Source organism: Fontibacillus panacisegetis (assembly GCF_900102215.1).
Classification (GTDB): Bacteria; Bacillota; Bacilli; order Paenibacillales; family Paenibacillaceae; genus Fontibacillus; species Fontibacillus panacisegetis.
In genome coordinates this window covers 1-57,671 of record NZ_FNBG01000013.1, presented here as the reverse complement: position 1 = coordinate 57,671, position 57,671 = coordinate 1, and the positions used below count along the sequence as shown (strand labels likewise).

52 protein-coding genes and 2 pseudogenes (1 of these 54 running past the window's edge) are annotated in these 57,671 nt (G+C 43.1%); 37 read left to right on the top strand and 17 right to left on the bottom strand.

Annotated features, from left to right (window positions below; translation table 11 throughout):
* Both BLS49_RS12470 and BLS49_RS12465 read left to right on the top strand, forming a co-directional pair.
* Positions 1–302: the 3' portion of an AlkA N-terminal domain-containing protein gene (locus BLS49_RS12470; protein WP_091230606.1), read on the top strand. The gene continues 1,159 nt to the left of window position 1, outside the view; the window shows 302 of its 1,461 coding nt (coding positions 1,160–1,461); its start codon lies beyond the left edge, outside the window; it ends in the stop codon at positions 300–302.
* Between the two features lie 11 nt (positions 303–313).
* Positions 314–853 carry a methylated-DNA--[protein]-cysteine S-methyltransferase gene (locus tag BLS49_RS12465; RefSeq protein WP_091230603.1) on the top strand — a complete coding sequence of 180 codons (540 nt, stop codon included), beginning with the start codon at positions 314–316 and terminating at the stop codon, positions 851–853.
* 213 nt (positions 854–1,066) lie between these two features.
* On the opposite strand, the gene BLS49_RS12460 is transcribed toward BLS49_RS12465, so the two are convergent.
* Both BLS49_RS12460 and BLS49_RS12455 read right to left on the bottom strand, forming a co-directional pair.
* The gene (locus BLS49_RS12460; RefSeq protein WP_091230599.1) at positions 1,067–1,897 is read right to left on the bottom strand and encodes a carbohydrate ABC transporter permease; all 831 of its coding nucleotides are present in this window, start codon (positions 1,895–1,897) and stop codon (positions 1,067–1,069) included.
* A complete protein-coding gene (locus BLS49_RS12455; RefSeq protein WP_091230596.1) occupies positions 1,897–2,784 on the bottom strand; it encodes a carbohydrate ABC transporter permease in 888 nt (295 codons plus the stop codon). Before BLS49_RS12455 ends, BLS49_RS12460 begins: the two co-directional genes overlap by 1 nt.
* A 159-nt stretch (positions 2,785–2,943) precedes the next feature.
* On the opposite strand from BLS49_RS12455, the gene BLS49_RS12450 reads away from it, so the two are divergent.
* The 6 genes from BLS49_RS12450 to BLS49_RS12425 all read left to right on the top strand — a co-directional run bounded on the left by BLS49_RS12450 (position 2,944) and on the right by BLS49_RS12425 (position 11,036).
* On the top strand, positions 2,944–4,776 hold the full coding sequence (locus BLS49_RS12450; RefSeq protein ID WP_245742368.1) for a cache domain-containing sensor histidine kinase: 1,833 nt from the start codon (positions 2,944–2,946) through the stop codon (positions 4,774–4,776).
* On the top strand, positions 4,769–6,415 hold the full coding sequence (locus BLS49_RS12445) for a response regulator transcription factor (protein ID WP_091230593.1): 1,647 nt from the start codon (positions 4,769–4,771) through the stop codon (positions 6,413–6,415). The genes BLS49_RS12450 and BLS49_RS12445 overlap by 8 nt, the downstream gene beginning before the upstream one ends.
* Before the next feature lie 147 nt (positions 6,416–6,562).
* Positions 6,563–7,882, top strand: a complete 1,320-nt coding sequence (locus BLS49_RS12440; RefSeq protein ID WP_091230590.1) for an ABC transporter substrate-binding protein — start codon at positions 6,563–6,565, stop codon at positions 7,880–7,882.
* Between the two features lie 119 nt (positions 7,883–8,001).
* Entirely contained in the window at positions 8,002–10,122 is a 2,121-nt protein-coding gene (locus BLS49_RS12435; protein WP_091230587.1) for a glycoside hydrolase family 36 protein, read from the top strand.
* Between the two features lie 151 nt (positions 10,123–10,273).
* Complete coding sequence (locus BLS49_RS12430) at positions 10,274–10,684, top strand: SRPBCC family protein (RefSeq protein ID WP_091230584.1); 411 nt, start codon at positions 10,274–10,276, stop codon at positions 10,682–10,684.
* Between the two features lies 1 nt (position 10,685).
* Entirely contained in the window at positions 10,686–11,036 is a 351-nt protein-coding gene (locus BLS49_RS12425; protein WP_091230581.1) for an ArsR/SmtB family transcription factor, read from the top strand.
* A gap of 118 nt (positions 11,037–11,154) precedes the next feature.
* On the opposite strand, the gene BLS49_RS12420 is transcribed toward BLS49_RS12425, so the two are convergent.
* Positions 11,155–11,322 carry an SDR family oxidoreductase gene (locus BLS49_RS12420; protein WP_245742367.1) on the bottom strand — a complete coding sequence of 56 codons (168 nt, stop codon included), beginning with the start codon at positions 11,320–11,322 and terminating at the stop codon, positions 11,155–11,157.
* 2 nt (positions 11,323–11,324) lie between these two features.
* A pseudogene (locus tag BLS49_RS25625) lies at positions 11,325–11,420 on the bottom strand (SDR family NAD(P)-dependent oxidoreductase); the annotation flags it as partial.
* Positions 11,421–11,676: 256 nt separating this feature from the next.
* Here BLS49_RS25625 and BLS49_RS12415 point away from each other — a divergent pair.
* Both BLS49_RS12415 and BLS49_RS12410 read left to right on the top strand, forming a co-directional pair.
* The gene (locus BLS49_RS12415; RefSeq protein WP_091230579.1) at positions 11,677–12,198 is read left to right on the top strand and encodes a hypothetical protein; all 522 of its coding nucleotides are present in this window, start codon (positions 11,677–11,679) and stop codon (positions 12,196–12,198) included.
* A 343-nt stretch (positions 12,199–12,541) separates the two neighbouring features.
* Positions 12,542–13,627, top strand: a complete 1,086-nt coding sequence (locus BLS49_RS12410) for a glycosyltransferase family 4 protein (protein ID WP_139173134.1) — start codon at positions 12,542–12,544, stop codon at positions 13,625–13,627.
* Positions 13,628–13,715: 88 nt separating this feature from the next.
* Here the strand turns inward: BLS49_RS12410 and BLS49_RS12405 are convergent, their stop codons facing one another.
* Positions 13,716–16,400 (bottom strand): putative bifunctional diguanylate cyclase/phosphodiesterase, encoded by a 2,685-nt coding sequence (locus BLS49_RS12405; protein ID WP_091230577.1) that lies wholly within the window; start codon positions 16,398–16,400, stop codon positions 13,716–13,718.
* Positions 16,401–16,610: 210 nt separating this feature from the next.
* Between BLS49_RS12405 and BLS49_RS12400 the strand changes: the two genes are divergently transcribed.
* Entirely contained in the window at positions 16,611–17,561 is a 951-nt protein-coding gene (locus tag BLS49_RS12400) for a 1,4-dihydroxy-2-naphthoate polyprenyltransferase (RefSeq protein ID WP_091230575.1), read from the top strand.
* Between the two features lie 107 nt (positions 17,562–17,668).
* Here the strand turns inward: BLS49_RS12400 and BLS49_RS12395 are convergent, their stop codons facing one another.
* Positions 17,669–18,169, bottom strand: a complete 501-nt coding sequence (locus BLS49_RS12395) for a hypothetical protein (RefSeq protein ID WP_091230571.1) — start codon at positions 18,167–18,169, stop codon at positions 17,669–17,671.
* Positions 18,170–18,382: 213 nt separating this feature from the next.
* On the opposite strand from BLS49_RS12395, the gene BLS49_RS12390 reads away from it, so the two are divergent.
* From BLS49_RS12390 to BLS49_RS12375, 4 genes are all read left to right on the top strand, one after another.
* The gene (locus BLS49_RS12390; protein WP_091230568.1) at positions 18,383–19,303 is read left to right on the top strand and encodes a prenyltransferase; all 921 of its coding nucleotides are present in this window, start codon (positions 18,383–18,385) and stop codon (positions 19,301–19,303) included.
* Positions 19,304–19,344: 41 nt separating this feature from the next.
* Positions 19,345–20,073 (top strand): DUF6081 family protein, encoded by a 729-nt coding sequence (locus BLS49_RS12385; protein ID WP_091230565.1) that lies wholly within the window; start codon positions 19,345–19,347, stop codon positions 20,071–20,073.
* 98 nt (positions 20,074–20,171) lie between these two features.
* A complete protein-coding gene (locus BLS49_RS12380; protein ID WP_091230562.1) occupies positions 20,172–20,372 on the top strand; it encodes a hypothetical protein in 201 nt (66 codons plus the stop codon).
* Between the two features lie 101 nt (positions 20,373–20,473).
* Positions 20,474–21,355 (top strand): PhzF family phenazine biosynthesis protein, encoded by an 882-nt coding sequence (locus BLS49_RS12375; protein ID WP_091230559.1) that lies wholly within the window; start codon positions 20,474–20,476, stop codon positions 21,353–21,355.
* A gap of 60 nt (positions 21,356–21,415) precedes the next feature.
* Here the strand turns inward: BLS49_RS12375 and BLS49_RS12370 are convergent, their stop codons facing one another.
* Positions 21,416–21,544 carry a DUF4023 domain-containing protein gene (locus BLS49_RS12370; protein WP_091230555.1) on the bottom strand — a complete coding sequence of 43 codons (129 nt, stop codon included), beginning with the start codon at positions 21,542–21,544 and terminating at the stop codon, positions 21,416–21,418.
* Between the two features lie 310 nt (positions 21,545–21,854).
* On the opposite strand from BLS49_RS12370, the gene BLS49_RS12365 reads away from it, so the two are divergent.
* From BLS49_RS12365 to cydC, 10 genes and pseudogenes are all read left to right on the top strand, one after another.
* Positions 21,855–22,808: an ABC transporter permease gene (locus BLS49_RS12365; protein ID WP_091230552.1), complete on the top strand. Its 954-nt coding sequence runs from the start codon at positions 21,855–21,857 to the stop codon at positions 22,806–22,808.
* Complete coding sequence (locus BLS49_RS12360) at positions 22,798–23,748, top strand: iron chelate uptake ABC transporter family permease subunit (protein ID WP_091230548.1); 951 nt, start codon at positions 22,798–22,800, stop codon at positions 23,746–23,748. Before BLS49_RS12365 ends, BLS49_RS12360 begins: the two co-directional genes overlap by 11 nt.
* Positions 23,742–24,500 carry an iron ABC transporter ATP-binding protein gene (locus tag BLS49_RS12355; RefSeq protein ID WP_091230545.1) on the top strand — a complete coding sequence of 253 codons (759 nt, stop codon included), beginning with the start codon at positions 23,742–23,744 and terminating at the stop codon, positions 24,498–24,500. The genes BLS49_RS12360 and BLS49_RS12355 overlap by 7 nt, the downstream gene beginning before the upstream one ends.
* A 9-nt stretch (positions 24,501–24,509) precedes the next feature.
* Positions 24,510–25,529 (top strand): siderophore ABC transporter substrate-binding protein, encoded by a 1,020-nt coding sequence (locus BLS49_RS12350; protein ID WP_175471398.1) that lies wholly within the window; start codon positions 24,510–24,512, stop codon positions 25,527–25,529.
* A gap of 458 nt (positions 25,530–25,987) precedes the next feature.
* Positions 25,988–27,020, top strand: a pseudogene (locus tag BLS49_RS12345) (catalase).
* Between the two features lie 255 nt (positions 27,021–27,275).
* Entirely contained in the window at positions 27,276–27,734 is a 459-nt protein-coding gene (locus BLS49_RS12340) for a nitrous oxide-stimulated promoter family protein (RefSeq protein WP_281243739.1), read from the top strand.
* Between the two features lie 218 nt (positions 27,735–27,952).
* On the top strand, positions 27,953–29,353 hold the full coding sequence (locus tag BLS49_RS12335; RefSeq protein ID WP_091230540.1) for a cytochrome ubiquinol oxidase subunit I: 1,401 nt from the start codon (positions 27,953–27,955) through the stop codon (positions 29,351–29,353).
* Entirely contained in the window at positions 29,343–30,356 is a 1,014-nt protein-coding gene (gene cydB / locus BLS49_RS12330) for a cytochrome d ubiquinol oxidase subunit II (RefSeq protein ID WP_091230537.1), read from the top strand. The genes BLS49_RS12335 and cydB overlap by 11 nt, the downstream gene beginning before the upstream one ends.
* A complete protein-coding gene (gene cydD, locus BLS49_RS12325; protein WP_091230536.1) occupies positions 30,356–32,092 on the top strand; it encodes a thiol reductant ABC exporter subunit CydD in 1,737 nt (578 codons plus the stop codon). Before cydB ends, cydD begins: the two co-directional genes overlap by 1 nt.
* Positions 32,089–33,840: a thiol reductant ABC exporter subunit CydC gene (gene cydC, locus BLS49_RS12320; protein WP_091230534.1), complete on the top strand. Its 1,752-nt coding sequence runs from the start codon at positions 32,089–32,091 to the stop codon at positions 33,838–33,840. Before cydD ends, cydC begins: the two co-directional genes overlap by 4 nt.
* Positions 33,841–33,981: 141 nt before the next feature.
* Here the strand turns inward: cydC and BLS49_RS12315 are convergent, their stop codons facing one another.
* Complete coding sequence (locus tag BLS49_RS12315) at positions 33,982–34,644, bottom strand: RNA-dependent RNA polymerase family protein (protein WP_245742371.1); 663 nt, start codon at positions 34,642–34,644, stop codon at positions 33,982–33,984.
* Positions 34,645–34,920: 276 nt separating this feature from the next.
* Entirely contained in the window at positions 34,921–35,235 is a 315-nt protein-coding gene (locus BLS49_RS12310) for a helix-turn-helix domain-containing protein (protein WP_091230532.1), read from the bottom strand.
* Positions 35,236–36,080: 845 nt separating this feature from the next.
* Between BLS49_RS12310 and BLS49_RS12305 the strand changes: the two genes are divergently transcribed.
* The 5 genes from BLS49_RS12305 to BLS49_RS12285 all read left to right on the top strand — a co-directional run bounded on the left by BLS49_RS12305 (position 36,081) and on the right by BLS49_RS12285 (position 40,145).
* The gene (locus tag BLS49_RS12305) at positions 36,081–36,260 is read left to right on the top strand and encodes a ribbon-helix-helix protein, CopG family (protein WP_091230530.1); all 180 of its coding nucleotides are present in this window, start codon (positions 36,081–36,083) and stop codon (positions 36,258–36,260) included.
* 141 nt (positions 36,261–36,401) lie between these two features.
* Positions 36,402–36,710 (top strand): DUF6809 family protein, encoded by a 309-nt coding sequence (locus tag BLS49_RS12300; RefSeq protein WP_091230529.1) that lies wholly within the window; start codon positions 36,402–36,404, stop codon positions 36,708–36,710.
* A gap of 650 nt (positions 36,711–37,360) precedes the next feature.
* The gene (gene gltC, locus BLS49_RS12295; RefSeq protein ID WP_091230526.1) at positions 37,361–38,266 is read left to right on the top strand and encodes a glutamate biosynthesis transcriptional regulator GltC; all 906 of its coding nucleotides are present in this window, start codon (positions 37,361–37,363) and stop codon (positions 38,264–38,266) included.
* A gap of 222 nt (positions 38,267–38,488) precedes the next feature.
* Positions 38,489–38,923: a DUF1641 domain-containing protein gene (locus BLS49_RS12290; RefSeq protein ID WP_091230523.1), complete on the top strand. Its 435-nt coding sequence runs from the start codon at positions 38,489–38,491 to the stop codon at positions 38,921–38,923.
* A gap of 43 nt (positions 38,924–38,966) precedes the next feature.
* The gene (locus BLS49_RS12285; protein ID WP_091230521.1) at positions 38,967–40,145 is read left to right on the top strand and encodes an NAD(P)/FAD-dependent oxidoreductase; all 1,179 of its coding nucleotides are present in this window, start codon (positions 38,967–38,969) and stop codon (positions 40,143–40,145) included.
* Between the two features lie 110 nt (positions 40,146–40,255).
* On the opposite strand, the gene BLS49_RS12280 is transcribed toward BLS49_RS12285, so the two are convergent.
* The 4 genes from BLS49_RS12280 to BLS49_RS12265 all read right to left on the bottom strand — a co-directional run bounded on the left by BLS49_RS12280 (position 40,256) and on the right by BLS49_RS12265 (position 45,538).
* Positions 40,256–42,433 carry a M56 family metallopeptidase gene (locus BLS49_RS12280; RefSeq protein ID WP_091230518.1) on the bottom strand — a complete coding sequence of 726 codons (2,178 nt, stop codon included), beginning with the start codon at positions 42,431–42,433 and terminating at the stop codon, positions 40,256–40,258.
* 10 nt (positions 42,434–42,443) lie between these two features.
* Complete coding sequence (locus BLS49_RS12275; protein ID WP_091230516.1) at positions 42,444–42,803, bottom strand: BlaI/MecI/CopY family transcriptional regulator; 360 nt, start codon at positions 42,801–42,803, stop codon at positions 42,444–42,446.
* A 216-nt stretch (positions 42,804–43,019) separates the two neighbouring features.
* Positions 43,020–44,399, bottom strand: coding sequence for an NADP-specific glutamate dehydrogenase (gene gdhA / locus BLS49_RS12270; protein WP_091230513.1), 1,380 nt, complete (start codon positions 44,397–44,399; stop codon positions 43,020–43,022).
* 494 nt (positions 44,400–44,893) lie between these two features.
* Positions 44,894–45,538, bottom strand: a complete 645-nt coding sequence (locus tag BLS49_RS12265) for a nitroreductase family protein (RefSeq protein ID WP_091230510.1) — start codon at positions 45,536–45,538, stop codon at positions 44,894–44,896.
* 176 nt (positions 45,539–45,714) lie between these two features.
* On the opposite strand from BLS49_RS12265, the gene BLS49_RS12260 reads away from it, so the two are divergent.
* Positions 45,715–46,683 carry a Gfo/Idh/MocA family protein gene (locus BLS49_RS12260; RefSeq protein WP_091230508.1) on the top strand — a complete coding sequence of 323 codons (969 nt, stop codon included), beginning with the start codon at positions 45,715–45,717 and terminating at the stop codon, positions 46,681–46,683.
* Between the two features lie 57 nt (positions 46,684–46,740).
* Here the strand turns inward: BLS49_RS12260 and BLS49_RS12255 are convergent, their stop codons facing one another.
* The 4 genes from BLS49_RS12255 to BLS49_RS12240 all read right to left on the bottom strand — a co-directional run bounded on the left by BLS49_RS12255 (position 46,741) and on the right by BLS49_RS12240 (position 50,819).
* Positions 46,741–48,159, bottom strand: a complete 1,419-nt coding sequence (locus tag BLS49_RS12255) for a copper amine oxidase N-terminal domain-containing protein (RefSeq protein WP_091230505.1) — start codon at positions 48,157–48,159, stop codon at positions 46,741–46,743.
* Between the two features lie 23 nt (positions 48,160–48,182).
* Complete coding sequence (locus tag BLS49_RS12250) at positions 48,183–49,565, bottom strand: MBOAT family O-acyltransferase (protein WP_091230503.1); 1,383 nt, start codon at positions 49,563–49,565, stop codon at positions 48,183–48,185.
* A gap of 202 nt (positions 49,566–49,767) precedes the next feature.
* On the bottom strand, positions 49,768–50,448 hold the full coding sequence (locus BLS49_RS12245; protein WP_376769580.1) for a CidB/LrgB family autolysis modulator: 681 nt from the start codon (positions 50,446–50,448) through the stop codon (positions 49,768–49,770).
* Entirely contained in the window at positions 50,448–50,819 is a 372-nt protein-coding gene (locus BLS49_RS12240; protein WP_091230775.1) for a CidA/LrgA family protein, read from the bottom strand. The genes BLS49_RS12245 and BLS49_RS12240 overlap by 1 nt, the downstream gene beginning before the upstream one ends.
* 169 nt (positions 50,820–50,988) lie before the next feature.
* Between BLS49_RS12240 and cidR the strand changes: the two genes are divergently transcribed.
* The 6 genes from cidR to BLS49_RS12210 form a co-directional block, all read left to right on the top strand.
* Positions 50,989–51,882: a cidABC operon transcriptional activator CidR gene (gene cidR, locus BLS49_RS12235; protein WP_091230498.1), complete on the top strand. Its 894-nt coding sequence runs from the start codon at positions 50,989–50,991 to the stop codon at positions 51,880–51,882.
* A 103-nt stretch (positions 51,883–51,985) separates the two neighbouring features.
* Entirely contained in the window at positions 51,986–52,837 is an 852-nt protein-coding gene (pdaA, locus tag BLS49_RS12230; protein ID WP_245742366.1) for a delta-lactam-biosynthetic de-N-acetylase, read from the top strand.
* Between the two features lie 143 nt (positions 52,838–52,980).
* Positions 52,981–53,439 (top strand): MarR family winged helix-turn-helix transcriptional regulator, encoded by a 459-nt coding sequence (locus BLS49_RS12225; protein ID WP_245742365.1) that lies wholly within the window; start codon positions 52,981–52,983, stop codon positions 53,437–53,439.
* 26 nt (positions 53,440–53,465) lie between these two features.
* Complete coding sequence (locus BLS49_RS12220) at positions 53,466–55,196, top strand: ABC transporter ATP-binding protein (RefSeq protein ID WP_091230493.1); 1,731 nt, start codon at positions 53,466–53,468, stop codon at positions 55,194–55,196.
* Positions 55,193–57,082, top strand: coding sequence for an ABC transporter ATP-binding protein (locus tag BLS49_RS12215; RefSeq protein ID WP_091230491.1), 1,890 nt, complete (start codon positions 55,193–55,195; stop codon positions 57,080–57,082). The genes BLS49_RS12220 and BLS49_RS12215 overlap by 4 nt, the downstream gene beginning before the upstream one ends.
* Before the next feature lie 349 nt (positions 57,083–57,431).
* The coding region (locus BLS49_RS12210; protein ID WP_175471397.1) for a transposase at positions 57,432–57,671 on the top strand (240 nt) is incomplete at its 3' end.

Sequence of the window (57,671 nt, the reverse complement as noted above, 5' to 3'; positions counted from 1 at the left end):
CAGCTCGTTCAAGAACGATTTATGAACTGGCACGGACAATCGTGCAAGGAGAAATTGATTTTGACCTTTGCGCCCAGCCGGAGGAAGAAATGAAAAAGCTGATGACTATTCACGGTATTGGAAGCTGGACAGCACAGTATATCGCCATGCGTGCTATGGAATGGCCTGACGCTTTTCTTGAAACAGACGCGGGCGTGAAAAAAGCATTACAGCCCAATACATCAAAAAAATTGTTGGAAATGGCTGAAAGCTGGCGACCGTGGCGTAGTTACGCCACCATCAGCCTTTGGAATTCGCTATAAGGAGGTACAATATGTACTATTCAACAACATACCTGTCACCCGTAGGTACAATTACGCTTGCATGCGATGGCGATAATCTTGTTGGTGTATGGAACGAGGGGCAAAAATATCACGGTGCCGCCATATCCGAGCAAATGACCGAAAAGGACGATATGCCGGTATTTGACGCGGCCCAAAAATGGCTGGACAGATATTTCGCAGGTGAGAAGCCCGCCATTTCCGAATTGCCGCTGGCTCCGATCGGCGGTGAATTCCGGCAAAATGTATGGGCTATTTTATGTGAAATACCATACGGCGAGGTTATCACCTATGGCGACATTGCTAAAAAAATGGCGGCAAAGATGAACAAAGAAAACATGTCAAGTCAAGCGGTAGGCGGAGCAGTTGGGCATAATCCCATATCTATCATTATCCCTTGTCACCGGGTTGTAGGCTCAAACGGTAGTTTGACGGGGTACGCCGGAGGCGTTCATACAAAAGTAAAATTGCTTGAACTGGAGTGTGCTGACATGTCCCGGTTGTTTGTACCCAAAAAAGGAACTGCACTCTAACGTTGTATGTTGGGTTGCTACGGATAAAAGGAGAAGATTATGAACAATATTAAAAATAACTCCCCTTACTTTATGAGAATGGATTAATTGTAAGGAAATAAGGGAAGTGCGTTCCCTTATTCTTATCGAAACTGATCCAACAGTCGAAAATTCAGCTGTTGGATCGAATCCGAATATGTGTTTGGGCAGCCCCATTCTTCGATAATCGCCAGATCAGCCTTTGACTGCACCAGCCACAACGCCTTTGACGATGTATTTTTGCAGGAAGATGAATACGATGATCGAAGGAAGAACAGCCATGACCATGGCGGTCATTGCATACTGCCAGTCGGAGGTGTATTGGCCGACAAAAGTATAAGCAGCCAGTGTCAGCGTCTTCGTCGCAGGAGAACCGTTTACCATCAGCAGCGGGAGCAGGAAGTCATTCCAGATCCACATCACATCGATGATGATAATTGTCGTTGTAACGGATTTCAGCAGCGGGAATATGACACTAAAGAACAGTCTGAACCCGGATGCTCCATCAATGGTGGCACTTTCGTCGATTTCTTTCGGAATCCCTTTAACAAATCCATGATAGATGAAGAGCGCAAGCGGTGCGCCAAATCCCCAGTATAATAGACCAAGTCCCCATGTACTATCGGAAAGATTGAAGTCTTTTGCCATTTGAAGCACGGTAAGCATGATCGATTGGAATGGAATAAGCATCGGCATAATGCAGATGAAATAGATGATCAGGCTGGCGCGGGATTTGGTCCGGGCAAGCTTATAGGCTGCAATGGAAGCGATCAGTATAATTCCCACAAGTCCTAAGAGCGTAATAATTGCATTGTTCATAAACAGACGCGGATAATTGATGAATTTCCATACATACGCATAGTTCTCAAAGGAAAGCGATTGAGGCAGTGCGATCACATCGGTCATCACCTCTTTGAAGCTTTTGAAGGAGTTGATGATGGTCAGAACCAATGGATATAAGAACGCCAGAGAAAGAATGAACATAACCACTTCCAGGATAATGCGTCCAGCTTTGCTTTGTTTCATTATGCCTCAACCTCCTTGCGTTTGAAGATCGTTAACTGAATGACTGTAATGATAAGGACGGCTACGAAGAGAATGAGAGCTTTTGCTGTACCGTATCCGTACAGGTTATTCTGGAATGTATCGCGATAAATATCGTAAGCCACGCTATAGGTTGTTCCGCCAGGGCCGCCTCCAGTGAGCGACAAGATGACATCAAATACTTTGATGGAGTTCGTAAGTGCCATAAAGACGGAAATTGTAATCGATGGGGCAAGCAGTGGCAGGGTAATGCTGAAAAATCTGCGGAATGGTCCTGCGCCATCAACGGTAGCCGCTTCTTTTAGATCATCTGGAACCGATTGCAAACCTGCGATGTAAATGACCATGTAGAAACCAACGGATTGCCAGATCGAGACGAGCAGAATAGATATAAATGCAAGATTAGGATCACCCAACCAGCTTAGATCAAAAATTCCCCAGCCAGTACTTTCCCCTAAAGACTCAAACCCTTGCATAAAGATAAACTTCCAGATAAATCCGACGATAACTAAACTAAGGATATATGGGATGAAGAATGCGGCTCTTAACCAGGCTGTTGTTTTCAGCTTCATGTCCAGTACAAGAGCTAGTAGAATCGCTATTACATTAACTAGAACGATATACAGAATCGCGTATTTGACAGTAAACCATGCAGCGTTCGTGAAATTTGTATCGCCCAGAAAAATTTGTTTAAAGTTATCCAATCCGATAAATTTCGGATGCTTGGAGATCCCGTTCCATTTGGTCAGGGAGTAGCGAATGGTCATGATGAAAGGATAGTAGAACACTGCGATGATACTAATAAGAATTGGAAGTGTAAAAATCCCGAATTCCAGCTTTTCAGCCCGTTTTCTCCCTAATTTCAGCATAATGCACCTCTTTTTTCTAGCGATATTTTGTTAATGTGATGGTTGGAGTTCGTTATAATGTTATTATAGAGCAGCGCAAATCCTGGCTAAATGGATTTAAGAAAACAGTTAAGGGTAAAAAGGTGAACTATGCTATTGCGTGCCGGAGGTGAGTGAAAGTTGGAATGGCTAGAGCGGTTTTTATTTCAGCTGAAAGAACGAATTTCGCGAAAACTGGTCAACAAGCTGGTTCTGCTGTTTACGACGATCATTATTTTGGTTGTTGGATCGCTTACGATCATTTCATATCAAATGATTCAGAAGGAGTCGGTCAACAATAGCATCGCAAGTACGACGAATAACCTGAAGCTGGTGAATCAGAATCTTGAGGATTATTTTAGTGATATTGAGCAATTGTCCCTGCCTCTGATACGTTACGATGAGACGATTCGGGCTATCGTTAACGAAGGAACGGATTATGCTTCAAAAATGTACATTGAGGATTATTTAAGAGAGATGTTCTACTCGCGGAACGATTTGAACGGGATATATCTGTATTTGATCGATCAGGGAAAATATTACTCTATTACGCAAGAGGCGTATGATATAAAAATTCGCGTAAGCTACGAGCCGGGAATTCCCGATCAGCCATGGTATACAAGGGCTATGAGCAGTCCGCAAAATCGTTCCTTTCAATCTTTTGTAGAGCCGGATGCTACTTCAGGTTATGCAGTCAATGATAAACCGGGCTTTATGGCGTACCATCGCGTATTGCGGTCGATTGCCTCGAGAGATCCTAAGGCCGTAGTGTCTTTTTATTTGAAGCCATCAGTAAAAGATGAGATTATGAAGGATGTTCCGTTTGAGGAAGGGGAGCACCTCTTATTTCTGAATCCTGATAACGTTCCTTTTCATGTGGACGATTTAGAGTTCTATGAGGAAGTGAAGCAGGAGGGCTTGCTGGATAAGATCGGGCAAAACAATGCGCCTTCTCCTGTAAAATGGACAACAAAGGATCAAGAGGATCGAAAGTACCTCGTTGTTTATAATGTAGGAGAGAGTGATGGGTGGAAGCTGGTTAAGCCAATATCTTACAGAAATATTTATCAGGCCGCTGAAACGACAAGGAATATAAGCTATATGATCGGTCTCTTATTCCTCGTTATTTCAGTTATTATAGTTGTACTAATTTCTAATGCAATTACTAAGCCGGTTCATAACCTGGCACAGCAAATGAGACGGTTTAGCGAAGGAACATTTGATGCGTCGGCGCCGGTTAAGGGCCGAGATGAAATAGCTTATTTAACCCGTCATTTCAACCGTATGGTTATTCGTACCAATGATCTCATTAATGAACGCTATAAAATGAAACTAATAGAGAAGAACGCCATTCTTAAAGCACTTGAAGCTGAAATCAATCCACATTTCCTATACAATGCATTGCAAGCCATTTCTACGAAAGCGCTTAAAAGCGGGGAATACGAAGTAGCTGACATGGTAGATGCGCTGGCTTTGACACTAAGATACTGTATCAGTGGCAAAGATATTGTGTATGCCAGAGAGGAGCTTAAGCATATTGATCATTACTTGGCTCTGCAAAAGGCTAGATTTGGCAGTCGTCTTGAAGTGAACGTAGATTGGGAGGAGTCACTTCAGGAATTGCAAATTCCGAAGCTATCTGTACAATCATTGGTTGAAAATTCGATCAAGCATGCCGTAGAAAAGGTATCTGAGCCAGTTGCGGTTACGATCCGAGCCGAATTGGAGGGAAAGCGTGCTTGTATAACTGTTCATGATAACGGACCAGGCATTTCTGAAGCTCGAATGGAGCAGATTTTGCAGTCTTTTCAAACGCAATGGGAGGATCAGGAGGGTGAAAATATCGGTTTGAAGAACCTGAACACCCGTCTGAAGCTGTTGTATGGAGATGATGCGGAGCTTGTTATTCAGAGCAGTGGCAATGGAACAACGATGATGATGTTAATACCGCGGGGAGGCAGCAGCAATGTATAAAGTACTGATTATTGACGATGAAGAGCCGCTACGCGAGGCAATTTCGATATTGGGAGATTGGAAGGGACTACAGGTAAGTAGTGTGCTCGAAGCTACAAACGGGAAATCAGGGCTTGAGATGATTGAGAGTCATCGACCTGATTTAGTGGTTGTAGATATGAAGATGCCGGAAATGAACGGAGTAGAGTTTTTACGCGTTGTTGAGAAACAATATCCTGAGCTGTTGACGATCGTCATTAGCGGTTATAACGATTTTGAATTTACCAGACAGGCCATTCACTCCAAGGTAGTGGATTATTTGCTCAAGCCGATTAATCGGCAGGATCTTAATCAGACGCTTCGAAAGGCGATTGATCTGCTGGAGGCTAAACGGGAAATCAGACAGGAATCGATCACTAAAAATATTGCCTATAATATGTCGCTTCCGAAATTAAAAGAGAAGATATACTTTTCCATTATTGAGGGCAGCTTTAAAAAAGGGAACAATCATGCGTTTTTGTCGTTGATTGGTGGGGATGATCCTAATCACCGATTCGGAGCATTAGTGCTGCGTGTACTCAATATGGAGGGAATTCGCGACAGCCGTTTTAACCATGATGTGGAGCTGCTGTATTTTGCCGTGGAAAATGTAATAAACGAAATGTCGGGTGATGGGCTGCAATGCTTTAGCTTTGTTAATCCGAAGCAAGAGCGTGAAATCATCGCTATTTATACTATATCGGGTGGCTATCCTCAGGACTGGACCTTCCGCTCGGAGCAGTTAATGAAGCAGGTAGTCTCCAATCTTAGCAAATTGTTCGGTATATTGTCTGCAGGCGGAGTAGGTCATCCTTGCAGTGATCCACTTGAATTAGCTCATTCGTATGAAGCAGCAAGATTATCCGTGCTTGAGATCGATCTGTTGAAAATGAAGGGGTCAGGTGTCATCGGTACACATGAGAAGCTGTCTGTACGGGATATCCATTCCTTAACGAGCCGAATGCCGATTATTCGTAATGCATTAGAGTCCGGGAATTTGAATCACGCGCGAACAGTACTTGGTGAATTTGCCCGAAAGGTGCAATCCTCTGATTCCTTCAGTCTCGGGGATGCCGATCGGATGATTCGGGAGGTTGTCGTATTGTTCAACGATATCGCGCTTGAGCTTGGAGTACCTGCAGACAGTACACCTCCCTCTAGCGGAGAACGGGCGCTAAGAGCACTCGGAGTCGGAACTGACTTTTCAACTTTTGAACAATTTGAGCATTTGCTAATGAAAGTCCTTGAACGCTACAGTACGCAAATACGTGAGAAAATGGCAGGCAATCGACCTTTTAGTGTGGATGACATCAAAGAGTACATCGATAATCATTATTTTGAGGATATTAAGATCTCGATGTTCACAGAGAAATACTTTTTAAGTCGGGAATACTTGATGAAGCTGTTCAAGCAGCAGTTTGGCTTCGGTATTCATGAATACGTTCAGAAGGTAAGAATGGACAAGGCTCAGAAATTGCTGGACGACCCCGGACTTAAAATTCAGGATATTTCAGACATGCTGGGATACAAGGACAAGAACTATTTTAGTAAAGCATTTCGAAACTACTATTCAATATCGCCGTCAGAATACCGAAACCAGATTATAAAGGATAAAAAGTGAACAGGGGGATCACGCCACTTTTTTACCCTAAATACATCACTTATCTACATTTTTATAGTGAAGCGTTTTCATTAGAATAAGGCCAAGAGGTACTGCTTCTTATCAATATCTATAACAAAGATCATAACAGAAGGTGGGGGTACATTGATGAAGAAGAAAATTTTAGCCTTGTCTTTCAGTTTGGTGTTGATTATGGGGTTATTGTCCGCTTGCGGAGGCAACAATGCGGCCAATAATGGAGCGGCTAACGGCTCAGGCAACGGAAATGCAACTGCTGACGATTCCAAGCCGGTAACGATCAACATGTTCACTGCTTCCCCGGAGTACACAGATGCTTTTAACGCTTATATCGAAGAATACAAAAAAGTGAAGCCTAACGTAACGATTAACCTGGAAATTATGCAGGCGGATTATAACACCGTTTTGAAATCGAGAATCGCTGCAGGCAGTACACCGGACGTATTTCAAACGACAGCAGGTGGAGATATTGACACCTTTGCAGAATACAGCGCGGATTTGACCAATGAACCGCTCGCTGCAGCAATGACGGATGCCGTACGTTCGAACATGTCCTCTACAGATGGTAAGGTATTGGGTCTCCCGGTAAAAGGCAACCTTTTCGTACTCATTTATAATAAGGCATTGCTTGAAGAGGCAGGAATTACAGCTGTACCCAAAACAACGGCTGAATTGCAGGATGCTGTAGCCAAGCTGGAAGCGAAAGGAATTAGGCCATTCGCCAATGCGTATAAAGAATGGTGGGTATGGAAACACGTATTCCAACATTTCGTTGATGCAGCTGCACAAGATGCTGGCGTGACTCCTAAAGTGCTGGTAGATAAATTTATCGCAGGTGAAGCACAATTCAAAGATTATCCGGTGCTCTATAACAATTTCTTCGAATTTATTGATACAACAGTTAAGCATGGCACAGATAAACCACTGGAACGCGACAGCAATGCAGGAGTTAGTGACTTTGCTTCTGGTAAGGCAGCATTTATGACAGGTAAAGGTGCTTGGGATGAAGAAGCGATCAAGAAGATTAATCCAGATATTCAAATCGGCATCGCAGGTTACCCTGTCAGCGACAAGGCTGAACAAGCTACAATCATCACGGGTGCTGACCAAGCGCTTCGGATTAACAAAGATTCTAAAGCCGTGAAGGAAACGGTTGAATTCTTTAACTGGCTCTATACTTCAGATTACGGCAAGAACTGGTTCTCCAGCGTAGCAAAAGTTATTCCGCCAATCAAAGATGCTCCGCTTCCAGAACTGGACATGCCCAAACAAATGGAAGAAATCTTGAAGGCAGAACCATCGGGCGATCTTTCGGTTAACTATTCACTTGATACCTTCCATCAAAAATTCGGTGAAATTATGCAATCTTACATCGGCGGCAATCAATCCAAGGACCAAGTCGTAGATGAAATTCAGAAAGCGTGGGTTCAACTGGGTTCAGCTCAATAATACTTTCTGAGCGATAAAACAACCTAACTCAGCACCAGGCGGTGCTGAGTTAGGTTGTTTTAAGGACATTTTTAATAAACAATTATTAAACAACCACGTGAGGGAAGGTGTTATAATAAATGTCCCAAATCATAGAAATCCACGAAAATAAAATGCATCTTATTTTAGAGGTTACACAGGAAGAGGAAGTACTGCTGCTGCATTTTGGGGCTCGACCTTTTGCCTCGAACAATGTGCAAGCTGGGCAAAAACGAAGCTTTCGACTTATGGAGCTGCAGCTTACTGGAGAAGATCGGGATGAGTATCATGGAAGAACACACAGAGCAACTTATCCTGGTCTGAGAATGCAATATGACGGGCATGTGGATTATCGAAATACTTACGGCCGGAAGCTTGAAATCGGCATGGTCGATCCTATGACTTCGTTAAAGACAGTACAGCATTTCCAGTTCTATGATGGCATTCAGACCGTTCGTTCCTGGGTAGTGTTAAATAATCAGGGACCCAAACCGCTTGGAGTGGAATATGTCTCTTCATTCGCCTTGACTGGTCTTGATAAAGAAGGCTCACAGGATCGTGGAGACAAGATGAAGCTCTATATTCCTCATACGGGATGGCAAAGCGAGCTTCAATGGAGATCATATTATTTGCCTGAGCTCGGTATGTCCCATCTGATTGACCGCACGTCCAAGCGGATTTATTGCAGTAATACCGGTTCATGGTCTGCTGCTGAACATATTCCAATGGCGATACTGGAAAATGGTGACGATAACAGTACTTTATTCTGGCAAATTGAACATAATGGTTCATGGCACTGGGAGATCGTGGATCAAAGTGATTTGTTAACCTTGCTGATCAGCGGGCCTAATGAGCATGATAACCATTGGTGGACACGGCTTGAGCCAGGAGAAGAATTCGTTAGTGTGCCAGTTGCAGTAGGCTCTGTAGTCGGTGACTATCAGGAGGCTATAGGACAGCTTACTAAGTATCGCCGCAAGATTCGTCGTCCTAATGAGGATAACCGGACATTGAAAGTCATTTTTAACGACTACATGAACTGTCTTTGGGGCAAACCTACCACAAAAAAATTACTGCCGCTTATTGATGCGGCTGCAGAGGTAGGTAGTGAGTACTTCTGTATTGATGCTGGCTGGTATGCCGCAGGCGAGTGGTGGGATGGAGTAGGAGAATGGCTGCCATCTGAGGAACGTTTCCCAGAAGGAATTAAGTATGTGCTGGACTATATTCGTAGCAAAGGAATGGTTCCGGGTCTGTGGCTGGAGCTTGAAGTGATGGGCATTAACAGTCCTAAGCTGGTGGAGACCGATGATAGCTGGTTCTTTATGCGGCATGGTAAAAGAGTGAAGGACCGCAGCCGTTATCAGCTCGACTATCGTAATCCAAAGGTTGTGGCTCACGCAAACGAGGTCATTCGGCGTCTGGTTGAGGATTATGGAGTGGGTTACATTAAAATGGATTACAACATCAATGCAGGAATCGGAACAGAGACGGACGCTGATAGCTGCGGAGATGGTCTGTTACAGCATAATCGCGCTTATCTGAACTGGCTGGATTCGATCTTTGACCGTTATCCTGATCTTGTCATCGAGAACTGCTCTAGCGGGGGTATGCGTATGGATTATGCGATGCTTAGCCGCCATAGCATCCAGTCTACCAGCGATCAGGAGAACTACGCGAACTATGCGGCAATTGCTGCTGCTTCACCATCAGCCCTTACACCTGAGCAATCGGCAGTGTGGTCATATCCGCTTCGTGAAGGAGATGACGAGGAAGTGGTTTTCAATATGGTGAATGCGCTATTGCTTCGCGTTCATCAGAGTGGTCATTTGGCGGAGCTGAGCCCTCGTCGCAGAGAGCTTGTTAAGGAAGCGTTGGATTATTACAAAAAAATTCGCACCGATATTCCCGAAGCGCTGCCATTCTGGCCGCTCGGTCTGCCGACCGCACAGAACGATTGGGTCAGTCTTGGATTGCGTAAGGAAGATCATATTTATTTGGCCGTGTGGCGGGTCAAGGATAGCATTCCAGAGAACGATGGCAGGTCCGCTCGGAAGATGCTGCCGCTACAATTCCTTAAAGGAAAGACGTTAGACATTCAATGCGCTTATCCTCAGAACTTTGCTTGCGATTATACATGGACTGCTGCCTTGGGTGAACTGGAAGTGGTTCTGCCGGCATCGAAGACGGCAAGACTGTACGAGATTATCGTCAAAGAATAAAACTGTAATTGAATAGAATGAAACAAGAGCCATATCCACACTCTATGAGGAGGGTATGGTTTTTTTACAGTTTGACATGAAACCAAAAGGTTTCATATAATCTAATCAGAAACCTTTTGGTTTCATAAATGAGAGGAGCTGCTAATAAGTTATGGGAACATTACCGGATATTCGTCATTCTATTATAATCAATGCGCCAGTCACTAAGGTGTGGAATGCTGTTTCAACCTCGGAAGGATTATCTGCATGGTTCATGCCCAATGATGTAAAGCCTGTGGAAGGACATGAATTTGTTATCCAGGCGGGTCCATTTGGCCAATCTCCTTGCAAGGTGACGCTGGTTGATCCACCTAATCGGCTTTCTTTCAACTGGGGAAAGGATTGGACATTGACCTTTGAATTAGTAGAGCAGGAGGGCAAAACCGAGGTTACAGTGATCCATGGGGGATGGAGTGAGGATCAGGTCACGGAGTTTGGCGAGCCGCATACGATTGTGCGTGGGCGCATGGATCAAGGATGGGGTGGACTGGTTGGTAAGCTCTCCGCGTATATCGGAGGTTGATATGCCAGCTGAAGCGCTTAAACAGGATGTCTTTCAGGCGGTTGCCGATCCGACCAGGCGGGAGCTATTGAGTCTGCTTGGAGATCATGAGCTTCCTTTGAAGGAGCTTACGGGTCATTTTACGATGAGCAGAACTGCTGTCTCTAAACATCTTCGAGTTCTTGCAGATGCGGGGTTAGTTCGCGAACGGAAGGTTGGCCGGGAAACACGTTATCGGCTGGATACAGAGCCTTTACTTGAATTAAAGCGCTGGATTTCCTATTTTGATCGTTTTTGGGAGAACAGTCTGTCTCAACTGAAGTATTTCGTTGAATCAGACGACGAGAAGCTGATAGATGGAAAGCATTCATAGGTGAAAATATATGTATGCTTCGCCGGAGTCTGATGATTGGAACGAAGAAAAGGGCTGCACGGGATGGAAAATGACATCCCGTAGCAGCTCTTGCTTTTTCATACTAATCAATATTGTTCTAGCCGTTCATCACACTGCCGCCATTTGCGCCAAGAACTTGTCCTGTATAGATGTTGGCATCATCTGAAGTAAGAAACAGTACGGATTTAGCGATTTCTTGAGGGAAGGCTAGTCGGCCGAGAAGCTGGCGGTTCTTCTCATGACCTTCTTCAAGAGAGGAGCGCACATCCCTGCTTTAGCGAATTCAAGAGCAATTGCTTTTCCGATACCCCGGCTTGCTCCAGTAATCAGGGCAACTTTTGTTTGTGAGTTGAAGCTGTTCATAGTTGGACTCTCTCTCCTTTGGTTCAAGTATGCGCTTTCAGTGTTAAGTTATAATAAGACTACCAACACTTTACCAGAAGTTAGAAGCACTAAATCAAATTAATTATGAAGATTTAAAAATAAAATAATAAAATTTTGTAATCGGTTTTAACTTTCTTGTGACCCTTTTTTTATCAGTGAGCATATAATAATGGTATAGTGCTTTTTTGTGAAACTGATGGTGAGTGTTGAAGCTCAGAAAGGCGGGGAACATGTAATGAAAAAAATACTGACGGTAATAATCCCACTACTTCTAATTGTTGTGATGTTTTCAGTCGCCACGCCAAGTTCAAGAGCCGCTCAGCCAGAATCTCAACCAGTCGTTCAGAAGGATGAAGTGATAACAGCATATATAGACAAGATTCACTTAAATGCCGGCAATGGAGAAATTACGGTAGATCCAATATTGTGGTATGAGGGTGAAGAAGCAGAGCAGGCTTTTGCCCAATATGAGCCTGATGCTGGAATTGATGGGCCTCCGGACGGGTACTACATCGTCAACGATGATGAGAAGCTACAGAAATATCCGCTGGCAAATGATGCTGAGGTGTTGATGCAAATTTATGATCATACAGGAAATGTAGAGGACATCGATATTTCTTGGAATGAACATATTAGCTTGCAAAAATTTGCCCAACTGTTTGAGCATACGGAGTTGCTGGATGTTAGGGACTTCCCTTATCATTTGACGATCGAGAATGGTCAAGTCACTCGTATCGTTCAACAATACATTCCTTAATCAATACACATGAAGTAGGCGCTCCAATCTTTAGGATTGTGAGCGCCTTTTTTGTCTTTATGATCTTGATCCGCTCATGGACTAAAGAATTAATGTCATTTTCTCTAATAATATTAAAATTAAGGAAAAAGTAGGATACCATACATTCTATTATATGTTAATATAAGGATTGTAATAGCGACTTTTTACCTATGCGACATATTTCGATACGGTTCGATAGGTGGGTGCTTTGCGCTATTGAAAGTAATAAAATCCCTTTAATTCATAATAATACTACGCAATAATGAATTTGAGATCACACATTTGAAGGATAGAAACATTGTATGGTAAAGAAGGAGAGCTCATGAGAATTGCTTATCTGATTCATTGGAATGAAGGACCAGATAGTGGTGTATTTAAAAAAGTAGTCAGTCAGGTCACAGAGTGGTCGCGGCAGGGACATGAAGTAGGGCTTTTTCTGTTCACGGCAGGGAATCCTCAGGATTGGAAGGACGCTATAAAAGGAGTCCAGTTGATCATACAACCGTATAGTAAGGGGATGTGGCGGAATTCTGAGTTCCGGAAACTGGTCTATCGAGTGGATCAATGGAAACCGGACGTCGTTTATCATAGATTTGAGACGCACTATTCTCGATTGCCTGAACTTTTAAGAAAGATTCCTTCTGTATTAGAGATTAATGCTAATGATATTACAGAGATGCGCAGAAGAAACATATTCAAATATACTCACCATACAATGACTCGTGAGAAGGTACTTAGATCGACCTCAGGCTTCATATTTGTGAGCTCAGAAATTATGGATTCAGAACATTTCAGACGACAGGCGAAGGACAGAATTGTAATAGGCAATAGTATAGCACTTCATGATTTTACTCCAGCTCCGCCTACCGATAACAAAGATCCTCGTCTAATATTTATCGGGGAGCCCCGATCATCATGGAATGGAATCGATGCTATCGCTGATATGGCGAGAATGCATAAGGGCTGGCATTTCGACATCATTGGGATTTCGCTCTCTGAGTATAGGAAGTCTGTTCCCGAAAATATGAAATTTCACGGTAAGCTGTCAAAGTCCCAATACGAGCCATTCATGCAGCAGGCTGATGTTGCTTTAGGATCACTTGCCTTGTATCGCAGAGGAATGAATGAAGCATCGCCGCTGAAGGTTCGTGAGTATTTAGCATATGGTTTGCCTGTCATTAATGGATATGTGGATACTGATTTTAAAGAGGAGGTTCCATTCATCCTGCGAATTCCTAATGAATCGCGCAATACGGTCAAAGCATCAGCAGAAATTGAGAAATTCGTAAAGTCCTGGCAAGGACGACGGGTGGATCGTAGTGATGTGGAGCATCTCGATATAGCAGTTAAAGAAACAGTAAGGCTGGCATATATGAAAAGAATTAGGGAGAAGGGCGGAATAAGGTAGTCAGACTTAAGAAAACAGGGGTTTAACAATAAGAAAAAACTTCCCGTACTTGATGATCTAATACGGGAAGTTTTTTTAGTTCCAGGTTTTACTTTTCGCTGTCAAAAATATCTATGACAGAACTGCTGTCCCAATCCCGAATAAATCCACAGAACTCCTCGCCAGGCAAGGGCTTGCTGAAGAAATATCCCTGAAATTCATCACACTTCAATTCCGTTAAAAATTTCAAATCATCCGGTGATTCAATGCCTTCGGCAACAACCTTCAGTTCCATATGATGCCCAAGCTCGATGACGGCGCGAACGAGAGAAGACTTGCGGGAACCATCTGTAAGTCCTTCAATAAAGGAGCGGTCCAGCTTCATCTCACTAATCGGAAGCCGCTCTAACTGACTAAGCGAGGAGTATCCTGTCCCGAAATCATCCATTGAAATACGGATACCCATTTTCGTTATATCCTCCATGATCTGAATACCATAATTTACGTTTTTAATGAGAGTTCCTTCAGTAATTTCAAGAACGACATAACAGGGATCAAGTCCCGTCTCTTCAAGTATGCGTGTAATCATAGGGATGAGATTGCTTTGATAGAAATGACGGGCTGAAATATTTACGGCCACAGGAAAGTTATACAGGCCTTGATCCTGCCAGGCTTTATTCTGGCGACAGGCCTCGCGAAGCACCCATTCATCAATATCGAGAATGATTCCTGAATTTTCGGCAAGTGGAATAAATTTAGCCGGTGAGATGATGCCGTATTCGGGATGTATCCAGCGAATCAACGCTTCCGCGCCAATCACTTCGTTACTAACAGCATCGATTTTCGGCTGGTAGTACAAAGTGAATTGTCCGTCACGTAATGCGCTTTTTAATTCATTCTCCAACTGCATACTTTCAGCACGTTGATTCTCTATTATGCTATCGTAGAAATGATAGAAGCCGTCTCCTTGCTCTTTGGCAACATACATCGCGATATCGGCATTTCGCATAATGAGATCCATCTCATTGCCGTCATAAGGGTATACACTGATACCGACACTCACTGACATATACAGAGAGCGCCCGTTTATTTCAAATGGGGTCTCCAAGCTATCGCAAATATTTTGAGCAATCCGCTGAACGTCTGAAATGTCCTCATAATGCAAAATAAACAGAAATTCGTCACCGCTTATCCGGAATACCTTGCATTGCTCCGACACGATCAATGAGAAGCGTTCTGCTACATTATACAGAAGTCGATCTCCCACGGTATGTCCCAAAATGTCGTTAACCTGTTTGAAGCGGTTCAAATCGGCAAACATGAGCGCAAATGGATGAGTATTGTCTGGGTTATCCAGATTCAATGTCTTTATGTATTCTGTAAAGTGCAGTCTGTTAGGCAATCTAGTAAGCTCATCATAATAGGCGAGATGATGCAGCTTTTTCTCTGATTTTTGCAATTGGGACGTCTGTTCCTGCAGCAGTTGATTGCTTTTAATGGATTCCTGGAACATTTGAATCAGCGTATTCGACATCGCCCGAAAATTGCGAATCAAAGCACGGATTTCAGTGATCCGGCTTTCTGGCCATTCTACCCTAATGCCGCTATACAGCTTATCCGGCAAATTTGTTGTTAAGTCTGTCAATTCATTCAGAGCGCGAAGTAAGCGGCTATTTAAGTATTTACCTACCGCGGCGGCACAAATGAAGAAGAGAAGCAGTGACAGAAATTGGCCAAGATACTGACAATACAATTGATCTTTAAAATAATTCATAGAAACCAAAATATATAAATTTACCTCTTTGTTTCCGAGCGCTGTCTTGTATATATATTTAGCTTCGCTCCATTCCTGATTAGACAGAATTTGTGATCTCTTGGAAGACGGAACATGCAGATATAAACCGTCATGAATAAGCTGATCGGATGGTGATGGCTCAATTTGTGATGATTTTGTAAGTGCTGGTGTCATCGGGCTTTTTGCAATAATGTTACCTTGCTCGTCGGTAAAAAGGATGTTGATCCGATCATTAGTAGCATAATTATGAATGATATTTTGTAATTCAGAAGATAAACGGGTGCTCGATAGTTTGTCATCGTTGTCATAGCTATCCCATACCTGTTGCAAATCCTGTGAAATATGCTGTGACATGCTAAAGGTTAACTTTGAGGTATAATCGGACAATGTCCTTACAGCGCTCCAACTATTGTTCACGATATAGAATAGAAACGGAAGTGTTACGGATACGAAAATAATATGATACAGCACTTTATAGAAAAATAGAGGCGTCCGCTTATTAACCACTTTGGGAGGCAGCAGACGGCCCGGTGTGTATGCCCACAGTATTTCAGCGGTCATAACATTAAACAATCCGTTTACAGTTGGTACAGCAATCATTAACCATAATTCATCAGAAAGTGGACCATAAGCAGAGGAATAGAGCAGGAATAGGACTGGGGCACCGAGTATGAGCCAGAACATCCAGTCGACAATGATCGAGCGATCCTTTTTGAATAAACTTAACGATAGACCTACGACGACAAACTCTAGCAGAGAAATTGCTACTGCATAAGGATTGTCCCATACAAAAATAGATGCCGAATACACAAGAAGTGCAGCAAACAGACTGTACTTGAAGCCGTAAGCCCTTACCAAAAGCAGCAAAATTATATTTGTAAAGGTAAGCGATATACCGAAAATGAGATTAACATCATGTGACTCGGAAAATAGCGCCAGTGCAAGTCCCAACATAAACATTGCTGCCAGCCGAAGAGATGTAAATCTCTTTTTCGCCATCCTGTTGTTCCTCCTAAAACGTAATAGTAGTAAAAATGTAGGAGATGAGGTACTTATAGCCTATTAGTTTTCTTCGCAATGGTATAAATATCCTCTTTTTATGGATACATGTTTGAAAAATGCTTGTCAATGACATTTGAAATAGTAAATATTTAAAAAATAAGATATCTTCTTTTTAGGGAAAAAATAATTGAGGATGATGGACACATTATGGTGATAACTAAGTTTTTTAAATTGGTAGAGATTCAGACTAAAGCTGCTAGTATAATACCCTTCCTGCTTGGAACGGTCTATGCTCTGTTTCGGTTTCATGAGTTTAATGGTTATCATTTTGCATTGATGCTGATCTCATTGTTAAGTTTTGATATGGCTACTACTGCTATTAATAATTTCTATGATTATGCTAGAGCAAAGAAAAAAGATGGCTATGGCTATGAGGTACATAATGCTATCGTGAGCTACAAGATGAAGCCTGGAAATGTACTGGCTGTCATATTTACTTTGCTTATTATCGCGATTGCAGCGGGGATTGTACTCGTAACGGAGACGAATTTATTAGTTTTATTAGTAGGGGGACTGTCATTTGCTGTAGGAATCCTGTACTCGTTTGGACCATTGCCTATTTCCAGAATGCCACTCGGGGAAATATTTTCCGGGTTGTTTATGGGGTTTGTGATTATGTTTACCTCAGCATACATTCATGTCGAAGAGAAGCTTGCCTCCCTTATGTTACAAGGAGGAGCCGTTTTTTTAGAGGTTCAGCTGGTGGAGGTGCTGCTCATTTTTCTGGTCTCAATCCCTGCTATTTTAGGCATCTCCAACATTATGCTGGCGAATAATATTTGCGATCTGGAAGAGGATATTGAGAATAAACGATATACTTTGCCTGTCTACATCGGCAGACCGAAAGCACTTATTTTATTCAAGCTGCTCTATTATGCGGCCTATTTTGATTTGATCGTTCTGTTATTTATGAAGGTGAATCCGATTTTGCTGCTGTTAGTTTTGCTGACGATTATTCCGGTTAGAAAAAATATAAAGCGATTCACAGAGCAGCCGACGAAGCAATTTACCTTTGCCTTGGCTGTTAAGAACTTCATGATGACGAATGTTGCGCGGATTGCCGTTCTGGCTATAGCTGTAGTTATGACAAGATTATGATGTGATATATCGTCCATAAAATAATGGCGCCACCAAAATAAGCCTCCAACTCCACGATGCTGTGGTGTCGGGGCTTATTTGCTTGCAAGTGCAATTTATGAACCTTATTAATTTTTTCGTTTCGACATCATAAATGCTGCACCAAAGATAATAAGGGCAATTGCAAGAACGGGCTGTCCAAAGATGAATCTGTTATAAAGAGACCCAAGGGAGAATACGGCAAAGAAAAGAATTGATATTCCACCCAGAATGTTAATAGGGATCAGAAGCCATCTGTTGCGTCCACCAAACCAGTATAATTCAAGCAGTCCGATTGCCGGAGCAGCAATGAATCCTGGCCAGAGATACTGCCAGCTGTTAAACAAAATAGAGAGCTGACACACCAGGCCGACGGTAAACAGTATACCTCCTGGGATGAGTAATCCCGTAGCTTTTTGATTTGTCATGGAGAAGTATAACCAATGAAAGAACAAGCCGAGCGGAATAATAAATAAGGTTGGCCAGAAATGGCCGAACAATGTACCAGCAGTTAGAGCTTCTTTGCGAAAGAATAGTAAGTAAACGCCGAGTAAAACGAGAGCAGGCCCGATCCATGATTTTTTGCTCATTTTGCTTAATAATCCCCTTCCTATGTACTTAATTGTTAATAGCATACTATAAAAAAGGGGCTAGAGCTTCGGTCTTTGGGTAAGGAATTAACTGGACTTAAGTCCAGTACCTGTTATTCTATTAATTTCCCATTCTACTCTTATAAACATCATGTATAATTGATAGTGACATTTGTTACACACTATATTTTAGATTGGGGCGTGAACTGACCGGTGAGTAAATTAACATTATTTATTAAGGCATCCCGGTTCTGGGCAATTACTGTCATGCTGGTCCCTGTATTTCTTGGAGGAATAGGGGCATATGTATGGAAGGGAGAATTTCATCCATTATTGTTTATTCTTACTTTGATCGGGGCGGCTTCGGCTCACCTGTTCTCAAATATGATCAATGATTTGTGGGATTATCGGAACGGGGCAGACGTAACGGCAAAAGAAAATCCCGATATGATCTCAACCAATTCAGGTCTTTTGGCCGGAGGCATTATGAGTGAACGCACTTACGCGGCTATCACCTGGTCGCTGCTTGGCTTAGCGGTGTTGAGTGCAGTTATTCTTAGTTTATTCAGTAGCTGGCTTGTGATGATATACTGCGTTCTTGGCGGCGCAATTGCATATTTCTATGTAGCCCCACCGATTCGATACGGCTATAGAGGAAAAGGCTACAGCGAAATCGCGATTTTGCTGTCTTTTGGTGTGCTGCCGATTATGGGAACATACTATGTTCAGACTGGCGAATTCAGCTTTAGCCTGGTGCTGCTGTCCATGCCGGTTGGCATCCTGACAACAATGCTGTTATTCAATCATCATTTCTTGCACTGGCAAGCGGACGAGCAGGCAGGTAAAAAATCACTTGTTGTCGTTTGGGGCGAAAAGAAATCGTTGCGTTTTTCTAAAATGATGCTGATCCTTGCTTATGCTTTTGTTGTTATATGTGTAGTGACTAAGGTTTTACCCGTATATGCATTACTTGCGTTACTTACAGCAATTCCGGTGTACAAAGTATATGGGGGGCTTAAGGAGGAGAATCCTGCAGTAGCATATTTGCCACTCATGGGCGCTTCACAGAAGGCCTCCGTTCGTTGCGGAGTTGTGATGATGGCAGCAATGCTCATACAAGGAATCATTCAATAGTACAGATTGTACATTTCAACTGGAAAGCGAGACGAGAATAAATGGATAAACAACGAGTATTTGGCGATTTTCATACCATTCTAAATGAAGGACAAGTATGGAAAATGGGCGGGTTCCCATTGCCGGACGGTTCCTTCTGGGAGTACCGTGAACCAGAGGCTGTAGTCATTGTACGCAATGGAATTCTATATGTTCGTGCGCCGCTTAGTCGGCAAAATAATCAAATTCAAATCCTGGATAATGCCAAGCATATGTATTATTCTGTCGAGGAGGTTGAAGTACCGGAATCCGGTGAAATCAGCTTTGAACTGCAAATTCGTGCACGCTCGCAAAATACAGCTCCCGAAGACCTGTACGATGGATATGTGTCGTTGAATCTGCTCGATTTCACTACGGGCGCTGCGCTTGATTTTTTTGCAGGCAACGATAAATATGCCAGCGTATATGCGGTGCTGCCTTTCCCTGGTGTAGCAGTACCAGACAGTGACAAGACGAAGTACTTCTGCGTGTTCAAGGAAGATACAGACTTCAAGGCACGGGAATTCAATGATTATAAAATTACGTACAACCGTGGCGCAGATGAAGTTGTTTTCTATGTAAATGGAATAGAAGTACGCCGTGAAAGCGGAGTTCCGATCAAATTTAATCGTTTTACGATTGCGCTGGGCATTATGACGGAGAAGGACCTTACTCCTGAAGGCAGTGTGTCCGTACATGGACAGACCGTCATTGGAGAATGGTCACCTGTGACAGTAACGATTAAGGAGTAGACGGTAAACTATAAGGAATAAAATTCTCCTCAAAGACCAACGATATCATTGACCCGAAAGAATCCATGAAGGTCAATCGTCTTCAGGAGGTGCTCGAGATGGGTAACAATCGTGAAGAACAGGAACATTCCCAAAATGGTGGAGGCTGCGGCTGTGGGAGCAATGGCCAACCCAATGGCTCAGGCGGCAGTAGAGGAGAAGGCCGTTCAGGTCGTCTCAGCATGGTGAAGAACCACAAAACCGGAGGAATGGACGTTCCTAATGAATTCATCTCCGGTACGGACAAGTACCGTGGGTAACGGAGTAATGTACTGAAGAAGAAGAGACTGTCCCATGAGTAGATAGTTCTACTTTTTGGGGCAGTTTTTCCTTAAAGGAAATGATGGGGAGGAAGATACTGATGGATAAAATGAATTATTTTATTGTCGATGTTTTTTCGGAGGGGAAGTATACAGGCAACCCACTGGCTGTTTTTAAAAATGCAGGGGAGCTCACCGATCAACAAATGCAGCAAATAGCCAAGGAAATTAATTATTCAGAGACTACCTTTATCATGTCAAATGCTCCGGTCAATGGGGGTTATGATGTTCGTATTTTTACGCCTAATGAAGAAATTCCTTTTGCGGGCCATCCTACGTTAGGAACTGCCTATATCATTAAGAACGAAATACTAGAGGAAGCTGCCGATGAACTTATTTTAAATTATAAAGGCGGTCCCATTTCGGTCTCATTTTCTGATCAGGAAGAAATACTGTGGATGAAGCAGCATGAGCCTGTCTTTGGTCGTATTTTAGATAAAAGTATAGTTTCTGAGGTTTTAAGTATTGATCCAGAAAATATAGATGATAGATTTCCGATTCAAGAGGTTTCTACCGGACTTCCGGTCATTATTGTTCCTCTAAATTCATTGGAAGCAGCCAAAAGAGTCAAGATAAACAGTGATAAATATTATGAACTGATCGCAGGTATTGATGCGAAGGCTGTTCTTGTATTTTCAACGGGTACATATCATGCCGCCCATGATTTAAATGTGCGGGATTTTGCAGAATATTATGGAATTCCAGAGGATGCCGCGACAGGGAGTTCAAATGGCTGCTTGGCCGTTTACTTAGTGAAATATGAGTATTTTGGAGCAAATGAGATCGATATAACAGTGGAGCAAGGATATGAAATCAAGAGACCCTCGTTACTCTATTTAAAGGCGGAAGCCCATTCAAAAGGCATTCATGTTCGGGTTGGGGGCCAAGTCGTAAAAGTGGCACAGGGTGAATGGCTTCTGTAAAAAAGAATGAGTATGGGGCTGAAAGGGGCCTCATACTCATTTTATTTCTTGTCCTTGGTTCTATTTTTGCGTACTGCGCGGCTTACTTGGCAGCTGGCCTGCAGGATTTCCTTTACCATGCTTTTTGTTTTTGAGATCCTTGGCCTGCTTGTCATGGATTTTTTCCACAAATTCATGTGTATCTTCCATTGCTGAGTCCTCCCTTATTTAAGAACTGATGCTATATAACGCTTACTATGCCTTCTTTGATAAGGTTTCATCCCTGGAAAGGCTTCATAACAGAAAGCACTCTCGATGTAATTTATTTCTTGTGATCCATTAAATCCCAGTATTCGGGTATTAAAATTAAGTTCTTTTGTGAACAGGTTGACAATCTAAAATTAAAGAAGATATAATTTGATTCAATTGATAATGAATATCATTATTAATCGTCTGTCCTGCCGGCAGCGAAAAAACTTTAAATTTCTCTTGGCCAGAGGAATGAAAGTAAGGACGAGAAATGAAAAAGAGATACTTAATTACATCACTCATCATACTATCCCTGTTATCTCTGTTTATTGGTGTGAAGGACATATCACCACTTGATCTGTTTCGCCTGACGGGAGAACAGTGGGAGTTTATAAGAATTAGCCGTATTCCCAGGCTAATCAGCATTATTATTGCCGGAGTCAGCATGAGCATAGTCGGCTTGATTATGCAGCAGCTCACCCGGAATAAATTCGTGTCCCCGACAACGGCGGGTACGATGGATTCCGCTACTTTTGGCATTATGGTGGCCTTGTTGTTATTCTCTGCAGCAGGACCGCTTACGAAGATGTCAGTAGCCTTCGTATTTGCACTGACCGGGACGCTTATCTTTATGAAAATACTGGATAAAGTCAAATATAAGGACACAATCTTTATTCCACTTGTAGGATTAATGTTTGGTGGAATCGTCAATTCAGTAACTACTTTTTTTGCTTATAAATACAACTTGATTCAAAGTATGTCTGCATGGACATTTGGGGATTTCTCCATGATCATGCAAGGGCGTTATGAGCTGCTCTATATTAGCGTGCCGCTTGTTGTATTAGCTTACGTCTATGCCAACAAGTTTACGGTAGCCGGAATGGGAGAAGAATTCTCGGTCAATCTAGGGCTGAACTACAAGCAAGTTGTGAATGTTGGACTTGTTCTCGTAGCGCTTGTAACCTCTGTTGTCCTACTTACCGTAGGTTCGATTCCTTTTTTGGGACTCATTATTCCTAACCTAGTTACGATTTTTCAAGGTGACAACTTGAAGAAGAACCTTTCGAGCACCGCATTGTTAGGGGCGGTCTTCGTTCTAGCTTGTGACATTCTGGGAAGGGTCATTATTTATCCGTATGAAATATCTATCGGTCTGACCGTTGGCGTCATAGGAAGTGGTGTATTCCTGTATTTGCTGTTAAGGAGAAAGACATATGAGCAATAGAGCAAAAATAGGTATCCTTGTCGGCATAGCTGCTCTGCTGGTGATTGTCTTTATGACGATTGATGCGGGGGGACAATGGGATTACATACTGCCAAGGCGAGGCAAAAAGCTGTTTGCGATATTGTTAACCGGTACGGCAATTGCTTTTTCTACGGTAGTATTCCAGACAATAACGAATAACCGGATTTTGACGCCAAGCATTATCGGTTTGGATTCTCTGTACATGCTGATTCAGACGGTGATCGTCTTTTTAATCGGTGGTACGAGTCTAACGATGATGAGCAAAAACCTGCGTTTTGTGATGGCTGTTGGGCTTATGGTGCTGTTTGCAATTCTGCTGTATCGAATGTTGTTTCGACGGGAAGGGCGCAACATCTATCATCTGCTGTTGATCGGGCTTATCTTTGGAACATTTTTCTCCAGCCTGTCGTCATTCCTCCAAAAGCTGATTGATCCAAACGAATTTCTGGTCATTCAGGATAAAATGTTCGCAAGCTTCAACAACGTGAATTCGGATATATTGCTTCTGGCGACAGTGGGAGTTCTGCTGTCAACACTATACTTCGCCAAGTATGCCAAATATTTGGATGTCCTCGCGTTGGGCCGGGACCATGCCGTTAATCTGGGGGTCAGCTATGAATTTGTTGTCAAAAGAATGCTGATCGTCGTTGCCGTGTTGATTTCGATCTCGACAGCATTAGTTGGACCAATCACTTTTCTAGGCTTGCTCGTCGCTAATGTCGCGTATCAGTTCTTGAACACTTATCGCCATAAAACGTTGATCCTAGGCGCTTCCTTGATCAGCTTTATCGCTCTTACCGGAGGTCAGCTGATCGTAGAAAGAGTATTTACCTTTTCCACTTCGCTTAGCGTGATCATCAACTTTATCGGTGGAGTGTACTTCATCTATCTACTGCTAAAGGAGAATAAATCGTGGTAAAGGTAAGAGGAGTATCTAAACAATACGGCGGAAAAAAGGTCATCGACAACGTATCCTTAGACATCGCAAAAGGGAAAATCACTTCATTTATCGGGCCAAACGGAGCCGGAAAAAGTACCTTGATGTCCATGATAAGCCGATTGATCACTAAGGACAGTGGCGAAATTCTGATCGAGGATCAGGAAATTGGAAAATGGAAGAACAGTGAATTAGCCAAGAAAATTTCCATTTTGAAGCAATCTAATCATATTAATATCAAGCTGACGGTCAAGGATCTTGTGAGCTTCGGACGGTTTCCCTATTCTCAGGGCAGATTGACCAAGGAAGATCATAAGCATATTGACGAAGCTATCGCATATATGGATCTTGCATCCATGCAGCATAAATATTTGGATGAGCTTAGTGGCGGTCAGAAGCAGCGTGCATTTATCGCGATGGTCATTGCTCAGAACACGGAATATGTGCTTCTGGACGAGCCGCTGAACAATCTGGATATGAAGCATTCGGTGCAGATTATGAAGGTGCTGCGCAGACTTACAGATGAGCTTGGCAAGACAGTCGTTCTGGTTATCCATGACATCAATTTTGCTTCATGTTATTCCGATTACATCGTCGCTCTTAAAAACGGGGTCGTGATGAAGGAAGGAACCGTGGAGGAAATTATGGAATCCGGAGTGCTTCGGGAAGTTTATGATATGGACATTCCAATCGAAGAAATTGGCGGTAATCGAATTGCAGTCTATTTTAATTAAAATAACTCTATGAGGTGGATTCAGGTGAATAAAAAAATCTCCATGTTGTTCATGGCTATCATTTTTATAGTAGTACTCTCCGCGTGTGGGGCAAATAAAGAAGCTAATAATGGCGCAGCTAACACTAGCAATAATGCTGCTACATCTTCAAATACTGCGGAACCGGCAGCACCTGCTGAAGAGGAAGAACTAACGATAACGCATAAGCTGGGAGAAGCAAAATTGAAGAAAAATCCTGGCAACGTAGTTGTATTTGACTATGGTGTGCTGGAAACACTCGATAAGCTGGGAGTAGAAGTAGCAGCAGTACCGCAAGATAGTCTTCCAGGTCATTTGAGCAAATACAAGGATTCTAAATATACGAATGCAGGCACATTGTTTGAGCCGGATTTTGAAAAGCTTAACGCATTGAATCCAGGAGTTATCTTCATCTCCGGACGTTCTTCAGAAGCGTACGAGGAATTGAACAAAATTGCACCAACGATCTTCATGGGTGTAGATACAGCGAACTACATGAGTTCATTTACCGAAAACGTAACAACTCTTGGTAAAATCTTTGGCAAAGAAGCTGAAGCAGAAAAAGAACTGGCTGCTATTAACGATTCCATCAAAGCTGTAAATGAGCAAGCAACTGCAAGCGGCAAAAAAGGTCTGGTTATTCTGACAACTGGCGGCAAGGTTAGCGCTTATGGCCCAGGCTCCCGTTTTGGTCTGCTGCATGATGTGTTCGGAGTCGCTCCAGTTGATGAGAATATCGAAGCATCTACTCACGGACAAAGCGTGTCCTTCGAATATGTAGCTGAGAAAAACCCTGACTACCTGTTCGTTGTAGACCGTGACGCTGTTGTAACAGAAGGCGAAAAGGCGGAGCCAGCCTCCAAGCTTGTTGAGAACGATTTGGTTAAGAAGACAAATGCCTATAAAGATGGCAAAATTATTTACCTTGATCCTAACTACTGGTACCTTGCAGGCGGCGGACTCTTGTCCATGCCAGAGATGTTGAAAGAAGTGCAAGAAGGAATTAAATAAATGACGAGCCGTCTCTCAGTGATTTGTACTGAGGGGCGGCCTTTTTTTAGTGGAAAAGCAGAAAGGTTGCAAAAGTGCAGGAATTTTCGCGGTAAATGGCTGACTTGAGCCCAATGCCTGCATAAGTGCAGGTATTTGCTCTGTATTGACGTAAACACTAACGAATGGGTACAAAAAGGATGTATTTTTGCAAGAATTATGACGTGTATGTTGACCTAGTTGGAGAAAAACTGCATTTCCGCAGCAATTTCTGCAATTACGTAGATGAATTTTCATCTTCCGCAGGCATGATCGACATCTTTGCTTCATAAGAACGGCTTTGGCCCCCCTCAATAAATCGTTCATGTATTCTTCACTTTGGATCATCATTTTTCACGATTACCTCATCTAACCTTCATGCAAAAAGGCATAAAAGCATGATAAACAACCGGAAGGAATGATATATAGTGAATCATTGGATGACGACGAATCAGGGTGCTTCGGTAGGTGATAATCAAAACTCGAGAACGGCTGGTCGGAGAGGTCCGACAGTGCTGGAGGATTACCATCTGCTGGAGAAGCTCGCTCATTTTGACCGTGAACGTATTTCAGAGCGAGTTGTACATGCCCTTGGTGCAGGAGCGCATGGTGTATTCGTAACTGAGAACAGTATGCGTGAATTCACTAAGGCGAATTTCTTGCAAGAAGCTGGACAGGAAACGCCAGTGTTTGTACGTTTCTCAACGGTTATTCATGGAACGGGATCGCCAGAGACGGCTTGCGATCCGCGCGGCTTTGCTGTGAAATTCTATACCGAGGAAGGCAATTATGATCTTGTAGGCAACCATTTGCCAGTATTTTTTATTCGCGATGCGATCAAGTTCCCGGATATGGTCCATTCCTTAAAGCCGGCTCCTGACACAAACATTCAGGAACCTGCGCGTTACTGGGATTTCATGTCATTATCCACAGAATCCACTCATATGATGACTTGGGTGTTCTCGGATAATGGTACTCCAGCAAACTAACGTTGAACCGCAATCCGGACAATTTCTTTGCGGAGGTAGAGCAGTCTGCATTTTCACCTAGTGCGTTTGTTCTGGGAATCGAGCTGTCAGAGGATAAATTGCTCCAAGGCCGCCTGTTCTCTTATCCAGATACTCAGCGTTATCGTCTTGGAGCCAACTACCTGCAAATTCCGGTTAACTGCCAATATGCTTCGGTACGTAATCATCAGCGTGATGGATTGATGAATGTGAACCAGGACAAATCGGCCGCGAGAAAATGGAGAAAACGGATGATTTCACGCAAGCGGGGGAATTATATCGTAAATTTACTGATGCAGAGAAGAACAACCTGATTTCTAATCTGGTGGACGATTTGAGTCAAACCCCAGAACAGACTCAGCTTCGCGCGATCTGCAATTTCTTCCGTGGGGATGTTGAATACGGCATGAGAGTTGCACAAGGACTTGGCGTTGATATCAGCGGCTTTATCCCGTCTGGCAAATAAGACGAGAACGCTGTTTAATTTATAGATGGTTCTAAAGAAATAAGGCACTCCCTTAGAGGGATAGCACTGGTTGCTGTCGGGGGTGTCTTGTTTTTTTGCGCATATTTGTTTTATGCAACCTGTCATAGCTGATTCTAGCAACCTCAGATAGAGTAGAGATGTAAGGTGTTGAATCCTGAATGAACCGTATTTTTTGGAGAATGGGGGTCGATGATAGAAAGATAACAATGAAACTAAACAGTCGGAGGTCAGACTTTGAACAACTATATACATAGAGGCAGGACTGTTCAGGAGATTGAGAGTAAGAAGGATCACGAGGAAGGGCCGAGAATCACAAGGGAGAAGGAAACGGTCCTGTATATGATTACTATTTTTTGTAAGGGCAAGCATAAGTATTCCGATAAAGAGAAGTTAATTGTAGAGATGTTGGACAACTCCATAAGCTCTAATCACAGTATTGAGGTTGAATTATGCAATGAATGCCTTGAGCTGCAGCAATATGCGAGTAGGCGATTGTCTCTATGTCAGTTCGGTGAAAATAAATCAACCTGCGCCAATTGCGCTGTTCATTGTTATGCGCCATCACAGCGGGAGAGAATCAAAGAGGTTATGCGTTACGCAGGCCCGCGTATGTTATGGAGTCACCCCGTGTTGACGATTCGCCACATGCTGGATGGACGAGGCCAGAAGACCTTGAGGGAACTAGGATCATGAATTCTAGTCTAATAGTTTAACGTCACAATTGTTTCACATTATGAAAGGAAGTTGACGAAATAGCGGTGCATCAACTTTTTTTTAATTTTATGAGTTGGTGTGACAAATGTCATGTGATCATCGTCACAAAATTATTAATATTTTATCGAATCACTCAGTTAATTCTGTGATAGAATTCACATTAGTTAATCAATGACAGAAAGTAGGGGAAGAAAATTATGGATCCGTTATTTCTTGCACGACTGCAGTTTGCGGCCACAACCATTTTCCACTTCTTCTTTGTTCCATTGTCCATCGGACTAGTGCTACACATCGCAATTATGGAGACGATGTATGTAGTCAAGGGCAATGAGAAATACAAGAAGATGGCAAAGTTCTGGGGCAAGCTGTTCCTCATTAACTTCGCAGTAGGTGTTGTTACGGGGATTATTCAGGAATTCCAGTTCGGGATGAACTGGTCGGATTATTCCAGATTCGTTGGTGATGTATTCGGTGCACCACTTGCGGTTGAAGCTCTATTTGCATTCTTTATGGAATCAACATTTATTGGATTGTGGATATTTGGTTGGGATCGGTTATCCAAGCGTGTCCATTTGCTCAGCATATGGTTAGTAGCGCTCGGAACAACAATGTCTGCATTCTGGATTCTGGCGGCTAACTCGTTTATGCAAAGACCTGTTGGCTTTGAGATTAACAATGGACGCGCGGAAATGAATGACTTTTTCGCTCTTATCACTAATGGTCAGCTGCTCGTAGAATTCCCGCATACTGTACTCGGTGCTTTTGCAACTGGAGCATTCTTGATCGCAGGTATTAGTGCATTCAAGCTGCTGCGCCGTAAAGATGTAGAGTTTTTTAAATCTTCATTTAAAGTTAGTATTATCGTTGCGTTGGTTTCTTCTATTGGTGTAGCTCTGTTTGGTCACCAGCAAGCTCAGTATTTGGTAGAGACACAGCCTATGAAAATGGCGGCTACTGAAGGATTATGGGGTGAGAGTGGAGATCCGGCTCCTTGGACGGTGTATGCCCACATTGATCCGGAAACCGGACAGAATACTTTTGAAATTAAAATTCCTTATATGCTCAGCTTCTTGTCGTACAGCCAGTTCTCTGGTGAAGTTAAAGGTATGAACGAATTGCAGGCTGAATATGAACAGACTTATGGTCCTGGCGACTATATTCCACCTGTACGGACTACATTCTGGAGCTTCCGCATAATGGTTGCTGCGGGATCCTTGATGATTTTACTTGCTATGTATGGTGCATATCTTACTTGGCGCAAAAAATTGGAGGTTCCGCACAAATGGTTCTATACCGCTATGCTGTGGGCTATCTCGCTTCCGTTTATTGCGAATACAGCAGGCTGGATTATGACTGAAATTGGTCGTCAGCCGTGGACAGTATTTGGACTAATGAAGACAGAGGATAGTATATCTCCAAGTGTTACTGGTGGACAGGTTCTATTCTCTCTGATATCCTTCTGCACAATCTATTCGATACTTGGAATCGTAATGGTATACTTGTTTGTGAAGGTGATTAAGAAGGGGCCGAACGCGGAGAAAAAATCAGACGATTTGAAGGCTGATCCGTTTGCTAAGGAGGGATACCATGTCTCTTAATGAGCTCTGGTTTATACTTGTTGCGGTTCTGTTTATTGGATTTTTCTTCTTGGAAGGATTTGACTTTGGTGTAGGAATGAGTACTCGTTTTCTTGCTAAGAATGATATGGAACGTCGAGTGTTAATTAATTCGATTGGTCCTTTCTGGGATGCTAATGAGGTGTGGCTGTTAACGGCAGGTGGCGCCATGTTCGCGGCTTTCCCGAACTGGTATGCGACAATGTTCAGCGGATATTACACTCCTCTGGTTGTGTTATTGCTTGCTCTAATTGCACGCGGGGTTGCATTTGAATTCCGTGGCAAGGTGGGGAACGAGAAATGGAAGGGTGCTTGGGATATTGCGATTTTCCTGGGCAGCTTGCTTCCTCCTTTTCTGCTCGGTGTCGTTTTCTCCGGCTTGATCAAAGGGCTGCCAATAGACGGCGATATGGAAATGAAAGCTGGACTATTCGATATGGTTAACCTCTATACGTTGGTTGGTGGGGTTACTGTAGTGATGTTATGTCTTGTACATGGATTGATGTTTACATCTCTTAGAACGACAGGTGATTTACGACAACGGGCTCGCAAATTAGCTAAAAAGCTGCTAATTCCACTTGCTGTTCTGTTCGTTCTCTTTGCAGTGTTAACTGTGATTGAGACAGATGTATTTGAGGTTCGTGGCATTATTCTTAGTATTGTAGCTGTAATTGGTGTCGTGGTCTTCTTAGCGGCTGGTTATTTTATGACGAAGCAAAGAGATGGCTGGGCATTTGGTATGACAGGAACACTTATTTTCTTATCGATTGCTTCCGTATTTATTGGGTTGTTCCCACGTGTTATGGTCAGCTCGATAAGTGATGCATTCTCGTTGACGGTTGATAATGCGGCCTCTGGGCACTATTCGCTCAAGGTTATGACCATCGTCGCGTTGACATTGCTCCCATTTGTTTTGGGATATCAAATTTGGAGCTACTTCATTTTCCATAAAAGGGTTAGTGAGAAGGAGCATTTGGAATACTAATGGGTCGCGGATTAATGAAATACAAAGGAATAAAGCCGGTACTGGTGGTCATTGCCGGCTTGACCCTTATTCAGAGCATTGCCATCATATTGCAGGCAAAATGGCTGGCGGAGGTTATCTCCGCTCTGTTTGCCGGCGCCAAGCTGCAGGAACAAGCCGGCGGGGTCGGTTTGTTCCTGCTTGCTTTTATCGTGCGTCAGGTGTGCGGACTATTTGAACAGAAGGCAGCTTATCGTTTTGCTGAGCAGACGGGCCAGAGCTTGCGCAAAGAGGTGCTTAGCAAGCTGTTTGAGCTGGGTCCTCGGTTCGCTGGACAGGAAGGCACAGGTAACCTGGTTACCACTGTGCTTGAAGGCGTAGCCAAATTCCGTAATTATTTGGAGCTGTTCCTGCCTCGTATGCTCGCAACTGGTATTACACCAATTCTTATTTTAGCTTATGTATATACACTGGATACGACATCTGCGGTTATTTTGACTGTAACAATGCCTATTCTGATTGTCTTTATGATTCTGATCGGCTTAACTGCCAAAAAGCAGACAGAACGTCAATGGAAAACTTATCGTGTATTGTCTAATCATTTTGTAGATTCGCTTCGTGGCCTTGAAACACTAAAGTTTCTTGGACGCAGTAAAAAGCATGGTGATTCGATCGAACGGGTGAGTGATTCCTATCGCTCGGCAACGATGCGTACGCTTCGCGTTGCTTTCTTGTCCTCGTTTGCACTTGATTTCTTTACTATGCTGTCGGTAGCTTCCGTAGCGGTCAGCCTTGGCTTGCCGTTAATTGATGGGAAAATGACGCTGTTAACGGCGTTGACGATATTGATATTGGCTCCTGAATATTTTCTGCCTGTACGGATGGTTGGCGCAGATTATCATGCTACATTGGATGGAAAAGAAGCGGGTCAAGCTATGGAGGATATTATCCAGGCTGCGGAGAAGGAAGCTGCACTTGCTGCCACTGTGCCAGAAGACGCAGTTCTTGCTTGGACACCCAACAGTCATCTCTGCTTACAAGGTGTAGGGATTACCTATGAGGAAGAGGGACGTCCTTCGCTTCAGGATGTAAATGTCACCTTTAGTGGATTAGGTAAAATCGGGATAATTGGTGAGAGTGGGGCAGGAAAATCAACCTTGATAGACATTTTAGGCGGGTTTCTCCGTCCGACACGAGGAAGCTTTGAGCTCAATGGGTCTACACTTGGAGATCTTGGCGCCTCCGGCTGGCGTGAGCAGATTACGTATATCCCGCAAAAGCCGTACATTTTCAGCAGCTCTTTGAAGGATAACATTCGCTTCAACACACCGGATGCAACGAAGAGTGAGGTTGAGCAAGCTGCCGCTGCTGCAGGTCTGGATTCTTTGATTAAGGATCTGCCTAATGGCCTGGATGAGCCTATTGGGGGCGGTGGCCGCCCGTTAAGTGGCGGGCAAGAGCAGCGTGTTGCACTGGCGAGAGCATTGCTGAGTGATCGTCCGATCATTCTGCTGGATGAGCCTACTGCTCATCTTGATATTGAAACGGAGTATGAATTGAAAGAAACGATGCTCCCGTTGTTTGAAGGTAAGCTTGTGCTTCTGGCTACTCATCGTCTGCACTGGATGAGGAATATGGATCATATCATCGTCATGGATCAAGGATGTGTCGCAGAGATAGGTACTCATGATGAGCTGATGGCGAAAAAGGGAGTTTACTATCAATTAGTAGAGTCCCAAAGGGAGGGGATACAATGAGACAGGATCGTTGGATAGGCCCGTATATGAGAATGTATAGCGGCCGCTTTGCGCTCTATCTGATTCTGGGCGTGTTGACTCTGCTTGCAGCCTCGATGCTCATGTTTACTTCTGGATTCCTGATTTCCAAATCAGCGACTCAGCCATACAATATCCTTCTAGTGTATGTGCCAATTGTGGGAGTACGCGCGTTCGGTATTGGCCGGGCTGTTATTCACTATGTGGAGCGGCTGGTAGGGCACGATACGGTATTACGAATTCTATCGAAAATGCGGGTTCGCTTATACAAGATATTGGAGCCGCAAGCATTATTTATTCGTTCGCGATTCCGGACGGGTGATATTTTGGGTGCTCTGGCTGATGATATTGAGCAGCTTCAGAACGTATATATTCGCACGGTATTTCCAAGTCTGATAGCATTGATTTTATATGCAGCAGCCGTTATTGGTATCGGCATGTTTGATGTAACCTTTGCGCTGTTGATTGCCCTGTATATTTTCATTCTTGTTGCGGTGCTTCCTTATATATCATTGAAGCTAACCCAGAAGATGAATATTGATATTAAAAGAGAGCGGAACGGGTTATATCAAAAGCTGACTGATGCCGTGATGGGGATTGGCGATTGGGTCATCAGCGGAAGAACAGGTGACTTCCTGAGCAAATATGAACAGGATGAAGTAAAGGTTATGACCATTGATCGACAACTTCGGGCGTGGAGCAGATGGAGAAGCCTGATAGGTCAGCTTGTCATGGGGCTTGCTGTTGTTTCCATGATCTATTGGTCTGCAGGACAAGTGGCAACCGGAGATTTGAATCCGGTCATGATTGCAGCATTTGTGCTCGTTGTGTTTCCCTTGACCGATGCATTCCTGCCAGTATCCGAAGCGGTTCAACGAATTCCTGAGTATCGGGAATCGCTAAACCGATTGAATAGAATTTCCGGTGAGGATCATGCTGATGAAGAGATGCATGTTCCTGCAGATGTAGCGAATGTAGATATAGCTGCTGCTTCGAGGAAAGCTCATTTTCAGCTTCAACAGGTTTCCTATGCATATGGAGCAAATGATGCGAATTCTGTTGATGATGTATCATTGGACGTTCCCCAAGGAAAACGTGTGGCGATCATTGGACGCAGCGGAGCAGGTAAATCGACGTTGCTTAAGCTGATCATGGGGGCGATCGAGCCTACGCAAGGGACTGTTACGATCAATGGTATTCCATCATCTCATTTCGGAGATGATATGCCGAAGATCATTTCTGTCTTGAATCAGAGCCCGCATCTGTTCGATACGACGGTATCGAACAATATTATGCTGGGGCGTCCTGACGCTTCGAATGAGGATATATTTAAGGCGGCTGAGCAGGCACAGATTGGCGAATTGATCGCAAGTCTGCCCAATGGTCTGGATACCCCGATGAGGGAGACGGGACAGCGTTTTTCTGGGGGAGAACGTCAGCGTGTGGCGTTGGCACGCGTACTGCTGCAGGATACGCCGGTGTTAATTCTGGATGAGCCGACAGTTGGTCTTGATCCGCGAACCGAGCGCGAGCTGTTGTCGACGATATTCCATACCACTCTAGGGAAAACACTGATATGGGTAACTCACCATCTGGTTGGCGCGGAATGGATGGATGAGATCATTTTCATGGAGCACGGCAAAATCATTATGCGGGGAACACATGCTGAGCTGATTGAGGCTGAGCCTAGATATCGTAATTTATATAAGCTGGATCGTCCAAGTGAGTAATTTGGGTATGGAAAGGGGCTGTGTCTCATTCGTAGAGAAAATCTACGGTGAGAACAGCCCGGTGATTTGTTTTTGCGAGTATGCTATTAAGCGGAATTAATTGATTAGAGGGGACGAATTCCTTAGATCCCTTTTTTTAAATCATCTGTAATCCTGCTTCCAAACGCTTCGATTCCAGTTGTTATGTATATCATAATTGTTGACTAAGTCTGCAATGCTATTGTCAACCAAACGATTTATTTCGGGGAAGATTTTTGAATTGACATTCTTTGCTGCTTGTATTCTTCCTTTAAGTGTCTGTAACTCTTTTCTTAGAGAATCACCTTGGAGCTTCAAGTCTAGCTGTTTCATTGCTCCATCATAAATCTTTTTTCGCTGATTATTGGCTACTAATAATTTATGATTGTTCGACACCACAACACCAGTAATGAGTTTGTGGCTACTTCTCGGAAAGTATTTCACCTTGCTGTATTTTGGTTTATGTCCGTATCTTCTTAGAATCTTATCTATATCATTGCTTAGTTGACTGGGATTGAAGGAACTATTACTTGAAAAAGTCATATCGTCGACGTACAACGTGAAAATACATCCATATCTTTGAGTGGCAAGAGTATGTATATCCTCAAACATTGCATGGTAAGCATAGTAGGCGATTATCTGACTCGTTGGACAACCTGTTGGAATTTTTTTTTCTAATGTTACTATGTCAGTAAGTAGAGCAGAGACATCACTGGACATGTGCATGGTATTTTGAAAAAAACGATACACATACTCTCTTGAACAATTATCATAAAATTTGCGAATATCAACTGTTAAGAAGTATTTTGAATTCTGGTGTAGTTTTGCATTGTCAATGTAACTCTTTCCACAAAAGCAAATAAATTCAGAATGCGTTTCTGAATTCTCTTTAAGGCATTATTGGGAGCTGTTATAAGTCGTTTATCTCCATCTTTCTTGTCACGATTAAATGAATAGTATCGAATTAGTTCATGAATTCTACTCAGTTCTTTATTTGTTATGCGAAGAATTTCGGTAAGTCTTCGTTTGTTTCTGCATTTATATAAAGCGCATTGATTAATATTATACCTTTTTTTCCTCACTAAGTTCATCCTTGTCTTTTGACATGAAGTTAATCAATCGAAGCATCATATTTTTTATAAACTCCTGGCTCCTGTCATTCTTGGATGCTTCTTCGAAATTCTCAGATAGTAAAATCAATGAAGATAGTTTAATGCCCAATACCTTTGAATAGTTTTGAAGAAGATCCAATGAGGGCTGTTTTTTATTGTTTTCAATTTCCGACAAATAACTATTGGAAATACCTAATAAGGAACTCATCTCAGATGCTTTATACCCGTAGATTGCGCGTGTCCTTTTTAGTACATCACCTATCATTAAAACCATCCTTTCTTGCCCTAAAAAGAGAAAATAGGTAGGTTCCCTTGTTCATCACCAGTCATTTTCTAAAAATCTCACGAACTGTGCTCCAGATTTTCGCAATAATTAAGATAAGTTCCAAGGACTTAAATAAAACCTTGAAGATAGTACGCCTTATCCGAGCACGCTTTCTTTTGTTGCGAGATTTTCTTGAAATTTTAGTGCTTTGAGGGTTGTCCTACATGGACAGTGTCTTTTTCTGCATTGGCAGTCTCCTTCTGGAACTAAGAGAGTATAGTTGCTTAGTTCCCTCCCTAGAAGAAGATGGTGCATACAGGACACCTACCTAAATTCATTTCGCACCGCGCGCAGCTCCCAGCGCGCGGTGCTTCGCTGCATGACGGCGGTCGGTCGAACCACATGCGGCCTTAGAAAGTAGAATATCTATATGATATTCCTCAAGTGTATGACTACACTTCAATGTTGGGGAGACGACCTGTCGATACTATGAATCTATCAACTTATCACTGCATTTATAAGATAACGTATCAACATATAAAAAATATATTTGAATTGCTAATTTGCTTACTACCGCTTAGTTTCAAACAAAAACGCAAGTAAATGCTCGTACGCTAACTTCACGCTGTACACTTCATTTTTTAAAAAGGTGAGGTGTTAGGGGCATGCCCCTAACAAGCGAATTTGGATATCCAAATTCAGTGCTTGCTGCAACACAAGACAGCGGCCTTGTGTTGCAAAATACCTAACCTGCCGAGAAAAAAACGCAAAGGGCAGAATGATTACGTTGACTTTTTGTCCTGACAATAATATATTATTGTCAGGACAAAAAGAGAGGTGAAGCGATGTCCTCTAAAAAGGTGGGGCGTCCTCCATCTGACAAGCCCAAAAGCAAAACGATTGAGATACGTGTCGATGAGGAAATTATGAGCAAGCTTGATGCTTCTGCTGAAAAGCTGAATACGTCACGTTCTGCAATTGTCCGCAAAGGGATTGAAAAGGTGTATGACGAGCTCCAAAAATAAAGAAGGAAGCAGCGTGAGTCCCGCGAAGAACACCGCTACTTCCTATCCCGCAACCGCTTCAATAAGCAGACTGCATAAATATCCTACCATGTGCAGGAATCTCATTCAAGCGATGCGATGATAATTAATGGGAGGATGAACATGAAAACAATTTTGGAAGCCCTGTACCGCGGGCAGATACATCCCGTTGAGACCATTGTACCGTCTCAGCCGGAATATCGCTCCGTAAGCCGACAAGTGGCAGCACAGACGGAGCAATGGCGTGAACGACTAGGGGAAGAAACGTTTCGTGAGCTTGAGGAGTATTTTGACCTGTGTGATAGCGTAGATAGTATGCATGTGGAAGCTGCTTTCTTGCATGGTTTCAGGCTGGGAGCCAATCTGCTTATCGAGGTGATGAGTAATCGGGAGGAGTTTGTTCCGAATGCAGCTTCGGGCATGTCATTATGACGATCATAGCGACATATTAACGGTTGTAGATTCGGATAGGGTAATCTATCGCTATAATTGCTATGAAATTGAAAACTCGCTTGATATGCATTCAGCGGCGCGTTCCCGTCTCAGATAGCTGAAAGAGAATGAGCCATATGCATTTGCTGAGCCTGTTCTTCGGCGCGACTTGAAGCAATTCGCTAAAGAATACAGCAGAGAGTATTTAAAGCAGCAAAACGAATTGGTGGAACAGCTTACTGTACATTTTCAAGACAAGGCATATGCTCAGGCGATTGCCAGAAAAATGAAGATGTATGGTGATTAAGTGATATTTTGACTAAGGGAAGCGAATGCAGAGATAGCTTTCAGTCCATCTAATCGAAAGATGGGTAATGCTGAATGCAAGATGTTGCCAATCGCTTCGCTTTCCTTTTTTGTCTGGTAAATTTTGCAATCAACACGGGACGACTGTCTCGTGTTGTTGCAAGCACTGAATTTGGTAATATATCGAATTGATATGGAAAGGAAGAAATCCTTTCGTTCTCTTCTGTTTACTTATATAATGGGATTTAATATTTAACCAGACATGTAAGAATGCAATGAATGGTGCGGATATGCTGAATAGCTGATTTAGTAACTGTGGAGTAACTGGAATCGGAGGTGACGAGTTGGAGCTGAGGCAAATCCAATATTTTATAGAGGTAGCAAAGCTGGAGCATGTGACTGAAGCATCTTATGCACTGCATGTATCCCAATCCGCAGTCAGTAGACAAATTTTTAAGCTGGAATCGGAATTAGGTGTGGATTTGTTCATTCATGAAGGACGGAAAGTAAAGCTGACGCCGATCGGACGGCTGTTTTTGTCACATATGGAGCACCTAATGAAGGTGATTGATAATGCACAGCAGGAGATTAGTGAATTTCTTGATCCGGAACGAGGTACGGTTCGTATTGGTTTTCCAAGCAGCCTGGCAGCTCAGATGATTCCAACGGTGGTATCCGGATTTCGAGAGAAGTATCCGCTAGTACATTTTCAATTACAGCATGGTTCTTATAAGGAGCTTGTAGAGTGGGTCGTCAAGGGTGATATGAATCTGGCAATTATGGGTCCGGTTCCTCATGAAGCCCAGATTAAGAGCGAGGTGCTGTTCGAGGAGAATTTTGTAGCACTGCTGCCGGCAGGTCATCCACTAGCTAATCAAACCTCAGTTAAATTAAGTGATTTAAAGGATGATTCCTTCGTATTGTTCCCTGAGGGATTTGTACTTAGAGATATGGTCGTGAAGGCTTGCTCCAACCTGGGCTTCCAGCCAAAAGTCACATTTGAGGGCGATGACCTTGATGCAATTAAGGGTCTCGTATCGTCTGGACTTGGTTTGACGGTGTTGCCAGAAATAGCGCTAAGTGAGCATATTGCATCAACAATCGTAACGCTACCGGTCGTTGAACCAAGAGTAACACGGGATGTTGGCGTCATTATTCCGGCTAATCGGGAGCTTCCTCCTACGGAAAAGCTATTCTATGATTTTTTAAAGGAAATTTCCCCTATGTTTGGTCTTCAAAAAAACGAATGATTAAGTACTTTGTTGGGCAAGATATGCGAAATCGCACAATTTATAGTCATTAAGTTAAATACTTAATGACTATTTTTATGTAAAATATGATACAATGTTCTACGGGTTGTTTAGCAGTGAATTGTACCATTTTTCACTAACTTGAGAGTTTTTATTAGGGATGGGGCTCCCCTTTAATCCCCAAATCATTAAGCAATTGGCTTATTGTAAAGGAGAATCGGTATGTCAGAAGTGACCACAGAAACTAAGTCTGAACAGGAAGTAACATCAAGCCAGGCACAACGCGATGTTCTTGATCAGCTGCAAAATCCGGAGGTTCAAGAATCCTTGAATGCTCTGATTCAACAGCTGCCTAAGTTAACAGAAATCGTAGGTGCATTGACGAAATCTTATGATTTTGCAAAATCCGTTGCTACGGACGAAGTCTTGAAGAACGATACCGTTGGAGCAATTACAGAAATAGCTGGACCAGTAGTAGGCAAAGTTAAAGACCTTGCTGCTACTGTCATTGAAGCTAAAGATCGTGCTGAAGCCAGTCATGAGGTTATCGGCGTTTTTGGCTTGATGAAAATGTTGAAGGATCCTGAGGCACAGAAGATTTTCCGTTTCATGAACGCATATCTTCAAGTTGCCGGAGAAAAGAAGAACCAAAACTAAGGTGTTATTTTCATAACGTAAGAACGGAGGACGGAGATTAATTATGTCTAAACATATTGTTATCTTGGGTGCCGGATACGGTGGAGTTCTAAGCGCATTGAATGTACGTAAATATTTGAACAAGGATCAAGCGCGGGTTACCGTTATTAACCAATACCCTACACATCAAATTATTACTGAGCTACATCGTCTTGCTGCTGGCAGCATCAAGGAACGTGCCATTGCATTGCCGCTCGATAAACTGTTCAAGGGGAAAGGTATCGATCTTCGCATTGCCAAGGTTGAAAATTTCTCGGTAGATAAAAAAGAAGTGAAACTGTCTGATGGAACTACATTGTCTTATGATACACTTGTTGTAGGCTTGGGCAGCATCACAGCTTACTTCGGAATTCCAGGGCTTGAACAATACAGTATGGTATTGAAATCAGCAGAAGATGCTAACAAAATTCACAAGCACATTGAAGATCGTATTGCAAAATATGCGAAAACAAAAGATGAAGCTGACGCAACGATCCTGATTGGTGGCGGCGGCTTGACTGGCGTTGAGCTGGTTGGTGAGATTGTTGACCAATTGCCTGCTCTCACTAAGAAATATGCAGTAGATCCAAAAGAAATCAAGCTGCTCCTAGTTGAAGCTGGTCCTAAAATTCTTCCAGTATTGCCTGATCATCTTATTGAACGTGCAACTGCAAGCCTGGAAGCGCGTGGCGTTAAGTTCCTTACAGGTCTTCCTGTAACAAACGTAGAAGGCAACGTTATCGATCTGAAAGACGGATCAAAAATTGTAGCTAATACATTCGTTTGGACTGGTGGCGTACAAGGTAATCCGCTTGTTGGCGAATCAGGTCTTGAAGTGAACCGTGGACGTGCTACAGTAAATGAATTCTTGCAATCGACATCTCACAATGATGTATTTGTTGTAGGTGATAGTGCTGTATCATTTGGCCCTGATGGTCGTCCTTATGCTCCAACTGCACAAAATGCTTGGCAAATGGGTGAACTGGTAGGTTATAACCTATATGCGTACTTGAACGACAAGCATCTTGAAGCGTTCTCCCCAATCAACTCGGGTACACTTGCAAGCTTGGGTCGTAAAGATGCAGTAGCAACCGTTGGCGGCAACAATACTCCACTTCGCGGCTTGCCAGCAACATTGATGAAGGAAGCAAGTAACATCCGTTACCTGACCCACATCAAGGCATTGGACGCTTTGACTTATTAATAGTTAATTGAATTGATGATAACAAATTGTGTGTGACCGTGAGGAAAGCCATCCCTGAAGATCTTGAGAGATCAGATCAATGAGATGGCTTTTTGTTATGAAGAAAGTAGTCACTGCTTTTGGAATATCTCTAAATTTCTCTCGTCCTGAACTAGATAATTTAAATTTTCCACACGAATTTGTATTAGGCTGTTACTATATTGTTTTGTTAAACGGTCAATTTCTGCCTCTAATTCAGGCCGTCCATTCACGAGATCATCGTCCATTGTACGATCAAAAAATGTTTGTATTCCGTTTATTACTCCGGACAAATTACGATCGCGTTCTTTTAGCGTTAATTGGTCAGGCTTCTTTATAGAGTAGGTAAGTTCATAATCAGCAGTTGCAGCAAACTCGATTAATGAATTTCCGCCTATATCTCTTTCCTTAATCTTGTGTGCATAGCAGCGCAAATAAGGGTTCGAAATTTCACCAGTGAACTGCTTTTGGTGTTCAGCACGGTTTTCACTATTTGATGCTGCTAATGTAATCGTAATAAATGCAAGCTCCTCGTTACTTAATGGGGGGTAGCTTTCAGACAACAGGTCCTCACCAACCCGTTCAAAGGCTAAAGAATATCGTTCTTCATCGTTGTTGTAAGCCAACCACATCTGCTTTGCAAAAGCCTCAACCGACATGTTCGCCCAGTTGTCCGTTTGTAGAGAAAGAAGCAGATTATAATCATCCTTTGAAGCCATGCTGTTAGCAGGTTTAATTTCTGGAAGATTAATTTTAGCTGATGGGTCGGGCTCTCTATAATTGTAATCCACTTTTAGTAACAAGGAGCTGCTGTTGAATTGCTTCGATAACCTTGTTATTTCTTGTTGTATTCTAATTTGCATGGTTGCTTTATCCTGCAGTGCTGCATCACTTTCTCCATCAATAAATCGTTGCAGACCATTAACCATCCCCTTAATGGCTTGTTCATGTTCACCAACGGTAAGCTGATCTTTATCTACGATTCTGCGGGTGATTTCATACTCCAAGGTTGCATTTTTGCTTTGAGCATAATACGGAAAATGCTGCTGCTCCCAGTTCTCGGCTATGATGGGATTCAAGGTGTTGAACAAAAAGGAAGCCATTTCATTGGTATAACGTATTTTTTGAAGCTCCGTATCCTGCAGCATTCGTTCTAATAACGCAAGGGTATCCGGGTTATCAATTATTTTCCACGCCCGGTTTCTAAATTCAGCTACAGATAATTTTTCATAACCGTCCATACGAAGAGCCAGAAGCTTATCATAATCTTCATTTGTAAAAGATGTAGCGGGCAAAGCAGTTAGCGAAGTGCTTTTCTCTGCTGCTGTGGTGGCAAGCGTTATTGCAACACCCGTCGTCAAAATAGCGGCCATGATGATCGCAGCGATTGAGGTTTTTTTTATTTTCATAATGGCAGTAATTCTTTCTTCAATGGCATTTTTGCTAAAGCTATTGCATAACGGCGTAAACCTGCTTTTCTTTTCTTCCATGCTGATCAGTGTATGAGCATAGGAGGACTTCATTTGTTCTCCAAAAGTCCGAACCACTGTTTCATCACAAGACAGCTCAATATCTCGATTAAACAAGATATACATCAACCAGACCAAAGGGTTATACCAATGGATACAAAGTGCTGCGGTTAATAGTAGTTTAGTAATGGCATCAAAACGCCGGATATGTATGTATTCATGGGCAAATACAAATTGTAACTGTTGCTCATCGTCCCAATCTGTTGTTTTGGGCATGAGGATGACGGGGCGAAAAATACCGTAAGTTAGTGGAGCTGAAATTGTGCTGAGTTGTCGAATTTGGATGGGGCGAACAATTTTATGTTTGAAAAGAAATGAGTTCGTAAAATTATGTTCAACAGGTATTGAGGTTTTAAACTCTCTACGGCATCTGAAATAAGCAATGGTGAAATAAAGAGAGCAGAGAGTGAAACCGACAAACCAGCCTATTTCCAGTGGAGAGAAGCTTGGGGCAGAAGCGGTTGTCGCGGCAGGAAATTCTAATGCAGGTACAATGGTTGAGGTTGGAATTATATTGGTTAATGATGTTTTCACTTCTTCGTTTTTGGCGTACACGGTATTAAATAACGAATATACACTAAATTGTGACGGAAAAGAAAAAGGAATGAAAAGTCGGCATAGGACGATGCCCCATAATATCAAAAAAGTTTTTTTGGGTAGTTTGTTGATGGCCAATGCTCGGATCATTATCACAGCTACAATCATAATTGAAGCTGAAAAACTCATTTGCCATAGGTTCATTGATTTCACCTCATTCCAAATTATCTACAATTTTTTTGAGCTTCTCAATTTGATCTGTGGACAAGTTTTTTCTTCCAAGTAAGTTAGCGAACAATTTGTCGGCAGAGCCATCAAACACTTTGTTAATGAGCTCAGTTGTCTCTTGTTCCTGTACCTGTTCTTTGGGTATAAGGGCATGGCATATAAAATTAGGTTCTCTTCGTTCAATAGCACCCTTTGCTATGCATCTCTTGATAATGGTGTAAGTAGTATTCATGTTCCAACCAATTTGTTGTTTCATTACATCAGAAATATACTTTGCAGTGGTATCACCTTCATTCCACAGCACATCCATAACCTTTAGCTCAGAATCGAATAGCTTAATACCCATAGGAGGATTTCCTTTCGCACTACTATAGTAGTTTGTATATTTCACACACTACCACAGTCGTGTGGAAAAGTCAACACTACTTCAGTAGTGTGATTTGTTTCTGCGGTGTCCATACTAATATAAGCATTCGCTCTACAAAAAAGCTGCCCTTCAGGTAATATACCTTGATGGGCAGCCTCTTAACTTAAGCTTCAATTATGTTTTGTTTATTATTGATTAAACAACACCGTGAGCAACCATAGTGTCAGCAACTTTCAGGAAGCCAGCGATGTTGGAACCAACTACAAGGTTACCGGCATGACCGTATTCTGCAGCAGCGTTCACAGAGTTGTTGTAGATGTTTTTCATGATCGTTTGCAATTTAGCATCAACTTCTTCGAAGGTCCATGCCAGTCTTGCGCTGTTTTGTGCCATTTCCAGTGCGGATACAGCAACGCCACCAGCGTTAGCTGCTTTTGCAGGTCCGAAGTATACGTTGTTGCTCAGGTATACGTCGATTGCTTCCAAAGTGGAAGGCATGTTAGCACCTTCAGCAACGAATTTCACACCGTTCGCAACGAGTTTCTTAGCGGAAGCTTCGTTGATTTCGTTTTGCGTTGCGCAAGGAAGAGCGATATCGCAAGGAATGCTCCAGATGTTCTCGCAGCCTTCGAAATATTCAGCAGTTGGATGCTCAGTTACGTACTCTTTGATCCGCTTTCTTTCTACTTCTTTCAGACGTTTTACAGTAGCGAGGTTGATACCGTTTTTGTCATATACATAACCGTTGGAATCGCTGCATGCTACAATTTTAGCGCCGAGCTCTTGTGCTTTTTCGATCGCATAGATCGATACGTTACCAGATCCGGATACAACAACGGTTTTACCATTAAAGCTTTCACCTTTTGTTTTGAGCATTTCAGCAGTGAAGTATACTAGACCGTATCCAGTAGCTTCAGTACGAGTCAAGCTGCCGCCGTAAGTAAGTCCTTTGCCTGTCAGAACGCCTGCTTCGTTACCGCCGCGAAGACGTTTATATTGACCAAACATGTAGCCGATTTCTCGTGCGCCTACACCGATGTCACCAGCAGGTACGTCTGTGTCAGGACCGATATATTTGGACAATTCAGTCATGAAGCTTTGTGTAAATTTCATCACTTCGTTGTCGGATTTACCTTTAGGGTCGAAGTCGGAGCCGCCTTTACCGCCGCCGATGGGTTGGCCAGTCAAGGAGTTTTTGAAGATTTGCTCGAAACCAAGGAATTTGATGATACTTGCGTTAACGGATGGATGGAAACGAAGTCCACCTTTGTAAGGTCCGATTGCGCTGTTGAATTGAACGCGGAAACCACGGTTTACTTGTACTTTTCCTTGATCATCAACCCAAGGTACACGGAAAGTGATCAATCTTTCTGGCTCTACGATTCTTTCAAGAATAGCGTTGTTACGGTATTTAGGGTTCTTCGCAAATACTGGAGTGAGGGAGTCCAGTATTTCTTTAACAGCTTGATGAAATTCGCTTTCACCTGGATTGCGTTTCTTAACTGTTTCGTATACCTCGTTTACGTACTGCTGTGCTTCTTGGAGCTCAGGGCTAGTTTGTTGTGTAATGGCCATGGTTTCTCACCTTTCTTTTTCTAATATTGTTTGTTCTATTTTTCACGACTTTCCTAACCCCTATTGTAATATCTATGTAAGATATAAACAAAACTTTATTTAGATGAACTTGATGACATTTTGAGATGAACTTAACAGCTGGTGTCAGATTATTCAGGGGTAAAATGACTCCAAGCATATAAATAAGGGGCTGACCAAAAGTAGGTTTAGTGTCAAAACTAGAAATAGCGGTGCAAGGAAGACGATCCCTGCACCGCTTGATCCTGCCGCATTCTATGACCGTATCTCATGTGTAATAGTGTCATGATGCGGAATTCCTGAAATTGCTGTAAATGTGCAGGCATTCTCTAAGGATTCTCTTCAAACTAGTCTATTCTGAAACATATTCCTGCATTTTTGCAGGCTTTTGTTCATCCTTTTATAGCTGCTTTTTAAAAAACTGCATTTTCACATGTTTTTTCTGATATCTTGCCTTACCACAGCCAACTAATGATTTATATAGAATTCCAGTGTGTGATTTCATTGACATCAAGACGGGCAGTAGGGTGTCCGGGCTTGGAGGCTTTACCAATAGCAATCAGCACAATAGGCTTTAAGGTATTTGGAATGGCAAACTCTTGTACAAATCTCTCAGTATTGTAGCCACCCATTGGTACAGTGTCATAACCCTTCGCTTTGGCTGCCAGCATGAGCTGCATCGACACAAGTCCACCATCGAGCAGGTTAATGTGGTGCAGACGTTCTGGACCCAAATTTCCGTATAACTGGTTCAGTCGTTCAACAAAACCTGCTTTTGTTTCTTTGGACATATATCCGGCGTCTACTGCTTTGCTATAGATAACCTCGGCTTGCTCGTATGATTTCAGGTCTCCAAGCACTGCAATAATGGCGGCTGCTTCAACAACCTGCTGCTGATTGTTGGCAATAGGAAGCAGCTTCTTCTTCAATTCATCCTGATCGATGACGAGAAAACGCCAAGGCTGCAAATTGGAGGATGATGGCGCAGAGGTTGCAATCTCCAATAGCTCTGTAATTTCTTCTCTTGATATTTTGACCGAAGGGTCATAAGCACGAACGGAATGTCTCACTTCCAGCACAGTATAAAAATTGTTTAAATCCAAGGTCTCTTTCACACTCATCTTCTCCAATACCTCCTAAATATTAGTATGATCAATCACATTTTATAATTATTTAGTAAGTTTATCAACTTAATATGAATTAAAAAACGTCTAATTTTTTTCGGTTGCGGTTTTATTATGTCCGAGATACGCTTGAATAGTATGAGTTTAAAAAGCCAGTGGGGAGGACAACAACCATGAGTTTGAATATTGGAATCATTGGTACAGGTTGGTTCAGCAAGGTGCATGGTGATAATTTGGCGGTACAGGAGGGCGTTTCTGTATCAGCTATTTGTGGGACTAGCCTTGTTAAAGCGGAGGGTCTTGCTTCTCGTTATGGTGCACAAGCTTTTACAAATGTGAATGATATGTTGAATGAGGTAAAGCTTGATGCTGTTTATATTTGTGTACCACCGATGTCACACGGTGAAATTGAATCTGTATTGATTGATAGAGGTGTCCCGTTTCTTGTAGAAAAACCGCTAGGTACAGACTTGGAGACCCCGGAAAGTATTTTACGAAAAATAGAACAGAAACCGCTGATTCATTCTGTGGGTTATCATTTCAGATATAAAGACTCCTCAACGCAATTGAAGGAATTGCTGAAGAGCCAGACGATCGGAATGGTATTAGGCACTTGGATGGGGGATATGCCGCAGGTGCCTTGGTGGAGGCAACAGAACGGCTCCGGCGGACAATTTATCGAGCAGACCACTCATATTGTAGATTTGCTTCGTTATACAGCAGGTGAAGTGCAAGAGGTGTATGCGGCTTATAGTAATCGTGTGGTGCACGAGCGGTTTGAAGGAGTAAGTGTTGCGGATGTTGGAACTGTAACGATGAAAATGAGCAGCGGTGCTGTGGCGACGATTTCGAATACATGTATTTTGCCTGGCGGAGTAGGAGAAGTTGGGCTGAACATATATACTGATGCCGGTATTTTAAACTGGAAGCCTGAGCAGCTAGAGGTCACCAACGCGGGAGTAAAAAGCATTTATTCGGTAACTAATGATGCTTATGTTGCTGAGACAGAAGCATTTTTACATGCCCTTCGCACAGGAGATACATCAGGAATTCATTCAAATTATGCAGATGCGATCAAAACACAACGTGTTACTACGGCAGCATTGGAATCTGCGCGGACAGGCAAGCCTGTCCGGATTTAAGAGGCATAGTAAATAAAAGAGGCGATCCCATTCAATGCAAATGGGACTGCCTCTTTGTTATTTAAAAGATAAATCATAATTTTTGAAATAAGAATGATGTTGATCGTTCGTTATTTCTACTTTCCCATCCAGAAGCCTAGTTACTGCAATCAGGGGAGCGACCAGACGATTCTGAACAATTTGGATCGGCGCTTCAAGCGTAGTGGGTTGTCCGTTTACGAGCGCTTCACTCTCTCCGACGGTTATTATAGCTTGTACATTTTCACGGGTCAGGGTTGCCGTTTTTGATGGTATGTCATAACTAAACTCAATCCCTGCCGCCATAGCGAAATCTTTTAATGGGACACGAACCTGATCTTTAGAAGTGGTTGTAATCTGCTTCATGGCTACAGGTTGTCCATCCATTGTGATCGATAACGAAAATACAGGTCCGTTCTCATTGATGACTAGGCTTTGTACCTGCTGCTCCAACAGACTGTTATTAAGATCAACATTTTCTTTAGTGACCCTGTGAGTATCTGCAGCAATCGCCTCGATGATGGACTGATTCACTCCGGCCGAGTGGTGAGACAAGTCCTTGTACAAGCTTAAATCGTAAGTAATCGAGCTATCGCTTTGGAAATCGAACACCTTCACGTTGTTAAAATTGCTGAATTGCTCAAACATGTATTTTTTCATAGCTTGCTGGTTAGAGAATCGCGCTGGATTCAGACTGTACCAGACCTGCTGTCGAACTATAGAATAAGGCGGATAGTAGAAGGTAAACTCTATTTCCGGATGAGCTTTTATCAAACTGATAATATGATCCTCAAATCGCTGCTTAACTACATCAAGCGAAGGTTCGTTCTCAGAGGTAGTCTGTTCAGCAAACCTGGCTTCCTTCCATTTGGCAAATACTTGATCCGGTCCGTATTGTGCGGAGGAGTCCCAGTTATTAAGTAAATCCAGATTACGGAAACGGGTATATTGATCTTTGGGCAGCAACAGAGTTCCGAAAGCATGTTTTACATTTGAAATGTTGAAAATATACTTGAAATCATTCCATTTGTTTCCATCGTACAGGTAAAACGGGAATGACTCCTCATCTCTTACAGAATTTTCACGCAACGAGAAATAATCCAGTCCCCAGAGTACTTTTTTGACTTGTCCGGTATTGATGGCGACGTCAGCTATCATGCGTTGCTCTTTGGCGGTTGAGCCTTCGATCGATAGCTTAAGCACGTTTCCGTCAAGACTCTCCCCAACCTTGGAAGGAACAAAATTTTCTGTCATGGAGCTGCCGATTATGATCATATCGTAAGTATAATTTTTGGCTAATCCGGGATTTTGATACCGCTGTTGCCCCGAAAATAAAGGACTGTAGGAAGCCTTCCGGTACTGCTGGAGTGGATCAACGACATATACAAATGTTCCTACGACAGAGCTGAATAGGATGACTAGAATCAGGAATTTAATTACAAAACGAATATTTTTCAAGAAGTGATCTCCCTTTCTATGATTTAGAAGGTGAAGTAAAGGAATTCGCTGACTTGATTAAAATACAGAATAGAGAACACAAACAGGAATGCAATAAATGCCGCGTATTTTAAATTAGGTACGAACCTGTTTTTCATTTCCATTGAATTGTTGGCAAAAAGGGCTACTGCTAAAGCCGCAACGATCAACAATACTTGCCCGAGCAGATCCATCGAAACATGAATCTCGCTGAAGTCAAACATCCCGCGCAACACTTTAAGCGCATCATCCCACGTTTTCGCACGGAAGAAGACCCAACTGAAATTAATGAACAGGAATGTGATGAACCAGTAGAACCGCGATGGTAGAGTGATTCCTGTTTTATTCCACAAACGCTGTATGACTTGAGCGATTCCGTGTAGCAGACCCCAGACAATAAAGGTCCAGCCTGCTCCATGCCAAATACCTCCGATTACAAAGGTGATCACCAAATTGAAATATGTACGTGAGACTCCCTTTCGATTGCCCCCAAGTGGAATATAAATGTAATCCTTCAAGAAACGACTCAAAGTCATGTGCCAACGCCGCCAGAAATCCTGTATACTGACAGCCTTATAGGGAGAATTGAAATTAATGGGCAATTTAATATTAAATAGCAGGGCGATACCGATCGCCATATCAGAGTAACCGCTGAAATCAAAATACAGCTGCAAAGTGTAAGCTAATGAGGTGATCCATGCCTCGACCAGGCCCAGACTAGTAGACATATCAAAACCTTGTGTAGCCATTGGAGCTAACGTGTCGGCGATAACTACCTTTTTAAAGAGACCGATACAGAATACAAACAATCCTCTGGCTACGTTCCCAGGAATGATAGATTTACTACGAGCCCGGTCAAACTGCGGCATCATCTCCTTATGATGCAGAATCGGACCAGCGATCAGATGAGGATAGAAGGTAACGAAGAGCACATAGTTAATGATGCTGTATTCTTTAGCTTTTCCCCGGTAAGCATCAACAAGATAGGCAATTTGCGTGAAAGTAAAGAAGCTGATTCCGAGTGGAAGTGCCAGGTTGAGCAGCGAAATCTGACTCGCGAGCAGTGAGTTTACATTTGTGATAAGGAAGTCAGCATATTTATAATATCCTAACAGGAGCACATCTCCAGTTATCGCTAGAGTAAGTAAAAGCTTGCGAGCACGGGGAGATCTCTTTTGCGCAATACTGCGTCCCATAAAATAGTTGAACATGATCGAAGCGAGAATTAGCGGCAATGACTTAATGCTCCACCAGGAATAAAAGAACAGGGAAGCGACCGCCAGCCATAGCTTTCCGGCAACAGTTGGACAAAAGCGATTTAACAAAAAATAGACTACAAATGTTATCGGCCAAAAAGCAAATATGAATTCGTAGGAGTTAAAAAGCAAAGAAAATAGCACCTCTTTATGCATTAGTATATGAATCAAATAATATGATCATATACCATGTGGAAAAATACAACAATTAAAAAATAGATAGTATTTGAAGCATTTGAGAATTGTTAACTTGATGAACACAAAAAAAGACCCCACCGAAAGGTGGAGCCCATCAAGAGAGATCTATTAAAAATTAGGAGGAACCAACATTCAATTAATGCATCAGCAGCGACAGAATCATAGGTGCTGCGCCTAATGTAAACAAGGCTGCCAGAATCATCGATATACTGGAAATCGTACCTGTCAGTGAGCTAAGCTCAAATGCTTTGGAAGTGCCGGTTCCGTGTGCACTTGTGCCAAACAGTACGCCGCGCGCCACTTCATTTTCAATATGGAACATCTTCATCACCACAGGTCCAAGCATAGCACCCATGAGGCCGGTAATAATAACGAATACAGCTGTTATATTAGGAATTCCGCCGATCACTTCCGATACATTCATAGCAATCGGTGTCGTTACGGATCTAGGAATCAAGCTGGTCACAAGCGTGATATCGAGATGCATCCATTTTGCCAGCACGGCGGAAGATAACATCGCCACTACAGAACCGGACAGTACGCTGACGAGAATTTCAACAGCATGCTTTTTGAGTACATCGTAGTATTTGTATAATGGAACAGCGAATGCGACAGTAGCAGGTTGAAGTAAATTACTCAGCCATTTGCCCCCCGAATAGTAGGTCTCATAAGGTATCTTCACCCACATAAGTACAGCGACCACAATAAGAGGTGTTATGAGCAGCGGTGATAAGTATACTTTTGGATGAACGCGGTACAGTTTTTTGGATAGACCATATATGACGAGCGTAGCTATTAAACAAATTAATCCTGCAATCATGATAGCTTCCGTTCCTTTCGTTTGGAAATTCTTGATGCGATCAGACCGGAACTGATCATTACGATGAGTGTACTACAAATAACTACAATCATAATCCGCACACCATCATGCTCGAGCATCGGGATAAATTTCATGATTCCCACAGCCGCCGGGATGAAGAACAGAAGTAGTTCAGCTAACAGCCAGTTAGCTCCATGCTCTATCCAATCAAGTTTAATTACGCCTGTTTTCAATAATGCAAATAGGACAAATATGCCAAGAATTGAGCCAGGGATCGGCAGATGGAGCCACTGTGCAATATAATTCATTGCTAGGGAGATGAAGAATATGACTCCAACCTGGAAGACTATTTTACTTAATGTTTTCATCTTTCCCATAATATAAAGGTGCTCCTTTCTGCATGTTTTCTTTGTAATTGATAATGAAAATATTACAACAATAGTTTTCATAGGTAAAATGAATATACTGAATATATAGCATTCCATTTGGCTATGGATTGAGCATCCAAGCTCTCTGATAAGAAAGGGGTTTTATCCTATGGATATTAGACAAATGCAATACCTCATTGAAGTAGCGAGGCTCAAAAGCTTCACTAAGGCTGCGGATGCCCTGTTTATTACACAGCCGACGATTAGTAAAACCATTAAGGGGATGGAGGAGGAGCTTGGGGTTGTATTGTTTGACCGAATTGGCAAGAAAATCGAATTGACCGATGCCGGAGAAATTATCGTAGGACAAGCTCAGCTTATTGTAGCTTCCTTTCAGAATTTGACCGCTGAGCTGGACGACCTGCGTAATTTGAAAAAGGGACATATTCGCATCGGCTTGCCTCCAATGGTAGGTGCAAGTTTTTTCCCGAAGGTGATCGGGGAATTTCATCAGCTCTATCCAGACATCACGATCCAGTTGTTTGAGGATGGGGCCAAAAAGGTGGAATCCGACGTGGCAAACGGGACACTTGAGGTTGGGGTTGCTGTGCTTCCGACTGTACAGGAGGGACTTAAGAGCTTTCCTTTTGTTGAAGAAAAATTGAATTTGGTTGTTCATCCGACTCATTTACTAGCAGATCGCACTGAGGTTGAACTGGCAGAGCTATCCCATGATGATTTTGTCCTGTTTCGCGAGGACTTTACACTGCATGATCGCATCATTGCTGCATGTGCCAGAGTAGGCTTTCAGCCGCATGTCATATATGAGAGCTCACAATGGGATCTAATCAGTGAAATGGTAGCTGTGGGCTTGGGGATTACCCTGCTGCCGGAAACTATTTGCCGGGAAATAACAGACAAGCGGGTTCGGATTATTCCTTTGATGAACCCCATTATTCCGTGGAAGCTGGGCATCATTTGGCGGGAGGATCGCTACTTGTCGTTCGCTACCCGAGAGTGGATACGTTTTGCCCAAAACGAACTGTCTGTTCATCATTCATAAATCAAATAGGTCTATAACGTAATTCCAATGCATATTCCCGGCAAAAGAAGAGGAAATTATAGAGAGCATTGCTACTAATTAAAATGAAGGAGAGAGCGAACCAATGAAGGTTGCCTTGATTTCAGTGATGATGGCGAGTGTTCTCTTCGCATCGGGATTGGCTCATGGAGTACAGTCAGCGGATAAAGCCTCAGCAAACCCACAAAAATCAGCGAAGTCGATTGACATTAACAGAACACCTGCGGCTGCTTCGGCCGATGCGCCCTTTCACTTTGGATTCAAAAGAAGCGTGAACGGTAAGCTTCCATCCATTAATGAGGAAGGGTTTAAAGAGATTGTTGACAAGCATGGCGCTATTTTTCTCGGTGATTCCTCGCGTAAAGATCTGTTTTTGACCTTTGATAATGGGTATGAAAATGGATACACAGCGCCAATACTGGATACGTTAAAGGCGAAGAAAGTACCGGCGATTTTCTTTATTACGGGGCATTATGTAAAGGATCAACCTGAGCTGGTTAAACGGATGGCTGCGGAGGGACATTTGGTCGGGAATCATTCATGGAGCCATCCCGATATGACGACGGTCACGGATGTGAAGATTAAGGAAGAATTAGAGAAAGTGAAGAAGGCGACGTCTCAGCTTATAGGGACGGAAATGATGACTTATTTGCGTCCGCCGCGCGGTATTTTTAGTGATCGAACGCTTCGGGTAACAAAAGAGCTCGGATACACCAACGTGTTCTGGTCTCTTGCATACAAGGATTGGGATGTGAACGACCAGAAGGGCAGCAGCTATGCCTATCAGAAGGTGGTCGCCCAGTTGCATCCCGGGGCCGTTATTCTTCTACATTCTGTATCGAAGGACAATGCAGCTGCGCTCGGCTCGATTATCGATGAAGCAAGACGGCAGGGCTACGAATTTAAAAGCTTGAATGATCTGAAAATACAGCAATAAGCTGGAGATTAAAGAGTGCTTGGGATACATTATCCCAAGTGCTCTTTTCATTTGACTTTGTATTTTTGCAGTCATATAATTAGGTTTGCTAATAAATATGTTGATTAAATATTAAACTATTTAAATAAATGGGGGCGATCGTAGTGATCTTGGGCAATGAGCATAGAGCCCATAGACTGATGAGTGCATTTAACTTGTTAAAGAAAACGGCTTGGCATAAGGCTGTGGAAGGGTATAAGCCGAGTGAGCTCAAGGTGCTTTTTTTTATTAGAAGAGGAGCCGGCAGAGATTCGCGGGGTGTTACTGTATCAGAAATCAGCAGCATGATGGGGGTGACCTCTCCGACAGTGACTCCTTTAGTTCGAAGTCTTGAGGATAACGGTCTGGTTATTCGCTATAACGATCAGGAGGATCGAAGGCTTGTTCGTGTGAAGTTAACGGAGGAAGGGGACGCTCTTACTCGGAAGTCGATAAAGCTGTACACTGACCGTTTTGAAGGATTATACGATTATTTGGGTGATGAACGAAGCGATCAGCTTGCAGATCTTCTTGAGCTTGTATTTCAGTACATGGAAGAACAAAAGAAGCAAATCAATGAATAGATAAGAAATTTGGAGATGATGGAGAAATGATGAAGCTTTTCCGATTCTTAAAGCCGTATCGTTTGTTCGTTGCCGCGGTATTGGTGCTTGTTTTTTTTCAGACGCTCTCGGAGCTTTATTTGCCGACATTGATGTCTGACATTGTGGATACCGGGGTAGTTAAGGGAGATACGCCTTACATTTGGAAAGTCGGTCTGTTTATGTTGGTCATCGCACTGCTAGGTATGGTCTGCTCCATAGCTGCAAGCTATTTCTCAGCAAAAGCGGCGTCAGGCTTCGGCAAGACACTTCGGGGCAAGGTGTTCAATCATGTGTCGAATTTCTCACTGGAGGAGTTTGATAAAGTAGGTACTGCATCGCTCATTACTCGAACAACAAACGACATTAACCAGATGCAGCAGGTGCTGATCATGATTCTGCGCATGATGGTTATGGCTCCTATGATGTGTATTGGCGGGGTCATTATGGCGGTATCCAAGGACGCTACTCTGTCCCTTGTATTAGTTGTTATTGTTCCAGTGCTGGCAGCAGCTATTTTCCTGATTGCTCGTAAGGGAATTCCACTCTTTAAGGCGATTCAGAAAAAGATAGATAGACTCAATCTGGTCATGCGCGAAGGGCTGACCGGGATTCGAGTAATTCGATCATTTAACAGAATTGATCATGAGAAGAAACGTTTTGCGGAAGCTAACCTTGATTTAACCGATACATCGATCAAAGTGAATAAAGTAATGGCATTAATGATGCCGATCATGATGCTGGTCATGAACCTGTCCTCCGTTGCAATCATTTGGTACGGGGGTCTGCGGATTGAAGGCGAGCATATGCAGGTAGGGGATCTGATGGCCTTTCTGCAATATGCTATGCAGATCATGTTCTCGCTGCTTATGGTATCGATGATGTTTGTGATGATTCCCCGTGCTTCAGCTTCTGCCGTTCGGATTAATGAAGTGCTGGATATGACCCCGGTCATAAAAGACAATGAAAATGCGGCGAAAGCCTCCAGTAATAAGAAAGGCTATGTGGAATTCCAAAATGTGACCTTCAGTTATCCGGGAGCCGAGCAGCCTGCAGTCAGGAATATTTCGTTCAGCGCCGAGCCAGGCGAGGTTACTGCGATTATTGGCGGTACTGGTTCCGGTAAATCGACGTTGATCAGCCTGATCCCTCGCTTCTATGATGTGGAGAGCGGACGGGTACTCGTTGACGGCTTCGATGTCCGCGACCTGTCGCAAGAGGACCTGCGCGGCAAAATCGGATATGTACCTCAAAAAGCAGTGCTGTTCACAGGGACGATCAATGAAAATATTCGGTACGGTAAAGAGGATGCCACAGATGAAGAAGTGCAGCATGCGGCAACTATTGCACAAGCTGCTGATTTCATCGCTGAGATGGAGGATGGTTATCAGTCGATCATCGCACAAGGCGGGAATAACGTCTCTGGCGGACAGAAGCAGCGTCTATCGATCGCTCGGGCGCTTGTCCGCGGCGCTGAAATATACATTTTTGACGACAGCTTCTCCGCGCTGGATTTCAAGACGGATGCGAAGCTTCGTGCCGCACTGAAATCGGAGACCAGGGAATCGACGGTGATTCTCGTTGCGCAGCGGGTGAGTACCGTGCTGGATGCCGATCGTATTATCGTCATGAATGAAAGTGAGATCGCTGGTATCGGTACTCATCGTGAGTTGATGGAAACCTGCGACGTATATAGAGAAATTGTGCTGTCACAATTGTCGGAGGAGGAGATCGCATGAGCCAGGCACATTCGAAGAGATCACCAGGTCGTGGCCCGGGTCATCCTGCCGGCATTCCCGGGGGGCCGCATGGAGCGGGAAGAGTGGTAGAGAAGGCGAAAGATTTCAAGGGCACTTTAAAGCGGCTCATCCAATATTTAAAACCTCATAAATACCAGCTTTTATCTGTACTTTTTATGGCCATTATAAGCACTGTGTTTAGTATTTTTAGTCCGAAGGTGATGGGGGAGGCGACAACCAAGCTTTTTGAGGGAATTGTTGCAAAAGCGAAGGGAGTTCCCGGGGCATCCATCGATTTTCAATATATTTGGCATATTATTTTGATTTTGCTGGGTCTTTATATTTTGAGCGCCGTATTTAGCTACTTCCAACAGTATTTGATGGCAGGCGTCGCTCAGAAGACGGTGTTTGATTTACGCCGCGATGTTAATGACAAGCTGAATCGGCTACCTCTTAAATATTATGATGCAAGAACCCATGGTGAAATATTGAGCCGGGTAACAAATGATGTGGACAATATCAGCTCTACCTTGCAGCAAAGCTTGACACAGTTGATTACCGCCGTGCTCACAATTATTGGCGTATTGGCTATGATGCTGTCGATTAGTCCTCTCTTGACGCTAATTGCAGTATTGACCTTGCCGGTGAGCGTGCTCGCGATTACTTCGATTGCCAAGCGTTCGCAAAAACAGTTTGTTCGTCAGCAAAAAGAGCTGGGGGCGCTAAACGGACATGTCGAGGAAATGTACACAGGTCATCAAATTGTAAAAGTATTCGGACGGGAGCAGCAATCCCTTGAACAGTTCGATGATATTAACGGCCAATTGTACGATGCCAGCTGGAGAGCGCAGTTTATTTCCGGTATCATTATGCCGATTATGAGCTTCATTGGTAACATTGGCTATGTTTTGGTTGCAGTTGTCGGTGGTATTCTGGTAACGAAAAAGAGTATCGAAATCGGGGATGTTCAGGCATTTATTCAATATGTTAGACAGTTTACCCAACCGATTACCCAGACAGCGAATATCGCGAACATCATTCAATCTACAGTAGCCTCCGCAGAACGTGTTTTTGAAATTCTCGACGAAGAGGAAGAGAAGGTTGAGGTTGCGAATCCTGTTGTGCTGACAGAGGCGAAGGGTAATGTTGCATTTGAACATGTGAAATTTGGATATGATGCCAATCAGCCGCTCATTCAGGATATGAACGTGAACGTCTCGCCAGGTCAGACCATTGCTATTGTGGGGCCGACAGGAGCAGGGAAGACAACATTAATTAATCTTCTGATGCGTTTCTATGAGGTGACGGATGGAGCCATTACCGTAGACGGCGTAAATATAACTGATATGAAACGTGGTGACTTGCGCAGTTTGTTCGGGATGGTGCTGCAGGATACATGGCTCTTTAACGGTACGATTCGGGAAAATATAGCTTATGGTCGTGATGGTGCAACAGAGGAAGAAATTGTTCGGGCTGCGAAAACTGCACACGCTGATCACTTCATTCGTACACTACCAAGCGGCTATGATACGATTCTGAACGAAGAAGCCTCTAACATTTCACAAGGTCAGAAGCAGTTGTTAACCATTGCCCGTGCGATACTGGCTGACCCTGCCATCCTCATTCTCGATGAAGCGACGAGCAGTGTTGATACGCGGACAGAGGTTCAGATTCAGCAGGCTATGAACGAACTGATGAAGGGCAGAACAAGCTTTGTTATTGCCCATCGTCTGTCTACGATTAAGGATGCTGATTTGATTCTGGTGATGAACCACGGTACGGTAATTGAGCAAGGCAACCACAAACAATTACTAGCTCAAGGCGGCTTCTACGCCGACTTATATAACAGCCAGTTCACGGCAGGTGGAGTAGCGCAGGAAGCTTAAATCTAGAGTTGAACAAGGCAAGGGATGGGATCTCTGGTGGAGATCCCTTGTTTTTTATGCCCATAAGCTGCACATTTGCATCAATTCTGCACAATGAGCAAGAGTAGATTACCTTCAATATGGAAAAGTGCAAAAAGCCTGCGAAAACGCAGGTTTTTCCCCGTGCGATGGCTAATGTGTCCAAAATTGCTGCAAAAGTACATCAATTCAGCCGAAAGTGGCTCCAAACCTGAGCTATGAGCCCTAAAGCCTGCATTTTTCAGACTGTTGAAAAAGTCATTATTTCACCAAATCACCGCGTTAATATGGTATAATATCTATATAATATATGCCAGAGAGCGGTGATTTTATGTTGTTTACAAATGATACAAACCCTCAATTAGAGTATGAACTGGTCTGCTTGGAGCAATTAGTTCCTCAAGATCATCTTTTGCGCAACATCGACAAATATATCGATTTTAATTTCATTATTGATCTGGTTAAACCTTATTACTGTGAGAACAATGGGCGTCCCTCCCTAGATCCCATCGTATTCTTTAAAATGCTACTGCTTGGTTATTTGTACGACATTCCCTCAGAGCGTAAGCTT

Excerpts from the sequence above, each read along its gene's own strand:
- BLS49_RS12465 (WP_091230603.1), top strand. The coding sequence starts at position 314 with ATGTACTATTCAACAACATACCTGTCACCCGTAGGTACAATTACGCTT.
- BLS49_RS12460 (WP_091230599.1), bottom strand. The coding sequence starts at position 1,897 with ATGAAACAAAGCAAAGCTGGACGCATTATCCTGGAAGTGGTTATGTTC.
- BLS49_RS12455 (WP_091230596.1), bottom strand. The coding sequence starts at position 2,784 with ATGCTGAAATTAGGGAGAAAACGGGCTGAAAAGCTGGAATTCGGGATT.
- BLS49_RS12445 (WP_091230593.1), top strand. The coding sequence starts at position 4,769 with ATGTATAAAGTACTGATTATTGACGATGAAGAGCCGCTACGCGAGGCA.
- BLS49_RS12440 (WP_091230590.1), top strand. The coding sequence starts at position 6,563 with ATGAAGAAGAAAATTTTAGCCTTGTCTTTCAGTTTGGTGTTGATTATG.
- BLS49_RS12435 (WP_091230587.1), top strand. The coding sequence starts at position 8,002 with ATGTCCCAAATCATAGAAATCCACGAAAATAAAATGCATCTTATTTTA.
- BLS49_RS12430 (WP_091230584.1), top strand. The coding sequence starts at position 10,274 with ATGGGAACATTACCGGATATTCGTCATTCTATTATAATCAATGCGCCA.
- BLS49_RS12425 (WP_091230581.1), top strand. The coding sequence starts at position 10,686 with ATGCCAGCTGAAGCGCTTAAACAGGATGTCTTTCAGGCGGTTGCCGAT.
- BLS49_RS12415 (WP_091230579.1), top strand. The coding sequence starts at position 11,677 with ATGAAAAAAATACTGACGGTAATAATCCCACTACTTCTAATTGTTGTG.
- BLS49_RS12410 (WP_139173134.1), top strand. The coding sequence starts at position 12,542 with ATGAGAATTGCTTATCTGATTCATTGGAATGAAGGACCAGATAGTGGT.
- BLS49_RS12405 (WP_091230577.1), bottom strand. The coding sequence starts at position 16,400 with ATGGCGAAAAAGAGATTTACATCTCTTCGGCTGGCAGCAATGTTTATG.
- BLS49_RS12400 (WP_091230575.1), top strand. The coding sequence starts at position 16,611 with ATGGTGATAACTAAGTTTTTTAAATTGGTAGAGATTCAGACTAAAGCT.
- BLS49_RS12395 (WP_091230571.1), bottom strand. The coding sequence starts at position 18,169 with ATGAGCAAAAAATCATGGATCGGGCCTGCTCTCGTTTTACTCGGCGTT.
- BLS49_RS12385 (WP_091230565.1), top strand. The coding sequence starts at position 19,345 with ATGGATAAACAACGAGTATTTGGCGATTTTCATACCATTCTAAATGAA.
- BLS49_RS12380 (WP_091230562.1), top strand. The coding sequence starts at position 20,172 with ATGGGTAACAATCGTGAAGAACAGGAACATTCCCAAAATGGTGGAGGC.
- BLS49_RS12375 (WP_091230559.1), top strand. The coding sequence starts at position 20,474 with ATGGATAAAATGAATTATTTTATTGTCGATGTTTTTTCGGAGGGGAAG.
- BLS49_RS12370 (WP_091230555.1), bottom strand. The coding sequence starts at position 21,544 with ATGGAAGATACACATGAATTTGTGGAAAAAATCCATGACAAGCAGGCC.
- BLS49_RS12365 (WP_091230552.1), top strand. The coding sequence starts at position 21,855 with ATGAAAAAGAGATACTTAATTACATCACTCATCATACTATCCCTGTTA.
- BLS49_RS12360 (WP_091230548.1), top strand. The coding sequence starts at position 22,798 with ATGAGCAATAGAGCAAAAATAGGTATCCTTGTCGGCATAGCTGCTCTG.
- BLS49_RS12350 (WP_175471398.1), top strand. The coding sequence starts at position 24,510 with ATGAGGTGGATTCAGGTGAATAAAAAAATCTCCATGTTGTTCATGGCT.
- BLS49_RS12335 (WP_091230540.1), top strand. The coding sequence starts at position 27,953 with ATGGATCCGTTATTTCTTGCACGACTGCAGTTTGCGGCCACAACCATT.
- cydB (WP_091230537.1), top strand. The coding sequence starts at position 29,343 with ATGTCTCTTAATGAGCTCTGGTTTATACTTGTTGCGGTTCTGTTTATT.
- cydD (WP_091230536.1), top strand. The coding sequence starts at position 30,356 with ATGGGTCGCGGATTAATGAAATACAAAGGAATAAAGCCGGTACTGGTG.
- cydC (WP_091230534.1), top strand. The coding sequence starts at position 32,089 with ATGAGACAGGATCGTTGGATAGGCCCGTATATGAGAATGTATAGCGGC.
- BLS49_RS12310 (WP_091230532.1), bottom strand. The coding sequence starts at position 35,235 with ATGATAGGTGATGTACTAAAAAGGACACGCGCAATCTACGGGTATAAA.
- BLS49_RS12305 (WP_091230530.1), top strand. The coding sequence starts at position 36,081 with ATGTCCTCTAAAAAGGTGGGGCGTCCTCCATCTGACAAGCCCAAAAGC.
- BLS49_RS12300 (WP_091230529.1), top strand. The coding sequence starts at position 36,402 with ATGAAAACAATTTTGGAAGCCCTGTACCGCGGGCAGATACATCCCGTT.
- BLS49_RS12290 (WP_091230523.1), top strand. The coding sequence starts at position 38,489 with ATGTCAGAAGTGACCACAGAAACTAAGTCTGAACAGGAAGTAACATCA.
- BLS49_RS12285 (WP_091230521.1), top strand. The coding sequence starts at position 38,967 with ATGTCTAAACATATTGTTATCTTGGGTGCCGGATACGGTGGAGTTCTA.
- BLS49_RS12280 (WP_091230518.1), bottom strand. The coding sequence starts at position 42,433 with ATGAACCTATGGCAAATGAGTTTTTCAGCTTCAATTATGATTGTAGCT.
- BLS49_RS12275 (WP_091230516.1), bottom strand. The coding sequence starts at position 42,803 with ATGGGTATTAAGCTATTCGATTCTGAGCTAAAGGTTATGGATGTGCTG.
- gdhA (WP_091230513.1), bottom strand. The coding sequence starts at position 44,399 with ATGGCCATTACACAACAAACTAGCCCTGAGCTCCAAGAAGCACAGCAG.
- BLS49_RS12265 (WP_091230510.1), bottom strand. The coding sequence starts at position 45,538 with ATGAGTGTGAAAGAGACCTTGGATTTAAACAATTTTTATACTGTGCTG.
- BLS49_RS12260 (WP_091230508.1), top strand. The coding sequence starts at position 45,715 with ATGAGTTTGAATATTGGAATCATTGGTACAGGTTGGTTCAGCAAGGTG.
- BLS49_RS12240 (WP_091230775.1), bottom strand. The coding sequence starts at position 50,819 with ATGAAAACATTAAGTAAAATAGTCTTCCAGGTTGGAGTCATATTCTTC.
- cidR (WP_091230498.1), top strand. The coding sequence starts at position 50,989 with ATGGATATTAGACAAATGCAATACCTCATTGAAGTAGCGAGGCTCAAA.
- pdaA (WP_245742366.1), top strand. The coding sequence starts at position 51,986 with ATGAAGGTTGCCTTGATTTCAGTGATGATGGCGAGTGTTCTCTTCGCA.
- BLS49_RS12220 (WP_091230493.1), top strand. The coding sequence starts at position 53,466 with ATGATGAAGCTTTTCCGATTCTTAAAGCCGTATCGTTTGTTCGTTGCC.
- BLS49_RS12215 (WP_091230491.1), top strand. The coding sequence starts at position 55,193 with ATGAGCCAGGCACATTCGAAGAGATCACCAGGTCGTGGCCCGGGTCAT.